The following is a 57671-nucleotide window of genomic DNA, read 5'->3' as shown; positions in this document are numbered from 1 at the left end:
GCCCTAGAGCTTGTAGATAGAAACACCTTCTTTTTTTCAAGTGTAATTATCTTTCTGGTGGCCAATGTAATCTGTGTGTCATTTATCAAAGTGCTTAAGAAAATTAAGACTTCAGATGAAGGTGTTGGGATTCGAAATAAAGGACTTAAAACAGATGTAATCACATGGGTAAGAGGTTTTGCCGGAATTTTGAATATCATGTTCACCACAATTGTATTCTTCATAGGCTACATGAATATGAACGAACTCAAACTAGATGTTCTAAGCGTTTATCTCTACATAGGGCCAATCCTTTTGGTGTTTTGGTTTTTCTATTTGGTTAAAATTCTTTCGGTACGAAGAAACTAAAAGATAAAAATAACTCACCTCATATTTATCATTACTTGACATTCAATTCCTTAAGCTGTTTTAAGGTTTTTATTGGGCAAAGTCAATAGTGACTTTTTAGTTTTTATATTTTAACTTCCGCCTTAATTTGTGCGGAACAGCACAGAATTTCTACTTGAATCTTATTGGAGTTTTTGAATGGCGAATGAAGTAGCGAATTATACCGAGGATAGTATTCGGTCCCTCGATTGGAAAGAACATATCAGACTTAGACCAGGAATGTACATCGGTAAATTGGGAGACGGTAGTGCCCAAGACGATGGTATTTATGTACTAGTAAAAGAAGTAATCGATAACAGTATTGACGAACACATGATGGGTTTTGGTAAAACCATCGATGTGAAAGTATCTGAACTTAAGGTGGAAGTGCGCGATTACGGTCGTGGTATTCCACTCGGTAAAGTGGTCGATTGTGTTTCCAAAATCAACACGGGTGGTAAATATGACAGCGGTGCTTTTCAAAAGTCTGTTGGTCTTAACGGAGTGGGTACAAAAGCTGTAAATGCACTTTCTAGTTTTTTCAAGGTACAATCTTATCGCGATGGTCGCACCAAAGTAGCCGAATTTGAAAGGGGAGAAATTAAGAATGATGAACCCGAAACTACGAGCAGTGGCCGAAACGGAACCCTTATTGTTTTCAGGCCCGATGATACCATTTTCAAGAATTACCATTTCATTCCAGAATACCTTGATGATTTGATTTGGAACTACAGTTTCTTGAACGCTGGACTCACCATTAATTTTAACGGAACCAAATACCATTCAGAAAAAGGTCTTTACGATCTGTTGTTAAGAAAAACCAATGCCGACAGTTTAAGGTACCCCGTGATTCACCTTAAGGGTGAAGATATTGAAATCGCTATGTCGCATAGCAATCAATATGGCGAGGATTACTATTCGTTTGTAAATGGGCAATATACCACTCAGGGCGGAACGCATCAAGCGGCTTTTAGAGAGGCCGTAGTGAAAACCGTTAGAGAATTCTATAACAAGAACTTTGAAGCCACCGATGTTCGCGCTTCTATCGTAGGTGCAATTGCCGTTAGGGTGCAAGAACCTGTTTTCGAGTCGCAGACCAAAACCAAACTAGGTTCGCAAAATGTTGCGCCTGATGGCCCAACCATGAGAACTTTTGTGAACGACTTTGTGAAAAAAGCACTTGACGATTTTCTACACAAAAACCCAGACACTGCTAACCTGCTATTAAAGCGAATTCTTCAGTCAGAACGTGAAAGAAAGGAGATAGCGGGAATTAAGAAATTGGCGAATGAAAGGGCAAAGAAGGCTAACCTGCATAATAAAAAGCTTAGAGATTGCCGTATTCACCTCGATGATAAGAAGGGTGATGATGACTTGAGAAACGCGACTACATTGTTCATTACCGAAGGAGATTCTGCCAGTGGTTCAATTACAAAATCTAGAAATGTGCAAACTCAGGCCGTATTTAGTTTGAGAGGAAAGCCTTTAAACTGTTACGGATATTCTAAAAAGGTAGTGTATGAAAATGAAGAATTTAACCTACTTCAACATGCACTAAATATTGAAGATGGGCTAGAAGGTTTGCGCTATGATAAAATCGTAATTGCCACCGATGCCGATGTGGATGGAATGCATATTCGTCTGTTACTCTTAACATACTTCCTTCAGTTTTTTCCCGACTTGGTAAGGAGAGGTCACGTCTATATTTTAGAAACACCTTTGTTTAGGGTTCGAAATAAGAAGGAAACAATTTATTGCTATAGCGAAGAAGAAAAGCAAACGGCTGTGTCTAAGCTCGGCAATAAGCCTGAAATCACGCGATTCAAAGGTTTAGGTGAAATTTCGCCCGAAGAATTCAAAGGCTTTATTAATGCCGAAATGCGTTTAGAACCTATCATTCTAAGAAAGGACACTAGCATTGAAGAATTACTAAAGTTCTATATGGGTAAAAACACACCAGATCGTCAAAACTTCATCATCGACCGACTAAAAGTTGAGAAAGACTTGGTGACAGAAACTGTTTAAGAATATATGTCTAAATCAGAATTTAAAGAATTTTAAAAATTACAGAATGGAGAAAGATGAGCTGACATATGCAGTTATCGGTTGCGCTATGAAAGTTCATAATACTTTAGGTCCTGGTTTTCAAGAAGTCATATACCAACGCTGTTTGGCTATTGAATTGGAAAGAGCAAGTATAGGTTATCAAAGAGAACAGGAACAAGTAGTTTTTTATGATGGAATTGAAGTCGGGACTCGTAGAGCAGATTTCATTATTGAAGATCGGGTGGTGGTAGAGTTAAAAGCTTTGGTTCGGTTGGAAGATGCTCATTTGGCTCAGGCGAAGAACTATACTGTGGCTTACGATTTTCCGAAAGGCTTGCTTATCAATTTTGGTGGCAAAAGCCTTGAATACAAATTAATGTTTAACCCAAAATACCAAGATCAGAAATAGCTTTTGGGTAGCTGTGAATCTTGAAAATTTTCAGATTCTGTATAATTCTGATCCAAGATGAATATGACTGAGAATACTGAAGAATTGAACAACGGAGAGGAGAGAGGGCTACAGGAAGTAAGGCCGGTTTCTGGCATGTACGAAGACTGGTTTCTCGATTATGCTTCGTATGTAATTTTGGAAAGGGCTGTGCCAGCCATTGAGGATGGTTATAAACCTGTGCAACGCAGGATTCTCCATGCTATGAAAGAGATGGACGATGGCCGTTTCAATAAAGTGGCCAACGTTATTGGACAAACCATGCAGTATCACCCGCATGGGGATGCTTCCATTGGTGATGCCATTGTAAACATAGGTCAGAAAGATTTACTGATTGAAACCCAAGGAAACTGGGGCGATATCCGTACAGGTGACAGTGCAGCCGCGGCAAGGTATATCGAAGCCAGACTTTCTAAATTTGCATTAGAGGTCGTCTTCAATCCGCAAACCACCAATTGGCAGCTTTCCTATGATGGTCGTAAAAAAGAGCCAGTTACATTGCCTGTTAAATTCCCAATGCTTTTGGCGCAGGGGGTTGAGGGAATCGCAGTAGGCCTTTCTACAAAAATTCTTCCGCACAATTTTATTGAGCTTATTCAAGCCACTATTAAGGTATTACAGGGCAAAAGTGTAAAGCTGTACCCTGATTTTCCTACGGGTGGTATGGCCGATTTTTCAGAATACAACGATGGCCTTAGAGGAGGTAAAATTAAGGTAAGAGCCAAAATTCATGAAGAAGATAAGAAGAGCCTAATTATTAAAGATATTCCCTTCGGAACAACAACCACGAGCGTGATTGACTCGATTATTAAGGCCAACGACAAAGGGAAAATCAAGATTAAAAAGGTGGTGGATAATACTGCCGAAGACGTAGAAATCTACATCGAATTGGCACCAGGTCAGTCGCCTAATATTACCATTGATGCACTTTATGCATTTACCGATTGCGAGGTGAGCATTTCTCCAAACTGCTGTGTAATTATTGAAGACAAGCCTCATTTTATAGGGGTTACAGAGGTGCTGAAAATATGTACCAATCAGACGGTAGATTTATTAAAACGAGAGCTAGAAATTAGAAAAGGCGAACTCCTCGAAAAGCTTCTTTTCTCTTCATTAGAAAAGATTTTCATCGAAAATAGAATCTACCGCGATATTGAAGAATGTGAAACTTGGGAGGCCGTAATTGCTACAATCGATAAAGGCTTAGATCCATTTAAGCCTGATTTCTATCGTGAAATTACTGAGGAAGATATCGTAAGACTTACCGAAATTAAGATCAAACGAATTTCAAAATTCGATGCTTTTAAAGCTGATGAATTGATGAAACGTCTTCAAGATGAACTGGCTGAGGTAGAATATAATTTGGCTAACCTAGTAGAGTATGCAATTGCTTACCACGAAAAATTACTAGAAAAATTCGGGAAAGGCAGAGAGCGTAGAACCGAAATCAAGTCGTTCGAAAGTATTGCAGCAACTGTTGTTGCGGCCAATAATGCCAAGCTCTATGTAAACCGTGCCGAAGGTTTTATCGGTTACGGAATGAAAAAAGACGAGTTTGTTTGCGATTGCTCCGATATTGATGATGTAATCGTATTCCGTAAGGATGGGAAATTCCAGGTGGTTCGAATCTCCGATAAAATATTTGTAGGCAAAGATATTATTCATGTAGGCGTATTCAATAAGAATGACGAGCGCATGGTGTATAATATGATTTACCTCGATGGAAAAACTGGCCGAAGTATGGTTAAGCGATTCCAAGTGTTGGGCGTTACTCGCGACAAGGAATATGACCTCACAAAGGGTGAACGAGGATCAAAAGTACTTTACTTTACCGCCAATCCAAATGGCGAAGCTGAGCTTGTAACGATCTACCTTACCTCTGGTTGTAAAGCTAGGGTGAAAGTTTTCGACTTTGATTTTTCTGAAATTGAGATCAAGGGAAGAGGCGCTGGAGGAAATATAGCAACCAGATACCCTGTGCGCAAAATTCAGCTCAAAATGGAAGGTAAATCTACTTTGGGTGGAGTAGATATTTGGTATGACGATTCTATCGGAAGAATTAACCGTGACGAACGTGGTGAATACTTAGGTAATTTCCAAAGTGAGGACAAAATTCTTGTAATCTACGACTCGGGAGAATATGAATTGACCTCTTTTGAATTAACCAATCGTTATGAAGCGGATAAAATCATGCTGATTGAAAAATTCGATCCAGAAGGTGTTATTTCGGCTATTCACTACGATCCCGATGCCCAATATCATTTGGTAAAACGTTTTCAAATTGAAACCAGCACAATGGATAAAAAATTTGGTTTCATAAGCGAAGAAAAAGGAGCCAAGTTGCTTTTAGCCACTACGGTGCCGCAGCCTCAGGTGGAGGTAACTTATACGGTAAAAGGCGCTAAGGAAAGACAAACCATGACTGTTGATTTGGACATGGTGATTGATGTGAAAGGCTGGAAGGCCATGGGGAATAAAATTTCTCAACATTCAGTGAAAAAAGTGACTTTGCTTAACAGCAAGGATAAGTCGAAGGCCAAAACACAGACTGATAATTCTGACCAAAACCCAACGCCAAAAGCCGTTGACCAAAATGAGGTGAAAACTGAAGCACCGAAGTCAGATGCTCCAAAGCCAGAACAGGCCAAAGAGACCAAAGAAGATAAACCAAAGGGTAAAGAAGGCGGTGGTTTTAATGTAGGCGAAACCATTGATCTATTTTAAATAATAGGGGTAAATCCCTGAATAACTGTTTTTTAGCTGTAAGCATGTTAAAACGTGCCAAAGGTTGAAGGATATTGTTTGTGAAATTAAAAGCTACCGGTAAAACGCTGGTAGCTTTTGTTTTTCATTACTTTTGCGATCTAATTCAATAAGTGTTTTGCAGGCAGAACTTATAAAAATTCTTGAAGAATTCGTTACCGAAAATAAGGTTAACCTTATCAACAAGGTGCTTTCTGAACGTACAAGGCATTTAACCGTAGTGTTAGAAGATGTCTATCATTCGCACAATGCCAGTGCCGTTTTAAGAACTTGCGATTGCTTTGGAGTACAAGATTTACATATCAGTCAGAAGCTTCACGACTACCACATCAACCCAAATATTGTGCGTGGCGCATCCAATTGGGTTACATTGCACAAATACGACAGGGGAGAACAAAGTAGCTCGAACTGCTTAAACGATTTAAGAGAAAAAAAATATAGGTTAGTAGGTACAACCCCAGACCAGAATTCTACATCTATACATGAGTTAGATATTACTGAAAAAACCGCCATCATTTTTGGGACAGAACTGGAAGGTATTTCAGACAATACCAAAAATGAAGTAGATGAACTGGTTCACATTCCCATGTACGGCTTTACAGAGTCATTTAATATGTCGGTAAGCGTGGCCATGGTTTTACAAGATTTGGTCAGAAGACTTCGCGAAAGCGATGTGCAATGGCATTTGACAGAACAAGAAAAAGAAGACCTTAAATTCGAATGGTACCAACGCATTGTGAAGAGGTCAGATCTCCATATAAAAAATTATATAAAGGAACATTCTATTAATAATAATGGTTGACAACAGAATATGAATAGGTCAGTATACTTTTTAAGCCAACCAGCGTTAAGCACTAATAACCTCAGAAACTCAAGAGTTTGAAATCAAAACACATTTTTACACTGCTATTCTGCTTTACCACAAGTTTCGTCTTTGCGCAGCAAACCATTATTCGAGGTAAAGTAACCGATGCCGAAACTGGTGACCCAGTACCTTTTGCTACGGTGGTTATTCAGGGGAGTCAGATTGGAATGGCTACCGATTTTGACGGTAACTATGAGCTTAAAGGGCAAGCTGAATCAGATACAGTCCTTTTCTCTTATGTGGGTTACGAAACCCGTAAGAAACGCTACGAGAAAGGAGTCACCCAAGTAATCAATGTTCAGTTACAACCAAAAGCCACTAGTTTGGCTGACTTCGTGGTGCTGTCAGGTAGGGCCGAAAACCCTGCCTTTGCAATTATGCGCAGCGTAATAGATAATAAAAACAAGAATGATAAAAGAAGACTAGAGGCATACGAATACGAGTCGTATAACAAGATTGAAATCGATGTAGATAATATTACAGAAGAGTTCAGAAAGAAGAAGTACATGCAAAAAGTGACTTCAGTACTCGATAGTATCGACATTATTGCTGGAGAAGATGGCAAGCCTATTCTGCCGCTTTTTATTTCAGAATCACTTTCAAAATTCTATTTCAGGTCTAACCCTAGGCTACAGAAAGAACAAATAATCAAAACCAAAATCACCGGAATCGGAATCGAAGACGGTTCACTCATTTCTCAAGTAATAGGTTCATCGTTTCAGGAATATAATTTCTACCAAAACAGGATGAACATCGTGGAAAAAGAGTTCGCCTCACCAATAGGAGATGGCTGGCGACTGATCTACGACTACGACTTAACAGACAGTGTGAGTTTAGATGGTGAGTTCTGCTACGTGCTTGATTTCAAGCCAAAAAATGATCAGGAATTGGCCTTTGTAGGCACCATGTGGATTGCCAAAGAAGATTTTGGTTTGAAGCGAATGGATGCGACAATGCAACCGACCGCTAACCTTAATTTTATAGAGAAGATCAAGATACAGCAAGAGCTAGAACGAATGGAAGGCGGAGCTTGGCTTCCTGTAAAGTCAAGAATTCTGATTGATGTATCAGAAATCACAAAGAAATCAGCTGGTTTTTTGGCTAAGTTCTATTCTTCAAATAAAAACCTTGCACTTACAGAACCTAAACCCAATAAGTTTTTTGAACGAACAATTGAATTAGAAGAAGATGCGCGAATTTCTGATGAACAGTTTTGGATAGAAAATAGACACGACTCACTGACGACAACCGAGATCAGTGTAATTGCAATGATCGACTCCTTAAAGCAAATTCCCATTGTAAAAACTTGGACAGAGTTGCTCAAAACATTTGCTAGAGGTTATGTAGAAGTGGGGCAATTAGACTTAGGGCCTTGGCCAGTGTTGGTTTCTTCAAATGATGTAGAAGGGTTTAGAACCCGCATTGGCGGAAGAACAAATGAACATTTCAGCTTAAAATGGCAACTCAATGGATATTTGGCTTATGGTTTTAAAGACAAAAACTTTAAATATGGTTTAGGCGCCACCCATTTTATTTCTAGAAAAAAGTGGACTACCATATCAGCCAACTATAGAAAAGATATTGATCAACTGGGCCTGCAACCAGACGGAATTACAGATTTCGACAATGCAAATGCTTTTGTAGCACTAAGTCAGCTGGGAAACCTTATTCGCCCATTTGCCTATGAAACCTATCAGATCGACTTGACCAGTCAATTGTCTAAGCCTTTTTCTTTTAGTTTAAGGTTGAAAAACCAAGACTTCACTCCGCTGTATGATGGTTTTAGTTATTACACCGAGCCTTCAGATATTACATCGCCAATTGGAACCGAGTTTATCAGCACTGAAGCTACTTTAAAGCTAAAATACGCTAAAGACGAAACCTTTATCATAAACGATAACAGTAGAATTAGTTTGGGAACTGTACGTTGGCCAACCTTCATTGTGGGGTATACGCGTGGTTTTAAGGGGCCTTTAGGTGGTGATTTTGATTATAATAAACTCGATGTTGGAATTTCTCAACGGCTGAAGATGGGTTTTTGGGGTATTTCGCATTATCAAATTACGGCCAGTAAGGTTTTTGAAGATGTTCCGTATCCTTTGTTAACGGCTCATATTGGTAATGAGCAACCCGTTTATGCCAGTTTTGCTTTCAATACCATGAATTTCTACGAATTTGTAAGTCAGCAATATGTTTCCATGCGCTATCAGCATTTCTTCGAAGGTTTTATTTTAAACAGAATTCCACTCTTAAAAAGGCTTAAATGGAGAATGGTAGCCAGTGGTAACATACTTTATGGAGATATTAGTGAGAGTACTTTGGCCGCACAACCCACAGTTGATTTCTTGAGCCTAGATCCAAATAAGCCATATTCAGAGGTTGGAATTGGAGTAGAAAACATCTTTAAATTTTTTAGAGTCGATTTTTTCCAACGACTTACCTATCTTGATAATCCAGATATTAAGAAAAGGCAAATAAAGGTGAGTTTTAACCTTTCACTTTAAACAAGAAATCTAAAAATCACTTTAGTAAGAATTGGCCGAGATTTGGGGCTTGGTTCAAAGGATTAACCTAAATAATATTGCATATTTGCGATTCGAAAGAATCATGAATCAAATCCAAATGGTTTGTAGCATTTGGTGAAATTAATTATGAGTGCAGAAAGTATAAAAATTACCCTTCCAGACGGAACTGTAAAAGAATTTGCCAAAGGAAGTTCAGCAATGGACGTAGCCTTAAGTATTAGTGAAGGTTTGGCCAGAAATGTATTGGCAGCCGAAATAAATGGCGAGGTAAGAGATGCCAATAGACCGATAGAATCCGACTCGGATGTAAAACTATTGACGTGGAATAATGATGAAGGAAAGGCAACTTTTTGGCATTCATCTGCGCACTTGATGGCCGAAGCGCTAGAAGCTCTTTATCCTGGGATTAAATTCGGGATTGGCCCATCAATTGAAAATGGTTTTTATTACGATGTTGATTTTGGTGAAAATCAAGAATTTGACCATTCTCATTTAGAAAAAATTGAGGCCAAAATGTTAGAGTTGGCCCGTCAGAAAAATGAATACAAAAGATCAGAAGTAAGTAAAGCAGATGCAATTGCTTACTTCAAGGAAAAGGATGACGAATATAAACTAGACCTTTTGGAAGGTTTAGAAGACGGTTCAATTACATTTTACCAACAAGGTAATTTTACTGACCTATGTCGTGGACCTCATATTCCAAACACTGGCTTTATAAAGGCTGCTAAGGTGTTGAGCATTGCCGGAGCTTACTGGCGAGGTGACGAAAACAACAAGCAACTCACACGTTTGTATGGAATTACTTTTCCTAAACAAAAGGAATTGACTGAATACCTTCACATGTTGGAAGAAGCAAAAAAACGTGATCACAGAAAACTAGGTCAGGAATTGGAGCTTTTTACTTTTTCACAAAAAGTAGGGTTAGGGCTTCCGCTTTGGTTACCTAAAGGAGCTAAGCTTCGCGAAAGACTAGAAACTTTTATGCGTAAGGCACAAGTAAAAGCTGGCTACGATCCTGTGGTTACTCCTCATATCGGCTCTAAAAACTTATACGTAACTTCTGGTCACTATGAGAAATACGGGGCTGATTCATTTCAACCTATAAAAACGCCTAACGAAGGCGAGGAGTTCTTGTTAAAACCAATGAACTGTCCTCATCATTGCGAAATATATAAATCAAAACCACGCTCATATAAGGAGCTGCCAGTGCGCTTAGCCGAATTTGGTACTGTTTATAGGTACGAACAAAGTGGAGAGTTACATGGTTTAACCCGTGTAAGAGGTTTTACTCAAGATGACGCTCATATTTTCTGTACCGAAGATCAGGTAAAAGAAGAGTTTATTAAGGTAATTGATTTAGTACTTTATGTTTTTGAATCACTTGGTTTCGAGAATTTTACGGCACAAATTTCTTTAAGAGATCCGGAAAATAAGCAAAAATATATTGGTAACGATGAAGCTTGGCATAAGGCAGAGTCGGCCATTGTAGAAGCGGCCGCAGAAAAAAATCTAAACACAGTAACCGAATTAGGTGAAGCGGCATTTTATGGGCCTAAACTTGATTTCATGGTGAAAGATGCTTTAGGTAGAAAGTGGCAATTAGGAACAATTCAGGTAGATTACAACCTTCCTGAACGTTTTGAATTAGAATACACTGGCTCAGATAACCAAAAGCATAGACCAGTAATGATTCACAGAGCCCCTTTTGGCTCTTTAGAAAGATTTGTAGCAGTATTGATTGAGCATTGTGCAGGAGAATTTCCACTTTGGTTAACACCAGATCAAGTAGCAATTCTTCCTATTTCTGAAAAGTATGCCGATTATGCTCAAGAATTATATAATAAGCTTCAGTCAGAAGATATTACAGGTTTTGTTGATCACAGAGATGAAAAGATTGGAAGAAAAATCCGTGATGCTGAAGTGAAAAAGATACCTTTGATGCTTATCGTTGGCGAAAAGGAAAGAGATAACAACGAAGTGGCCGTGAGAAGACATGGTCAAGGTGATGTAGGTACTATGAGCATAGAATCATTTGTTGATTATTTTGCCAAAGAGAAATCCAAGTCGCTAAATATTCAATAATTTTACCTGCTCAATATCGGAGTATTGATTATTAGAAAATTATACCGATATTTGCAGTCATTTTAACAAAAGAAGGAGGTTAACATCGCAAAAATGAGGAGAAAATACCCCCCGAGAGGCAGGGTAGAAGAGCCATACAAAGTCAATCTTAAGATTCTTGCACCTAAGGTGCGGGTAGTTGGCGAGAACGTTGAAGTAGACGTCTATGATATAGATAAAGCACTTCAAATGGCTAGAGATCAAGGACTTGATCTGGTAGAGATTTCTCCCAAGGCAGACCCGCCTGTTTGTAAGATTGTTGACTACTCTAAGTTTAAGTATGATCAGAAGAAGAAGCAAAAGGAAATAAAGGCCAAGGCTTCTAAAACTGTGATTAAAGAAATCAGATTCGGTCCCAATACGGATGATCATGATTTCAACTTTAAGCTTAACCATGCTATAGGGTTTCTAAAAGACGGTTCAAAGGTTAAGGCCTATGTTCATTTTAGAGGAAGAACTATTGTGTATAAGGAAAGAGGTGAGATTTTATTATTGAAGTTTGCCCAAGCCTTAGAAGAATATGCAAAGGTTGAGCAGCTGCCTAAATTGGAAGGAAAAAGAATGTTTCTTTACCTTACTCCTAAGGCCATAAAAAAGTAGAACCAGTATTTATTAAATAAATTTAAAATGCCTAAAGCAAAAACTAAATCAGGAGCTAAAAAGCGTTTCAAATTGACAGGGTCTGGCAAGATCAAAAGAAAGCATGCTTTCAAAAGCCATATCCTAACCAAGAAAGAAACGAAGCAAAAACGTAATCTTACCGGCACAGGACTTGTTCATAAGTCGGATGAGAATAACGTTAAAGCAATGCTCAACATTTAAGACCCATTAAGGTTATTGTTTCACCAGATGTTTGGTTTTAAGTACTCAGTAAAATGAGACACCAAAGGTCAAAAAAATTAAAATTATGCCAAGATCAGTAAACGCGGTAGCGTCAAGAGCAAAAAGGAAAAGAATACTCAAAATGGCCAAGGGCTATTTTGGTAGAAAAAAGAATGTATGGACAGTAGCGAAGAACCAGATAGAGAAAGGTCTTCAGTTTGCATACAGAGATAGAAAAGCAAAGAAAAGAGAGTTTAGAAAACTTTGGATTCAAAGAATCAATGCAGGTGCAAGATTGCACGGGATGTCATATTCTCAGTTAATGGGAGCTATTGGTAAATCAGGCATTGAACTTAACCGTAAGGTTTTAGCTGATTTAGCTATGAATCACCCAGAAGCTTTCAAAGCAGTAGTAGAGAAAGTGAAGTAAGATAAACTCCATAAGATATAGAGTGGAAGACCCCGGCCTAGGCTGGGGTTTTTTATTGCCCAATTTTTAATGGGAATTCAGCCTTAAGGCAATGATCAAGTTTTGGGCAAAAATAAAGCCCAGCTCATAAATGAACTGGGCTTTTTTGTAGCGAGGACGGGAGTTGAACCCGTGACCTCAGGGTTATGAATCCTGCGCTCTAACCAACTGAGCTACCTCGCCTTCAAAATCGGAGTGCAAACATACGAATTAGAGTAAAGAAAATGCAATAGGAATTGAAGAATTTTATTCAACTTTATTGAAAGGTTTTAGAGTGCTAAAAAACGGGTGATTTAACAACCCAATAATGAGGTGGATTAATGCTCAACCTTCTTAATTTCCTTTGTCGACTTTTTAGTTTGTTGTATTCCTTTATTAGTTCTATATTATCGACATAAGTTTTTTAATATGGCAAAGAATAAGTTTGTAACAGAGTTTGAAGTGAATGCCTCTCAAAAAATACTTTTTCCGTATTTGAGCACGGCAAGCGGGTTGGCGCAATGGTTTGCTGAAGATGTAAATATCAATGAAGATAAAGTCTATAGCTTTTTGTGGGATGGAGAAGAGTTTAAAGCGACTAAGGCCTCTCAAAAGACGAACCACTTTGTTAAATTCGAATTTCTCCCAGAAACAGAAGAGGATGAGGATGATCCTTCCTATATCGAGTTAAGGCTGTTGATTGGGGAGTTAACCCAGTCAGTATTTATTCAAATTACTGATTATTCAGATATAGACGATCCAGAAGAGCAGCAAGACCTTTGGGAAAATACTGTACATAACTTGAAAGAGATTATTGGAGGTTAATCAATTAGGTTTGCTTCGGTATTTGCTTTTAGTTCTGCAAGGCATGATCTTTGTGAGCAAGGCCTGAGATCGCGAAGAATGAAGAAGATTGATAAATTGGTGTTTGGCTCGTTCATTGGGCCCTTTTTGCTTACTCTAATTGTTGTAGATTTTATTCTGCTCTTAGTAACTCTGCTCAAGTATTTCGATAAGATTATGGGTAAGGGGTTAGAGTTCTCTGTTTTTGCAGAACTTATCGCATATTTCTCAATATCTGCTTCGCCCGATGCTTTTCCTTTAGCAGTACTCCTTAGCGCTATTATGACCTTTGGTAATTTAGGAGAACACTCAGAATTGACGGCTGTCAAAAGTTCCGGAATATCTTTGGTTAGATCTTTAGCATCCATTTTCGTTTTTGTACTCTTCCTTACCGGCTTTACGTATTACTTCAATACCCAGCTTGTTCCTAAAATCAACCTTAAAACTTACAGCCTTCTTTGGGATATGCGTTCTAAAAAACCTGCTTTAGATATACGAGAAGGAGTTTTTTACAACGGAATTCCAGGTTATAGTATTAAAGTGAACAAGAAAATTGATGATGAACGTTTGCTCGATATCATTATTTACGACCATACAAATCGTAGCAAAAGAGGAAATAAGGAAGTGATTTTGGCAGATTCTGGCCGCATGTACACTTTTATGAATCAAAGGTACCTAGCCTTAGAGCTCTATAATGGAATCAAATACGATGAAGGGAGTAATGACAAATACGACCAAAAAATTGATGGAGGCCAGTTCGTAAGAAACCGTTTTGAAAAAAGTATTATAAGGTTCGATCTTTCCTCATTTGATATGGGTGAAACCGATCAGAATGCCTTTAGTAGAAGTCGACTGGTACAAACAAGAGATGACTTGAAGGTTGGAATAGACTCTATGAGTTTGGATATTCTGAGAAGTAAGAAAACACTTTTTAGGCAAGTTGGGGCTAAGTTTTCTTATCACATTCTTAGAGATGTGGAAACCCCAAGTCAAATAGAAAAAGAGCTTAGTTTTTATGATTCTCTTCGAACTGCGAGAAGAAAGGTCGTAGCTGAAAATGTGGATGTTGACACAGGTTTGTCGGAAGTAGAAGATTTGAACTCAAGGGATATTCCAGTAGATGATCTTCCAGAAGTTGCCTTTATGAGAACTCCCGCTCCCCCGAGTGCAGAGAAAAAAACTGAAGTTAAGGGTAAAGTAATGTCGGATGATGAAGTAATTATGGCAGTTGAGGCTTTCTATAATACTCGGGCAAAAAAAATGAATGTTTATGCAACAGCACTCAACAGTGCGAGGGGGAGTAATGCTACTATCAATGCTAATATTAGCACCTTGGCAACCGTTCAGAGAGATAAGAATAAATTTAGAGTTACTAGAACCCAACAAATTTCAAGGTCTTTTGCCTGTTTGGTAATGTTCTTAATTGGGGCACCAATAGGTGCTATTATTAAAAAAGGAGGCCTTGGCTTACCCGTTATCATCTCAGTAGTTTTCTTTTTAATCTATTATACTTTAAATACTCTCGGAGATAAATGGGGTAAACAAGGAGTTGTAGATCCTTTGTTTGCCATGTGGTTGTCTAATATTATCCTTTTACCTTTTGGTTTTTTCTTTTTACGTCAAGCCAGTAAAGATGCCCGTTTATTCGAAGCCGATTTTTATGCGGTATGGACAGAGAAAGCAAAGAAATTCTTCTCTAGGAAGAAGGAATTAAAAACGGCCTAACTTGTTTACTAGTCGCATATAAATTATCTTTGCGGCTGTTTTTAAATTTTAATAATCAAATTTTAGCTAAGCATGTATTTATCAAGCGAAAAGAAAGTTGAGTTGTTTGAGAATCATGGTCGGTTAAAGGCAAAAAATGACACAGGGTCTCCTGAGTCTCAAATTGCACTTTTTACCTACCGTATCAATCACCTTACAGAACATTTGAAGAGCAATAGAAAAGATCACTCTTCAAGAACTGGACTACTTAAATTAGTAGGTAAAAGAAGAAGATTGTTGGATTATCTTATCAAAGTTGATATTGAGAGATATAGAGCAATCATTGCTGAATTGAACTTACGTAAGTAATACAAGTAATTTAAAGAAGGGAGTTCAATGCGGATTCCCTTCTTTACTTATTCGCATACTGCTGGTTGTTTTTGATCTCCCCGCGCTGTACTACACAAAAAATATTTTATGCTGAATGTAATAACTAAAACCATCAAAATGCCTGATGGTCAAATCATAACGATTGAAACGGGTAAGCTAGCGAAACAAGCCGATGGTTCGGCTGTAGTAAGAATGGGTGACACCATGTTACTCGCCACAGTTGTATCTGCTCAAGATGCTAAAGAAAATGTCGACTTTCTTCCTCTCTCTGTCGACTATCAAGAAAAATTTGCTTCTGCAGGAAAAATTCCTGGAGGATTTTTGAAAAGAGAAGGTAGATTGTCAGACCATGAAGTATTGATTTGCCGTTTGGTAGATAGAGCACTTCGTCCTCTTTTTCCTGATGATTACCATGCCGAAACGCAGGTAATGATCTCAATGATCTCTTATGATAAAGATGTACAGCCTGATGCACTTGCTGCACTTGCTGCTTCTGCTGCTCTATCTGTTTCTGATATTCCTTTTAACGGACCTATTTCTGAAATTAGAGTAGTAAAACACGAAGGTCAGTTCAAGTTAAATCCAAGTAAAGAAATTGCCGAGGCATCTGAACTTGAGATTATCGTAGCTGCCGATATCAATAATATTATGATGGTAGAAGGTGAAATGAGCGAAGTCTCTGAAGCCGATATGCTAGAAGCAATGAAAATTGCTCACGATGCCATTAAAATCCAATGCCAAGCTCAAATCGAATTAGCAGTTGAGGCTGGCAAAACGGAAAAGCGTGAATATTCTCATGAAAATAATGATGAAGCGCTTTACGAAAAAATGAAGTCTGAGCTTTACGACAAGCTTTACGCTTCGGTAGCAAAACAAACTGCTGATAAATCCATCAGAAGTAGTGATGTAAAGGCAATCAAAACAGAATGGGTAGAGGCTCTTCCTGAAGATCATGAGTATGATTCATTCTTGATTGGCCAGTACTTCAAAAAAATACATAAGGCTGCTGCTAGAAATTTCGTTTTAGATTCAAGCAAAAGACTTGACGGTAGAGAATTCAATGAAATCAGACAGATTTGGTCTGAGGTAGATTATTTACCTTCTGCTCACGGTTCAGCAGTATTCACCAGAGGTGAAACCCAATCTTTGACTTCTTGTACATTAGGTACCAAGTTAGATGAGCAAATGATTGATGGTGCTACAGAGCACGGCACAAATAAATTTATTCTACACTATAACTTCCCTGGTTTCTCAACTGGTGAAGTAAGACCAAACAGAGGTCCTGGTAGAAGAGAAGTAGGACACGGTAACCTTGCAATGCGTGCATTGAAAAAAGTGTTACCTCCTGCGGATAAGAACCCTTACACCATTCGTTTAGTATCAGATATTCTTGAATCAAATGGCTCGTCTTCAATGGCAACCGTTTGTGCAGGTTCATTATCATTAATGGATACAGGTGTTAAGATTTCTGGTCCGGTTTCAGGTATCGCAATGGGGATGATCTCAGATGCTGAAACAGGAAAATATGCTATTCTTTCTGATATCTTGGGTGATGAAGATCACTTAGGAGATATGGACTTCAAGGTAACTGGTACTGAAAAGGGAATTACTGCTTGTCAAATGGACATTAAAGTAGATGGACTTTCATACGAAGTACTAGAGAAGGCCTTGAACCAAGCAAGAGAAGGTAGACTTCATATTCTTAACGAAATGAAGAAAACCATAAGCGAGCCAAGAGAAGATTACAAACCTCATGTTCCTAGAAGTGAGAAAGTGATTATTGCAAAAGACCAGATCGGTGCGATTATCGGGCCTGGAGGTAAAGTGGTTCAAGAAATTCAGAAAGAAACAGGAGCAACTGTTATTATTGAAGAAGAAGCTAACAATGGTGTGGTAACAGTTTTTGCTGATAGCAAAGAAGTTATGAATGCTGCTTTGGCTAGAATTAAGGCCATTGTTGCTATTCCAGAGGTAGGTGAAACTTACGAAGGTAAGGTGAAATCAATCATGCCTTTTGGTGCCTTTGTTGAGTTTATGCCAGGAAAAGATGGTTTACTTCATATTTCTGAAATTAAATGGGAACGCGTTGAAAAAATGGACGGTTTAATGGAAGTAGGAGAAGAAATTACCGTTAAGCTTGTTGAGGTTGATAAGAAAACAGGAAAGTATAGATTGTCTAGAAAGGCACTTCTACCAAAGCCTGCAAAAGATTAATTAACTAAAGCAGCATAAAGGCGTTAATATTAGAGGAACTTTTCATAGATTCCGTGATGTTTAGTTCCTTGTCACAGTTTTAAATCACAATTAATTGAATGAGACAGCTTAAAATTAGTAAGCAGATAACGAATAGAGAGTCTCAATCTCTAGATAAATACTTACAGGAAATCGGTAAGGTAGATCTTTTGACTCCTGATGAGGAAGTAACACTTGCTCAAAGAATTCGTGAGGGAGATCAATTGGCGTTGGAGAAGCTTACTAAGGCAAACCTGAGGTTTGTGGTTTCGGTAGCAAAACAATATCAGAACCAGGGCCTTTCTTTGGGCGATTTAATTAACGAGGGTAACCTTGGTTTGATTAAAGCAGCTCAGAGATTTGATGAAACCAGAGGTTTTAAGTTTATTTCTTATGCCGTTTGGTGGATTCGTCAATCTATTCTTCAGGCACTTGCCGAACAATCTAGAATTGTAAGGTTGCCGTTGAACAGAGTAGGTTCTTTAAATAAAATCTCGAAAACTTTTTCTGAGTTAGAACAAAAATTCGAACGTGAACCATCTCCAGATGAACTTGCGGAAGTATTGGAGGTAACTACCAATGAAATCGTTGACACCATGAAAATTTCAGGTCGTCACGTATCAATGGATGCTCCATTTGTTCAAGGTGAAGAAAATAGTCTTTTGGACGTTCTCGAAAATGACATGGATGAAAAGCCAGATACTGGTTTGATGAATGATTCATTGAGAAGAGAAGTTCAAAGAGCACTTTCAACACTTACTCAAAGAGAGGCTGATGTTATTTCTTTATACTTTGGTTTGAATGGTGAGCACTCAATGACCCTTGAGGAAATTGGTGAGAAATTCAATTTGACCAGAGAAAGAGTTCGTCAGATCAAAGAAAAAGCAATCAGAAGATTAAGACATACGTCACGAAGCAAAGCTTTGAAACCTTATTTGGGTTAAGTAGAACATACATTATTTTAAAGGTCTCTTGAGAAGGAGACCTTTTTTATTTGGACTAGGGAACAAGGGTTGCCCAAGTGCTGTTAATCGTTTAGTTTTGAAAATCAAGCAAGAAAAAAATGACTGAAGAAAAAGTAAAAGTATTAATCATTGGTTCGGGTCCTGCAGGTTATACTGCAGCCATTTATGCTTCTAGAGCAGGTTTAAACCCAGTTTTATATACGGGTGGCGAACCGGGCGGCCAACTTACCACTACAAACGATGTGGAAAATTATCCTGGTTACCCAGAAGGAGTGAATGGCCCTCAAATGATGATTGATTTTCAAAAACAAGCAGAAAGATTCAATACCGATGTCCGTTATGGCTTAGCTACAAAAGTTGATTTTTCTGGCTATCCTCATAAAGTTTGGATCGATGAAGGCAAACATTTGATAACCGCTGATGCTGTAATTATAGCTACAGGTGCTACTGCAAAATACTTAGGCTTAGAATCAGAAAAAACTTATGCCAATAAAGGCGTGTCTGCTTGCGCAGTATGCGATGGATTTTTCTACAAAGGAATGGATGTAGCTGTTGTAGGAGCGGGTGATACTGCTGCCGAAGAAGCTACTTACTTGGCCAATATTTGTCCCAAAGTGCACCTTTTTGTAAGAAGAGACGAAATGAGAGCGTCTAAAATTATGCAGAAACGTGTATTGAATACGAAAAACATTGAAGTACACTGGAATACCGAAGCTGAAGAAGTTTTGGGCGATGATACTGGTGTAACAGGTGTAAGGGTAGTAAATAACCAAACTGGTGAAAAGAAAGAGATTGATATCAAAGGTTTCTTTGTGGCCATTGGTCATAAGCCAAACACCGATATTTTTAAAGGCTTCCTTGATATGGACGAAACAGGTTACTTGAAAGTAATTCCTGGTACTTCTAAAACCAATATTGAAGGTGTATTCGCTACGGGTGATGCTGCGGACAGAGTGTATCGTCAAGCTGTAACCGCTGCTGGTACTGGTTGTATGGGAGCTTTAGATGCTGAGCGATTCTTGACTGCGAAAGAAGAAGAGCTAGAAGAGGCTAAAAACTAAAAAAAAAATAAATTGATAACGAGGGTTTGAATTTGATCAAGCCCTCTTATTATTTTAAAGATTATGAAATTAGATATTCTTGCACTCGCTGCCCACCCTGATGATGTTGAACTTTCATGCTCAGGTACCTTACTTAAAGCAATTCTTAACGGTAAAAAAGCAGGTATTGTAGATTTTACCAGAGGTGAATTGGGGACACGTGGCACACCAGAAATTAGGCAACAAGAGGCCAATAAATCGGCTGAGATTTTAGGTTTGAGTGCAAGAGAAAATTTAGGCTTTCGAGATGGCTTCTTTAAAAATGATGAAGAACACCAACTGGAAGTGATTAAAATGATCCGAAAGTATCAGCCGGAAATCGTTTTGGCTAATGCTTTTGATGATAGGCATTCAGATCACGGAAGAGCTTCTCAGTTATCTAAAGAAGCTTGTTTTCTTTCTGGTTTGAAGAATGTTAAAACAGAAATAGATGGTGTAGAACAGTCTGCGTGGCGTCCTAAAGTGGTATATCATTATATTCAAAGCATTCCGACACAACCAGACTTTGTAGTGGATGTTTCAGAAGTTTGGGAAAAGAAGATTGCTTCAATCAGAGCCTTTGCTTCACAATTCTTCGACCCGAATAGCAACGAAGCAAATACCTACATTTCTTCCCCCGAATTCATGAAGATGGTAGAAGCCAGGGCCATCCATTATGGTCATGAAATTGGAGTGCAATACGGTGAAGGCTTCAATGTGGAGCGAATGACAGGAGTAGGAGATGTTTTTGACTTGCTTTGACCTGCTTAGTTCAAAGCAACACTACATATATGAAGTTAACTATCATATTGATAGACTTTTTTGACGATTCCGTTCTCAAATTCAATAAAGAGAAAACTAGGATCAATACTGAGTAAACCTGGAAGAACTCCTAACCCATAGGCAAGACCGTCTTCATTATTTAAATAGTATTTATCGCCTAGAATGGCAATGACCTCTTCTTTCGTTTTACCAACGAGCATTTCGCTTTCGATAATGTTTTTCGACATCTTAAAACGCTCTTCTGTATTTGATTTCCAAATTTCTTGATTGAAATCTATTGTTGAATAGTAGGAAATGGATAATACCCAAAGCGTTATAATTACTACATAAACAAGTGGGCTAAGTACTATCGTTGGTAATACGGCTAGGTATTTTCTGTTTTTATCGTTTCCAAACTTTAATCTTCTTAAAGACCACTTACATACCATGTAAATAGGTATTGAAACGATGAGAATGAATAGAAAAGCCATATAATTCATTTCACTTAATAAAGGGTAATCAAGGTGCCATTCTAAAAGTAGACCAGTCTTCGTTGTCTAATTTCTGGTACATTATTCTATCGTGTAACCTGCTTTGGCGTCCTTGCCAAAACTCGAAAGTTTCTGGAACAATTCGGTAACCACCCCAAAAATCAGGTAAAGGTACTTTCCCCTCCATAAATTTGGCTTTCATTTCCTGAAGCTTCATTTCCAAAATACTTCTCGACTTAATTACCTGACTTTGGTGAGAAACCCAAGCACCTAACTGGCTGCCATGCGGGCGCGAAGTGAAATAAGCCAAAGACTCCATTTTAGTAACTTTTTCAATTTTTCCAGTGATAGCCACTTGTCGTTCAAGCGCATACCATGGGAAAAGAATCGAAACTTGAGGGTTCGCATCAATCTGCTGTGCCTTTCTACTTTTGTAATTAGTATAAAAAACAACCCCAGTATCGTCTAAAGCTTTCATTAAAACTGTACGCTGAAAGGGTTTTCCACCCTCTGCCACAGTGCTCAATACAAAGGCGTTAGGTTCTAAAACCTCACTTTTGATTGCTTCATCAAACCATTTTCTGAATTGGGTAAATGGTGAAGGGGCAACGGTGTCTAAATCCAAACTGGCTTTGGTATATTCCTGTCTTAAATCAGCAATGTTAGTCATAGAGAAAAGCTTCTGTTCTTACAAATATAACAGCCTAAAAACGAATCTTTGTTTTCTAAATTAGGCATTCCAAAATTCGTTCTATAAATTCAAAACTCACAGCAATGAGATTAGAATACGATAAAAATATTCCCGACCCGCAAAACGGAGACCTTCTGATTTCCGAACCTTTTTTGCATGACCCTAACTTTGACCGCACGGTAATTTTGGTGTGTGAAAACGGAGAAGAAGGTACCTTTGGCTTGGTAGTCAATAAAATGACAGACTTGCTTTTGGATGAAGTAATGAACGAAAGTTTTGATCTAAACGGCTTTAATGGTCGACTAAACCTTGGTGGGCCGGTGGAACAAAACACGCTGCATTATATTCACAGAATTCAAACACCAGTTGAAGGAGCGATAGAAATAGGAGAGGGCTTGTACTGGTCGGGTAATTACGAGCAAATAAAAGCGATGATTTCTAATGGAGAGGTTGCTGAAAATGAAATTAAGTTTTTTCTGGGCTATTCGGGGTGGTCAGAAGGACAACTGAGAAAAGAGTTGGACAGCCAATCTTGGTTTGTGAAGCCAAAAGCTACTGCTCGCCAAATTTTTGATCTGAATGAAGACGAACTTTGGAAGTCTATTCTGAAAGAAATGGGCGGAAAGTATAAAGTGTTCTCAAATTACCCCGCAGACCCGCGTTTGAATTAATAGTTTTGTTAACTTTGGTTTGTTACGGAGCGACCCTGTGGTCGATTAGAATTTATGAGTGAAGAAAAGAGTATGCAGACAGGTGATCAGAATATCGAAAATTCGAAAACTGATAAGAATACCGAAAATTTAGAAACCCCTCAAACGGAAGCAGTTTCTGAAACAGTAGAGGAAGGTGCTGCCGCATCAGCCGCTGAAGTTAAGCCTGAGGTTGATGTTCCTCAAGAAGAAACTAAGGTTGAAGAACAACCTGTAGTTGAAGCTAAGGAAGAAGTGTCTGCCGACACTGAGGTAACTCCAACCGAAAATGTAGAGGAAGTTTCCACACCTAAGGTTGAATCTGAAGACAGTGTATCGGCCTCGGAAGAATCTGAAGAGGTGGATGCTGAGGAAGATCACGACCATGATGATGAAGAAGATCATCAGGTAATTGATTACTCAAATCATACCAGAGAACAGCTGGCTGAGGTGATTGAAGAATTAAATTCTGAAACCAATTTCAAAAAGATTGACGCAATTCTTGCTCAAATTGAGCCATTGTTTCAAGAAACAGAAGATGCTGCTCGTCAGGAAGCACTAGATAAATTCATTGCTGATGGTGGTGAAGAGGCTGATTTTGAATACCGCCACGATAAATTATATAATCGCTTTGATGCTTCTTTGCGCCTAATCAAAGATAAAAAGCATAACTACTACAAGGAACGCGAAGCCACTAAGGAGAAAAATTACCAAAAGAAAACTGAGCTTTTAGACAAACTTCGAGAATTGGTAGACGAAGAAGCGACTACCAGCTTGAATCCAATTAAGGAAATTCAGGAAGAATGGAAAAAAGTAGGGCAGGTACCAAATCAGCACAACCGAACACTTTGGGCCAATTATAATGCGCTTATTGACAGGTTCTACAATAACCGTCATATCCTTTTTGAACTCAAAGAATTAGATAGAAAGAAAAACCAAGAGGCCAAGACTGAGCTTTGTGTAAAAGCTGAAGCGCTTGATCAAATGGATAACCTTAAGGAAGCAATCATTCAATTGAATGAACTCCATGAGGAGTATAAAAATATTGGACCTGTACCTAAAGAGGTGCAAGAAGAACTTTGGCAACGTTTTAAAGCTGCTTCTGATAAGGTTTATCATAAACGTAAAGAATATTTAGACAGCCTGAAAGGTGAGCTAAACGAGAATCTAGAGAAGAAAAAGGTATTGGCTGCCGAGCTGAAAACCTTTACCGAGTTTGATTCAGACCGCATTAATAAATGGAATGCCAAGACCAAAGAAATTTTGGCTTTACAGAAAAAATGGGATGCTATAGGTGGTTTGCCACGAGAGCACGCCAAAGAAGTGAACAAACTTTTCTGGACAGATTTTAAGAAATTCTTCAGTAACAAAAATGATTTCTTTAAGAAGTTGGAAGGCATGCGCCAAGAAAACTTAGAGAAGAAAGAAGCTTTGATACAGAAGGCTATTGAATTGCAAGAAAGCACGGATTGGGATTCAACTGCCAATAAGTTAAAGGCGCTTCAACAACAATGGAGAGATATTGGGCCAGTTCCGGAAAAGGTAAGAAACTCAATTTACGAGAGATTTAAAGCGGCTTGTGATGCTTTCTTTAATAATAGAAGAGCAAATCTAAGTAAAGCAGATGCTGAGTATGCAGAGAACCTAAAGAAAAAGGAAGCTATTATTCAATCTATTTTGGATGCAGCGGCTAAAGGTACAGGCTCTGAAAAAGAAATGGATGAATTCTTAGCTCAATGGCAAGCCATAGGCTTTGTGCCAAGAGGGGCGATGAAGTCTATCGAACAAAAATATTCTGAGGCCCTTGCCAAGTACGTGAAAGGACTTGATGTAGAAGGACAGGAAGAAGAGCAGTTGATGATTAAGGTTGAACTAGGAGGTTTGCAAAATGGACCGAATGCCGATCGAAAACTGAACAAGAAAGAAGGAGATTTGCGTAGACAAATTCAAGAGATTGAAAATAACATCGCGCTTTGGAATAACAACCTTTCATTCTTTGCCAATTCTAAAACTGCCGATAAATTAAAGGCAGAATTTGATGAAAAAATAGAGAAGGCAAAAGAAGAAATGGACCATCTGAAGAAGCAATTGAGAATGGTGCGCAGTATGTAATTTTGGCCTCTGAAATTAATTTTAAAAAATTTCAGTTTCACTTTTGCATTATAAAAACAGAGGCCTATATTTGCACTCGCTTTGAACGAAAAGCATCTCGGAACCTCCTTAGAAATCGCTAGTTTACTAGTGTATGAGTACCGAAAAAAGAGTATTGCCTCCTTAGCTCAGCTGGTAGAGCAACTGACTTGTAATCAGTAGGTCATTGGTTCGATCCCGATAGGAGGCTCAAAAGAGTCACAGAAATGTGACTCTTTTTTTTATACCCTAAGGTGTATAAAGTCATTGGTTTCTCCCAAGCTTTAGAGCCGATAGAAGACTCATAAAATGGCTGCCTTAACTTTTCTCACAGTCTTTTGTCTTGAATAAAAGATTCGCGAAAGCTAAAATTGATCTTTTATAGTTCATTTGGTCTCTATTTTTTACTGACCTGCGAGGTTTTAAGAAAAACAGAATAACCAATTTGGAATTCGGTAAAGTTATTGTTCAAATATTTTAATTCGTGGTTGAATCTGAATCTTCCGAAAATCTGATTGTCAGAACCTGTATTCCACGACAACAAAAATTCCCAAGTAGTTATCATGTCATTGGCTTTTTCATTATAAACGTTCTTTTCTACGGAGGCAAAATTGAAATTATCACTTAGAGGTTTGAGTTTTGTGAACTTAGATGACAACTGATAACTCCATCGAGACTCTGGGTTAAATAGAAATTTAATATTTGCCCCATACATTAATGTATTTACGTTTTCATCATAGGCTGTTTCTACGGTGTTTACCAAAACAGTATCCTTAACATTAGTAATTCCAATTCCTCCAAAAGCATTCAGGTGAATTGAGACTGACGGCCCCTGCAAATCATAAATATTAATTTCATTAGAGATTCGTGCATAGCTATAGCGATACAGCTCAAGTGGATTTAAATAATTAGTGATTTGGCCGCCATCATTGAACTGCGAAAGCTCTATACTTCTGTTATTTTCCTCAATTTTTGAAATCTCAAGGCTTGGAAGTAAGTGAGTAAACCATCCTTTGCCAGAATTAAACCAAGCGTCAGTTCGTTTTGTCCATAAATTAATGCGTTTGGTAAACTCCAATTGTACCAAACCATTAGGGTTATTCTCGTTTAACCCAACAAAATCTGAAAAGAAATTCAGCTGAAAAAGTTTTGCGGAAGGTGCTTTAAATAACTCTTGCGTTTTTTTAGGGTAAAGCAATATTGCAACATCGGCAGGGCTGAAGTCATTGGTTCTGAGATCCACCTTTCTTTCATATTTTATTACTTCACTCAGCTTAATCGGGTCATACTCCTTAGATAGTTCAGGGTTCAAGCTTATATTGTTGAAATTGAGGATGTTTGCCCTTGTACTAACGCCTATGGAGTAAATATTTGAAAAAATAACCTTTTCTCCAGTTGAGTTGCTTAGCTCAATGATTATGTTTTTTATTGTGCCATCTTCGAAAACTAATTGTGCAGAACCCACCCTTAGGCTATCCACAATATTATTCGATTTATCTCTTAGGTAAACCTTGTCCATCAAAGTGATTTCAGCAATCTTCTGACCGCTATCTGGCGTATTATACAGGGTTGAAATCAATTCTAGAAATGAATCAGAGAGGTTCTGGTTTTCAGCCGCTAGTATTGTGTCAATATTAACTACAAGTGGGGTTAAATCTCCCGCAGCGATTTTTCTCGCTTTTTTGTTATTGATGTGTTCATTCACTACCATGCTTTTGAAGGCACTTAATGTAAAGTAGTTGGTGGTTCTTGTAACATCGAACTGGTCTCCATCAGAGATTTTTATTTCATAAGTGCCTTTATCTGTGCTTGCTTCAATTTTGTAATCTATGTCTTCGATTTTTGTGGTTATGGTTGAGGTTTGAGCAAAAAGAGGAGCGGAAAAAACTAGAAAGAATAAACATGCTAAAAAGTGCCTGGCACCTAATGCAATGTGTTGGTTTATAGGGTTTTTCATGTCGTTTTGATTGGTTCTATGAAAATTTAGAAATAAATTTCGACATAAAAAACAAAATGTTATATATGTTTTGTTATACTATTTTTAATTCAAGGCTTTATATTATTGACTCATATTCATCTATTGGTTAATAGAAGCATGATAATGCGAAATACGGATACTATTCTATTTAATATCTATTAAGCTAAACAGTGTGGTTGGAATACTTTGGTATGAATGTCTGTGAGCTTTAACTATATGTTCTATCTTCTTAAGTCAATCACCTAAGCATATACCTCTTTAAGGTTAAAATGGAGAACACCTCTTTATTATTACATATTTACTTTCAGTTTCCTTCAACTTTGGTATGTCTTAAATAATGCGCATTTATGATAAGATAAGGCGGTATCCGAAAAGCCTGTTTTAAAGAGAGTAGGAATCAATTCAAATTTTAATACCATGTCAATTCAAGTAAAATTCGCAGTTTATGGAGCCCTTAGGGACGGCAATGAAAATCAAGATCAAACAGCCGATGTTACGGAACGGTTACAGCAACTGATTGATGAATCAGGAGGGATAGTGACTATCAATAACAATAGTTTCGGTGATCCATGTCCCGGATTTGGGAAGCACTTTGGTGCGCTATTACTCAATGATGGTACGCCTGTGGCATATGCCTGTGGAGAAGGTCAAACTGTAGACTTTCTACATTGGATAGCTCCGCAAGCTTAATAAACTTTAGACCAGTCAGGTTTTTATACCTGACTGGTCTTTAAATAACTCAGAGCCTTTTAGAATTACTTTTAAACTAATAGTACATGGGTAGTGTTCCACAACCACAATGTGGTTAGCTTTAAATATTCACAGAGAACCTATTATATGCAGGTAACAAGAAGTTGGAGAGAGCAAAGAGTAATGCTAAAAAATAGGTTTTCCGTGCTTAATGATGCGGACTTCGAGTTTGAGGAGGGACAAAAAGAAAGTATGATGGATAAACTTTCGGTGAAACTCAAAAAAACGAGGTCGGAGCTTGAACTGCTTTTTGCTGAACTACAGACTTATTAATTGGAACCCACCAAATACGCATTCCTTTAATCACTTTCTAGAGATTAACCGATTACAGTCAAGCCTGTTTTCCATTAATTGATTTTCCAAATCATCTGACATTTTACGTCAATTGCCCTATCGAGTTTTGCCATGACATAAGCTAAGTTTGTAGTAGAGTTAAACCGTTTTGGCCATGCGTAAATTCTCAATTGTAGCACTTCTTATTTCCGCAGTTTATTCCTTTTCCTTCGCGCAACAGCAGACAGCCGATGTCGAAATTTTCGAGACCTATTATGAAATGAATCCGCTGCTGATGGATAAGATGAAGAAGAAATTCACCCTCGAATTAATTGAGGATGGAGGCATGCTGGAACTCGATAAAATTGAGGTCGATGGAATGAAGTTGACCCTGGAATCTAATATCGAAAACAGGAAAAAGTATAAGAAAATAGTCTTTGAAATAGGGGGAAGAAAGTTGATTACTTCTGGCAAGATTATTATATCCAGGACTCAAGTATATAATCAAGAAAAGAAGGCTCATGAGTATGTGATGGACTATTTCAATATCTGGCCTGAGAAAGATATTCGCTTTTTGGAAAGCGGAAAGGTGTTTGCCGAAAAAGAAAATATCACCAATGAAGTGGTGACTTATGAGGGTGGCTTGCCCTTTGAAGACGGTTCGGTAGAGTATTTCAGAGAGAATGTGCCGCCTTATATTTATTCCAGTCAATTAGACTCTACAGGGCGGTTTGCGAACAAACAGGCGGTGACCCGCTCTGGTGAATACCTGTTTAAAATGCAGACCATTGGTTCATCAAGGCCAGGTATTACCGACCCCAAAATTGGCTATTATAAACCTGGCTTTTTTTATCCAAACTCCTCTTTATCCAGTGATCGAGTCATTGCGCCAGATGCTTATGAGACGGCTGTGATTACGCTAAAGAATGAAGACAAATATGTAGGTTACCCTACAACGGGCATCTACCATTCAAAAGTTTACGGAACATTTACTGGCTATATGTTGCCATTGCTGAAGGAAATAGGCAACGGCTCGGTGCTTTTCAGGGAATTCAATGGCCAATATGAGTGGGCGCTCGTGGTAGACGGTGCCGTTGAAATGACTCTCCCTGCTACTGAGGCAGATAAACCACAACTGAATGAATTGATGAGCAACCTGGACAGCCGGGTTTCTGTGGTAACCCCCAATTACCCCATGGATGCGCCAGCCAAAAAGCAGATTGGTTTAACCTATCCAATAATTTTCGGTGAATTCCAGACGAGAGAATTTGAAAGTCATTCCGGATATGGCGTGAAGTATCACACAACAGATTCCTTGTTTAAGGGCGATCATGGTTATCTGGAAGTAGGTTTCTTCAAAAACGGGAAGCTCGATGGATTGGGATACAGGGTGAAAATGGTGCACACATATAATCCTGAGTTTCCGCACGCTTCAATTGATTATGAGTATAAAGCTTATGCCAAAAAGGTGTATGCAGAAGCCGGAATATTTGAAAACGGAAATCTGAAGGAAGGAAGAGTGATCGACATTCCGAATGATATAATGTATAAATTCTATAACCAATGGTCTGAGCCGGGCATTGAAGGTTTTCATTGGATTGGCAGGGGAGAAGTGCCGATAGATACGCTCACCGAATATGAAACTATTCCTTTTTCCTACCCACTCATTCGTAATACAGAGGTTTATGTAGAAGCATTGAACAGACATCTCAGGGTTATAGACTTCGATGCCGATTTAAAAGCTTTAGTGGTTATGAATGATGATGATCAGAAAACATATATCAATGAGCAATCAGGCAGGGTATTCCAGAGATACAAAAGCAGTCAGACCATCACATACAAATGTCCAACTACTGTGGAACGGGCAAATTACAAAGAGGTAAATGTCAATCATGAAATTCCGCGCTATACCGCTTCTTATCGACAAGTGAAAGGGGTGTACATGACCACTTATTATACTACCACTGTCTATGACCCCATCAGGTATTCTACCAAAAAGACGGTGGTAGATAGTTATGAGCAGGTCGCTTGCCCCAAGTGCAATGGTGAGGGATCCTATAATGTAGGCTATACTACCGATCAATATAGGTTGGTGGATTTTAAGCAGTAGCAAATATGAAATGCTCAGCACTGCGTCTTGTTGGTCATAGTCATTGTGAGCCTGCCTGCCGCTAGGCAGGAAATGAAACCTTAGAAAAGGTTTATTTTAAGAGAATTAGTAAGGTTTTATGACGAAGGAATCTGTCAGTGGGGAAAGGAATGCCAGAGCCATGGAGATTGCCAGGTCACACCTTTTACCCCAATGAATTGTGATAAAAGCTTTGTTCCTCGCAATGACGGCAAGAATAGGCTCCTCCTGTTTCCTGATATACTGATTTCCGATCAACTGACCTCTAACTTTACGTCAATTGCCCTATTGAACTCGCCTGTGTAGCTGAATAGCTTTGTTGAATCCAACAAACAACGTAAGGCTCACCATGAAAAGAATACAGCTCACAATTATTATTGCTTTCATTCATTTTAACCTTTTCGCTCAAAACAGTACTGAGTGTGTGAAAGGCGACTGCCAGAATGGTTATTCATTTGCCAAACTACTTGGGGCCGATGGCAAAGATTATGGCTATCAGGTAGGGTTTTACGAAAACGGTCAGCTCAATGGCATCGCCAACCAAACAGGCGATTTTGGTAAGTTTTGGGGCACTTTTAAAAATGGGAAAAAGCACGGTTTCTTCAGTTATGAAAGTGATGGAAACCTGTATGCCTTTGGTCAATATATAGAAGGGAAGAAGGAGGGGCTGCACGTGGTCAGAACTAAGGCGGGTTATGAGTTTAAAGACTATAAAAACGATGTTCATGTGAGTAATAGCCCTTTGCCAACAACTGGCACCGCACCTTGTGTTATGGGGAATTGCACCAACGGAAAAGGAGTTTCGATCAACGGAAATGACGCGGTGTATAGCACTTGGAAAAACGGGAAAATGGATGGAATGACCATGCAATTTCTAATCTCTGAAAGTAAAATAATTTTTGCGGAATACACTGAAGGAATTGCAAATGGAGTTCAAATGACTTGGTATTTCGACCAAACCGCGGAAATAGCTCAGATGAAGAACGGTCTGAAGCACGGAAATTTCTTGAAAAGAAATACAGAGAACAAGCACGAGGCGGCAACTTATACGGACGGCACATTGGTAAAATCATTCTAAGGCCTCGCGTCATTCATAAAGCTTAAAATTCACTCACTATGAAAAGATATTTCACATCCATCGCTCTTATTTTATTTTACCAATTGGCTATAGCTCAAGTAAGTGTTCCGCCAGCGCAAATAGAAGCTCACCCTAGTTACGCAGCCTATCAACAGGCCAAGCAATCAAAAAATATTAGCGCTAAACTCAATGCTGCAATCAATCTGTTAGAGGTTTATCCAGAAAACTCTCAAGCCTTTATTTTGGCTTCTACAGCGCTTTACGATAATAGTAAGCCCACCAATGCGGTCGATTTGGCCCAATGGTCGGTGGCCTATAACAGCTACGATATTCCAAATAGCTATTATGGGTTTATTTATGCTGTTTTTGCAAATCAGCCAATAGAGGCAGAACAGTTTTTAAGAAATATGCAAACCATGGGGGCAGATGCTACCACCATGCAAAGGAATTACGAAAATCTAAGTGCTTATGTAAACTCCCTTTCAAATTATCCTCAACTGGCCAATTCGGTGCAAAGGGCTAGGGCTGCACTGACAAACTTTAGCCAAGAAAGTATAGCTAGGGCCAAAGCTACTTTCGAAAATTTGGCATCTAGCCTTGGGGCAACATATGAAGGTATAGCAAATAACACCACTGCCGATAAGATTTTGGCCGATTGGGTAGCTGCTGAAGCTGCAGTGAAGGAGGGTTTGATTTCCAGGTCATTATATGCAGATGCCTTTGTGAGTATTGTAGGTATGGCCGAAAAAGTGAATTTTACTTTCGGGCAAAAGTTAGAGCCGCATTTAGAGAAGATCGTTTTCGATCAGGCCAACTATAATATTGCTTCGCGCTACCGTGCATATGTAAGGTTAGCCAGTCTTCAAGCATCGTTAAAGCGTTGGGATAAAGTAGAGTCTGCCAGCAACCTAATGTTGGCCGACTTGAAAGGCAACATTCCTTCAAACGCTGTATTGGCCAAAATTTACTTCTACCTTACAATGTCGCTTACCGAGCAGCGAAAGCTTGCTGACGCTTCGGGAATGGCCGATGCCTATGTGAATATTTTACCGAAGATAAAATCGCCAGAATATTTGGCCGAGGCTTATTATGTAATCTTAAGGGCCTATGCTTTCAATAAGGAAGTGGAAAAGGGTAAGGCCATAGTTCAGCGTGCCGAAAACTTCCTTAAAATTCCGGGAGTCGAAAAATACGATTATGTAAACTTTGCGAAAAACGGAATTTCTACCACGGCCAATATTCTTGGGGGTGGAGGAGCATTGGAACTCACGGGCAATCCCTACAATGATGGTGTTCGATTGATGGACGCTAAACAATATGCCGAAGCAGTTGAGCAGTTTGAAAAGGCCAGAGCAGAAGAAATATCTGCTTTAGAAAAGTTAGACCCTTTGGCGCAGCGTGGTTACCTCGATAAATTTCAGCGTATTAATGGTTTTTTGGCTTCAACTTATTACGAAACCAAGCAGTTCGATAAAATTTATGATGTGATTGAGTCCAATCGATCTTATTCGCTTTTGAATGACAAAAGGAGTGGAAAGAAACAACTGAGCTTAAAGGAACTTCAGTCTATTTTGGGTGAAAAAGAAGCCTACCTTTCTTTTATCGATGTTTCTAAAGGTACAACCTACGAAGGTACTTACCTCATGTGTTTGGTTACCAAAAATGAAGTGTTTACCCGATACAACAGATCGGCTGGGGCTTTTGTAGATTTATTAGAGAACGATCCTGAACTGGTTGTTTTAGAGAAGGAACTGGCAAAACAAGAGTTTAGAAGTCCGAACCTAGATTATTTAACAGGCGAGAAAACCCGCAAACTCAATATGTTTGCTCCAGGCGAATTTAAACTGATGACCCAGTATTTACGCAAGCATATGGAAGCCAAAGTAGTGGATGGACAATATGTTTTCTTTCAGAAAGAGAAAGTACCTGACCTGTTAAAGCGCTTCCACATCACGTTTATCGATGGTTTGGAAGAAAAACTGCAAGGCATTACCAAGCTCACCATCAGCCCAGAAGGCTTAATCAGTACTATTCCCTTTGATGCCCTAATTGATATTAACGGACGCTATTTGGCTGAACGCTTTGAGATTGGTTACATCCCCAATGCCGCATTGCTTGCTACTTTGAGAAGTCAACCGAAAAAGACTTATGAGAAAAACGTACTAGGTTTTGGAGGTGCAACTTACGCTAACTACACTGCCGCTAAGGCACCGTTGAATTCACTGGGTGATTTAGAAAAACTGCGATACCGTGTGCGCGAAGATTTACAAAAAAACCAACCGCTTGACTATGCTTTTGCCACTTTTCAAGGAGAAGAGCCTATGGCATACTTGCAGGGAGGAAGAAAGGAAGTGGTAGTGATTAACGACCTTATTCCAAATAGCGAAACTCGCTTAGACGATATGATGACTGAGCAGGAGCTGAAGCGCATGAGCAAAGCGAATGAACTAGGCAAGTTCAAGGCTGTCCATTTGTCGAGCCACGCCAGCGTACATCCTTATGTTTTTGATTTAAGCTCTATTGCCATGACGGTAAAGCCAACGCCAGTAAACGGAGAAGACGGAATGCTTGTAGTAGGAGAGCTAGAAAAACTGAATTTGCCTGTTGATTTTGTAATGCTTAGTGCTTGTCAAACTGCGCTAGGAGTAGAGTCGCCAGGCGATGGCATTAAAGGCTTGAATCAGGCCCTTTTCAATGCAGGCGTCAACAGCAGCCTTACTTCTTTATGGAGTGTAAGTGACACGGGAACCATGTATTTAAGTGTAGAGCTTTACCGCAGAATGTTCAATCAAAAAATGGCGACTACAGCCGCTTTGGCCGAAGTAAAACGCAATTTTATTACAGGTGAATACGGAGATCAAACCCACCCATACTTCTGGGCTCCATTTATCTATACTGGGTATTGATTGTTTAGAAGTTTAATATTCAATGTTTTGCCGTGGGCTTATGGCTCACGGTTTTTTTGATTTGGGGCATTGCGAACCTGCTACAACTCTTCGAAGTGGTGGTGCTTGCGTGAAGCAATCTCAATTTCAAATTATATAATCTCCTTGCTAGAGACTGCTTCGTTACAGTCCATTGCTGCCGCATGGCCTGCTTCTGCGCCAACGCTGAAGCTAAGGTGTAAGCGTTCGCAGTGACGCTCCGATTGGGCGTTTGTGGTGGTTTTGATTCAAGAATAATGTGTGAATGAGACTGTTATTAACCGAATATACCTGCGTTACCCGTCATTGCGAACCTGCTACAACTCTTCGAAGTGGTGGTGTTTACGTGAAGCAATCTCACTGTCCCGTTAAGCAATACTTAAGATTGCTTCGTCATAAGCTTTTGCTATCGCAACGCTTATTTCTCGCAATGACGCTCCGAATGAGCGTTTGCAGTAACGTGAGTTAAGGATAAAATGAAGCAATTTTAATGAATTTTATTAATTTGAGTTTATGTCAAAAGGAGGTTTTGTCTATATAGTAACCAATTTAAACCATTCTACTCTTTATACAGGAGTTACCTCTGATTTGATTTCACGAACAATTCAACATCGCGAGAAACATTTTCCAAATTCCTTTACTGCCAAGTATAAATGCTGTAAGCTAGTGTATTATAAGGCCTTTGGTCATATAGAATCGGCAATAGAAGAAGAGAAAAGAATTAAAGGAGGCTCAAGGGCGAAGAAAATCGAGTTGATAGAATCTATGAATCCGGACTGGGAAGACCTCTATAATCACATTAAGGATTGGTGAAATGGTTAGAGATTGCTTCGTCATGATCTTCCGCTATCGCGAATCTCATTCCTCGCAATGACGGTAACCGCAAGTATATTCTGTTAATATTAGCATCATACACATATTACTCTTGAATAAAATCACCACAAATGCCAAATCGGAGCGTCACTGCGAGGCACAGACCATGCGATAGCAATGGACTGTAACGAAGCAGTCTCTAGCAAGCAGGGTATGTTATTTGAGATTGAGGTTGCTTCACGCAAGCACCATCACTTCGAAAAACTTTAGCAGGTTCGCAATGACGCTCCGAATGAGCTATGTCAGTTGAACCGTCTAGCAATAAAACATTATCCTATTCCCCTGATCCACCGATCCCTGATTAACTGATTCCTGTTTCACAATCCCCCAATGACTAATGACCAATCAACTAATGACCAATTAACCATTGACCAATACCTAAACTTACGTCAATTGCCTTATTGAACTGCTAGTACTTCCGAAATAGCTTTGTAGAACATTAAATTCTGGAAACTCATGTACAAAAAGCTTTGGTTCATTTGCCTGTTTATCTTCACTTTATCGTTTGTCGCATGCGATACTACCGATGATAGCGACCCTACTCAAGGATCCCTGGCTAATATTTCCTTCAAGAAGATTATGGAGCTTTCTCCCTTTGCCGCTGCGGAAAATATCAGTGTAAGCCCTAATGAGAAATACATGATATTTTCATACCGAGAGAATACCACGGTAAAGAATTATTATTCCAAAGATGGAGGGGAATCAGTTCAAGAGCTATTTATCTATGGAAATAACAAAGACAAGCCGATTCAAACCAATATTAGTAACAATGGTCTATTTGTAACTTCCGATGGAGGAGTTTATGACCTCAACAATATCAGGTCAGGTTCTGCGGCTGTGCATTATGCTACTGGAGTAACAGATTCTGGAAAGTTAATCTACATTCAGAATGAGGGTGCCAATGGCAAAACTTTCTTTATCGATAATAATGGTACTTATGAAAGTACTGGAGTTCAGTTAACCATGGATGAAGATTTCTACCTCGGTACTTCAGGCGAAAAAATGGGCTTTTTCGATTGGCGGAACAGAATTATTGCTGAATTCGATGTGAGTACACAAACCTACACCCAAACTACTTTAGCAGACTTAAACTATTCAAGCCTATATGGACTTGGAAATAGCCGGAATAAAGTAAAAACAGCCTATAGCTATGGCCATTTTGCTTATGCGAAAGAGGGCGGGGTAATTATTATTACCCCAAGCCAAGAAATTCGGTACTATAATTACCCAGCCGATTATCAGATTTGGCAAAACACCGAAGGCGGTATGAAGCTCTTTGGCGGCCATGCTTATGTAAATATTTTCGATAGGTGGGGTGCGAAAAAGGTATATGTAGCTTCAGGCACCACCGTAGAACCAGTTGACCATGACTTTGCCGTTTGCCGAGTAGGAGAAACAACCTATACACAAGGTTTTATTGAGAATGGTGACCGATTCAGAGGTGGAATCATCAAAACTGTGAACGCACGTCTAGAATATCTTCCTTTAGATATGGGCTATAAGTATCCATCGGGCTATATGTTCGGAAAAACTTATCTGGTAGGTGATTATGCTTATGCCGAAGACAAGGTTTTCGATACCAAAAGTGGAAAATATGCCACTTCTCCGACAGGCGAGATTACCAGCATATTCTATGATGGTGGAAGAACTATTGCTTACACCGAATCGGGAACATATACGACTGTCAACGGAAGAGACTGGAACCTGGAGACGACAGATAAGCCTGCTCCAGAACTCGTGACCAAAGGAACTGATGGAATTTATCATGCATTGACGGTCCATTTAAAAGTTTATGTATCACCTAGTACCCAAGCCAGAACCTATTCGGTGGACTTAAAAGCTTATACCTCTAACAATGGTATCAATTGGACGGAAGTAACCGGCTCTGCTGCGAATCACTTGGGCTATGGACCGCGCCTCATCAGTTCAGATGGTGTGGTCTATACTAAAGACACGAATGCAGGAAGTATAGGCTCTGCCAAATTGAGTGAAGACTATGGTGCAAGCTGGCAAGGAATATTAAATGGTAGAAACTTGACTAAAGATGAGCCACTGCCTGACGGTTTCAAAACCAGTCAGTTTGAGTTGAGCACAGGGAAGTTTGTATCCATTGTATTCGAATTTAGTGGAGAAATGGGGATTTCAGTTTGCGACAGCTCCACAGGTGGATGCACAGATCAAGTACTTCAGGTGAGTTTCGATGCTTCTGACATGTATACGCATGATGAAGAAATTACCTTAACAGCTAACGATGAGTTTGTATTCAATACGTTGGACGGTATTTACTTGTCGAGCAGCATTCGCTAAGCCTAATGAAAGAACAACTTCCTTTAGCGCCAGAAGACATTAAGAGGCTGAGAAAGCACCTTATTCCCATGATGATTTTTCCAATCATGGTGGTGGTTATGTTTGGCCTTTTCGCCTCCTTTGTTTTCGAAGATATTTTTGAAACTTTCGGTAGCGACAGCAGCGGAAAAATTATGCTGGCTGTATTTGGCTTGTTCTTTTTCGGGATTATCGGTTATATGATATGGTCCGCTTCAGTTGACTTAAAAAGAGGTTTTAAATATAGAATTACAGGCAAAGTTACCGACAAACGCTTAAATGTAACCACGTCAACCACTACAGGCAGTGGTGGTTCAAGAGGGGCGAGCGGAACTAGTACTAAAACCACCAGAAATTACTTTTTATACATCGATGGAGAAGAGTATTCTGTAGAATATAAAGAATATACGCGAACCAAAGTTGGTTCTCATGTGGTACTAGACCAAGCGCCAAAATCTAAACTTACTTTAAAACTTACCGAAGAACAACCAGCAGATTTCGATCAAAAAGTAGCGGAAGAAAAGAAAACCGAGAATAGAAAGTTTTTAGAAAGCACAGTTCAGGAAGTTCGCCTTAGCGACCGCGACCTAGAGGCCATAAAGGGTATTTATACTGCCGAAAAGAATAGACGGTTTATGTTTATGGGGCCTGTGCTAATTTTTGACCTGATGTTAATTGCTAATGGTTTATGGACTTTCGTGTTGGTGATTTTTCCGCTTCTGCTTGTGCCCTTATATCAGTTTTATAGGGTGTTGAGAAGTTACATGAGGTACAACAATGCAAAGCTTTACGGATACAAAATAGGATACACAGCCTTGGTAGAAGATAAATTGACTTTCACTTCTAACCGTTCGGGCAATGTAAATAGGGTAGTTACTACCAGGGGCACTATTAATGTAAATACCCTTCTTTACGATAAGCTTTCCGTGGGCGATAAAGTTATTTTATTCGCTCCAAAGCAGGGTAAACATTACTTAAGTTTGGTCACTTTAGACAAAGAAGAGTTTCATTTAGGATAAAGGGAATGGCTAATAATTTTCAAATCACAAATCACAAATCACAAACTTCAAAACTCAAAACTCAATAATCCAAATGAACAATGCCTAATGACTATTGACCAGTGTTACATTATTTACCCTATTTATTCCCGGCTTGAGTTTGAGTAACTTTGTGATGACTAAATACCATATTCCGATGAAGAACATGAAACAACTAAAGCAATCGACAAAAACAGTTTTTGGTGTGGCCATGCTCATGCTAATGAGTTTCAATCTTTCGGCACAAGCAATTGTAGAGGGAGGACTTTTTCAGCGTTACTATAACATGAACCAGAAAAAGTTAGAGGAGATGAAGGAACTCAAAAGACTAGCCTGGTCAGAATACAGTAAGTTGGTAGATGTCTCCCTAGTAAAAGCAGAAGGCGAATATCTGGCTGCACAGAGGAGCAAAAAGAAGTACGATGAACTCACCTTCACCTTAGACGGTAGAAAGCTGGTAACCTCGGGCAAAGTATATTTTAGCAAGAGCACGGTTGAGCGCAATGGATATTACGTGCCTAAAATAGGTGGTGTATCCATAGTGCCGAACTCAGATATACGCTATCAGGGTAGTGGTAAATTGTTCGCGAGTATAGAAGATATCGAAGGCAGTATCATCAAATCTTCAGGCAATCTATACAACGAAGATGGTAGCGTTTTTTATAGCGAAGAGCTAGACGAAACCGGCCAATACATTTACCGGACGGCTATAAAACCAAATGGCGACTACGACTTTATGTTGTACTCACCCAATGGTTCGCAAAGAGACAAAGCCGATAAATTTGGGGTCTATAGCCCTAATATGGTTTATCCATTTAGTGCCGGTGGTACCCAGTATATTTCGCCAGAGGCCAGAGAAATTTCACTGATCAATTTTGAGAATGGAGATAAGTACATCGGCTTCTCTACTGCCGGAACTTATGACACGCGAGGCTCGGGTACTTTTACCGGCTATATGCCCACACTTTTTATGGAATATGGCAACGGAGGCGTCTTCTTTCTAGAGCGACCATGGGCAGAACAGCCTTATTCATGGGCTTTGGTGGTAGATGGCGAAGTGGAAATGACTATTCCTGCCGATATATCCGAAAAGCCGCAAGTCGATAGCCTGCTGAATAACCTGGAGGTCAATATGTCCTACTATCCGTACCCCATTTATATGTTGGATGAGAAGGAGAAAAAGGATGCCATATGGTGGCCAACCATGTCGGGACAAATGCTAAGTAAAGACACCGCCAATCTCAATGGTTATGGCATCAAGTTTCATACGGCTGATTCTGCTTTTAGAGGCGACCATTCTTACCTAGAGGTCGGCACATTTCAAAATGGAAAACTGCATGGAATGGGGTATAGGGTGAACATTACCAGACTTTATAACAACAAGTTTTCAAGCCGACCGAAAAACGAAACCGAAGACTATGATGCTTTTGCTGCTCGTGTAAAAGGTGCTGCTGGGGTTTTTAACAATGGTGAATTGGTAGATGGTCGCGTGCTGGATATTGACAATGCCCGCAAAACCTATAAAAACGGTAACCGCTGGAAGCACATTCCAGTTGAAGGTTTTGCCTCTATTGGCAATGTGCCACTTAGCTTTAAAGGAAGTCTTTATTATGGCGATATGCCTTACACCGATTTACCTAAGGACAAGGCCAATATCTATGTAGCCGAAATTCAGCGCATAATAAAGGTGCTGGAAATTGACACCACCAGAAAGGCCCTTAAAGTAATGGGCGACTATGACGAACCCGTTTGGCTAGATGAAAACTCCGGGCCGCTTTATTGGCTCTACTCTGTAAATAGTGCTTCAACGAGTTTCTGCCCAAGAACCATTACTCGTAAGAAGTTTAAGGAGATTAATGTGAAGAAATCTATACCGCGCAACACCACCACGGTGCGAAAGGTGAATGGAGCCATAGTAGATTATTACTACACCACCCGCAAGAGCGACCCGATAGAATATACCGTAAAAGAAACCGTGTTAGATGGCTATGAAACCGTAACCTGTCCGGTTTGCCATGGCGAAGGAATTGTAAGTATAAAAGCCCTTGCAAGCCAGTATAAACAGCTGGTATTTCATTGATAAGATAAATAGTAGTCTTTAGTTGAGTCTCAGGTGTATACCTGTTTAGTTGAAAAAGCAGCACTGTATGGTGCTGCTTTTTTGTTGACGGTTTGGGTATGATGAGTGGGGATTGAAATGCGATAGTTTTCCATCTGCGGACGATGTGAGCCAAAGCTGTGGTTTAAGTTATATTTCATTTTCGCAAACGTCAAAGCGCAGCTTTGGCAGGGTGTAAGCAGAGAAGCTTCGGCACTACCTTTAGCCGTATTATTTTACCTACCGTTTATAATTAATATTTCATCAATTTGATATTCTTTTAAACCACAGTCGGTTATACCAATCCATTTATCCGCTCCTTGTTGAAGCATCTTAAAATGGCAGTACTCTTTTAGCTTCCTGGTTAGAAAATGTTTGTCAGGATGAGTCATATAGGTAATTCCCCATTTTTTGTTTTCATGCCTGCCAACTAAGGTGAAGTCGTGAACTTCTTTGTCTTTTCTTACGGCCTTTTTAATTATCTCGAGTCTCGAAATAAACTCCTTTTGAGTCTTTGGGCTTAAATCTAGAAGAAATAGTGTTGCACTTGTCCTGTGACGCACTGAGCTATTTTCAATTATGTCAATTAGGCGTCTCATTTTTCTATCAAGCTTGTAGCTTGGTTTTGGATAAGTCTTTTTCGTTATGCCTTCCAAGTAAAAATAGTACTGATTAAATTCATCCAAAAACTGAGGTAGGGTAATTGTATCCATCTCATTTTCAGGGTCTATTCCTTCAAAGTAAAGTCCATAATTCAGGAAATTTCCTAACACATCTATTTCGTCAGTTATCCGGTATTTTTTTTCTTCGAAAAACTTAGATCTACGTTCGATGTAGTAAGGGAACAAGGAAGGAAAATCAAGAATATCTCTCAGTACTAGGATATCATATATGCTCACTATATAAGGATAATGTTCGCCTTGAAAAAAATCTAGTTTGTTCGACTTCTTGATTAGTGGAGCGATGTGTCCTAGTGGAGCGAAAGAATTTATAATAATAAATTTGTGCTCAAAATCATTCGACTTGATACTTATCGGTTTTTGATTCTTTGGTTTAAACTCAACAACATCTTTGGAGTCAATATATTCAAGTGTTTTAATGCCTTGAGAATATGCTTTTTTAAATATTTCGTCAAGGTGTTTTTCAACTCTACTAACTCCACCTCTTTTGGCCGAATCTGTAATCCTATTCCCTTTGGATTCCAATACAAATAAACAATCATCCCATACGACTATTCCATCTGTTTCACCATTCTTGCCATTGAAGGAGTATTCACACTCTTTGTAAAAATTAGAATCTGGGATTATGTCTTTTATAGTTGATACTGATTTATCAATTAGATAGTCATGCTTTGTAGAAGTGTATCTATTAAGTAGTTTTTTAGAGGTGTTCAACAGAGTTTCTTCAAAAAGTTTATCTAGAGACCAATCTAATAGTGCAGGTGCAGGGACGATATATCTGTTTTCTGCACTGATAATTGGTCTTTCCTTTAATGGATGTATCGCTTGTGGTTCCCAAAAAGAACTTTCTATTGATTGAAAAGTAATGCTTAAAGCATCTAGAAATGATTGAACTTTAGTCAATTGAATTTTACTGAATTTTGAAAGTTCAGCAGCTGTAAAAGAGTAGAAATACCCCAAAGTAACTGATGCATATAATTCGGCATGAGAGTTGAAATGTTTTTTAAGGTCTTTTTTAGAGAGTTTTGATATTTTCTCAAGTAAATGTTTGGAGTAGAATTCAGCTGGAGGCACTTTGCTAGATTTGTATCTCAAAATTTCAAAGTACTTCTTTTCAGAAGTTTGAATGGATTGTGTGATACAGCTTTTGGATTTATCCAAAATTAGATCACCAATTGATAAACATAATTCAATTGCTTCAACTACGGAGAAACCTAGATAATGCTCGATTTCTGTATTGAATTGTGAAAATAACTCCTCAAATACTTCCCAATGATGAGTATCAAACGCTGGATTTCTGACGTAATATTCTTCACTCTCAAAGTTTCTAGCTATTTCTTCCATGGAATCTAGATCATTATTTCTTTCAGACTTTTGAGAGAAGTTTTTAATAAATGGAACTTTAGAAACTATTGATAATCCACAGGTTTGAATTTCTTGTATTGATTCATAGAATTTAGCAGGGTCAGTTAGCTCTAAATCACCTATATGGAAAGGTTGTTTTAAACATAAAAGAGAAATGTATTCGGCAACTATAGGAAGAGTGTTTGGTTGATAATCTCTGTAATCGTCAGCTGGTTTAATATTATTTATATAGCTGATATTGGCGATAACATTGAATGAACCGATTTGAGGTATAAGTTCTTGAATTCTCTTGAGGGAGTATTCAACATCTTTTTGATTATTAATAACTAATTCTTCAAGTTGTTTTTTCCACTCTTTCTCATTGAATTCTGGCTTGTGCATGCTTAAGGATTATAGTGGATAACATTAGCTATCGTGCACTTTTATGCACGATATAATTCAGTTTTATTCACGATAGCCTTTACTATTCTATGGCTATCGTGACTTTTTGTTTCCAGAAAAGCACAGAAGTTTAAAAAAGTACGTGTGTGTTTTTCTTCTCGGAAGAAAAGAATTTAAAAGAATAATTACAAGAGAGGGGAGTGATTAGTTGTCACAGGCCTGCGTTTCAGCTCCAAACCCGATTAACTGATAACTGATCCACAAATGACCAATTTTCCTAGTCAATGCCGTGAGAGATGCTGAAACAAGTTCAGCAGGACGCTGTATGGCTGGCTTTGAGCTAACCCCAACTTTTAACCATGAACCAAGAACTCGGAACTTTCTTCCTCTTTTCCGATTAACCGATAACTGATCCACCAATCCTCAATTTTCCTAGTCAATGCCGTGAGAGATGCTGAAATAAATTCAGCAGGACGATGTATGACTGGCTTTGAGCTAACCCCAACTTTTAGCCATGAACTATAAACTAGGAGCTTGCTTCCTCTTTTCCGATTAACTGATAACTGACCCACTAATCCCCCAATGACCAATGACCAATGACTATTGACCAATGACCAATGACCAATGACCAATATTACGTCAATTGCCCTATAGAATGGCTCTGAATCTTGGAGGATATTTGAGTATGAAAAATCATAGAAAAATGAGAGCAATTTTATTTAGTTCACTACTGCTGTTAAGTCTAAGTATTCAGGCGCAAAATATCGATAGTTTAACCACTTTGGCCAGTAATGGAAATGTAGAGGCTCAGTTGAGTCTTTTAGACTATTACATGGGACAAAATAATCGCGCCAAAGCATTTGAGTATCTACAGGCTGCGGCAGCTAGTAATCATGCACCATCGCAATATACTATGGGAGTGGTGAGCCAGCAACAGGGTGATAGTGCAGTCGCACTCAAGTTTTTGCGTGCCTCTGCAGCACAAAACTATTTGCCCGCAAAGCATGATTTAGGAGTATTCTACATGAATGGATGGGGAGTTGAGCCTTCTATGGATGAGGCTATTAAATTATTTAAAGAAGCTGCCGATAAGGGTTATGCCGATTCACAGAATAATATGGGCAACATATATATGGATGGAGTTGGTGTTGAACAGAATTATAATGAAGCAAAGAAGTATTATGAACTAGCTGCAAGCCAAGGTATGGCAATGGCACAGTTTAATTTGGGTGCTTTGTATATGGAAGGAAAAGGTGTGGAAAAGAGTATGCCGAAAGCCATTGAATTTTTTACACAAGCGGGGCAACAAGGGCATTTGCAGTCTCAGAAAAATTTAGGTGTGATTTACAAATCAGGAATGGGAGTAGAGGTAGACAAAGCCAAAGCTCAGTATTGGTTTGGACTGGCAGGTAAGCAAGGCGACCAGGATGCTATGAAAGCATTTCTTGAGTTAAATAATGGAGGTGGTCAATAGACTCTTCGGACAATATGTATACTGAATCACAGGGGGATTTTCTAGGTTGATTGTAATTGCAGGGTTTTGAGCCCTGCTTTTACTTTTTTCTATGTTCAGTTTTCGGAAAATGGAAGTATGAAAATGCTGAAAGTTATCCCAGCTTTCACCACCGTACTAGCCATTTGGGGACTCTGGACTAGCTGGTGCTTGTTTTATCTTTTTAATCTGTATCTAAGTTTGCCGGCCTTAGCTTTAGCCATTTTGATTAATGTCTATGCTACTCACAAAGCCCTTAACTCCAAGCCTTTTGAAAGAGAATAAGAATAGGTTTGTGAATACTCACTTTGAACTATAAAACTCGTAATGTTGAATTGCTTCTAATAAACAGATTAGGTCAATTGCCCTATTGAGTGGGTTAAGGCCAGATCTTAGCTTTGTTTTATCAATGTATTTAATATCTAAAAGAATAATATGAAAAGGACGATATGTTTGGCTATGCTAGTTTCGATGCTCACTAGCCTCAGCCTATTTTCACAAACGGTAGAAGACTTTAAAATCAGAACAGCAGGGCCTGGGAACCTGAATTATAGAAAGCACTCTAAAAGAGTTGTTATCTCAGACTTCCACGTTAAATATCAGGTGGCGCTAGAACTCAAAGATTCACAAAAGGGAGGCAAAATGTGGAGAGGAGGTTTAAGAGGAGATGCTAAAGCTTCATTGAATCTTGTGTTGGATGGCCTAGATCCAGACCAATTACAAAAATTGACAGATCAGCTGTACGACACTTATGTGGCAGAGCTGAAAGCACAAGGTTTTGAAGTAGCCTCTGCTGAAGAACTTTGGAATCATGAAGCCTACGAAAAAAACCGTGAAGAAAGATGGGAACTAGTGCCAGGGTACGGTCCAGGGGACAGTGGAGAATACGGGCTTATATTTACGAGGCCAACTAACGGAAAGTTTGTAGTACCTAAAAACTACAACGGAATGTATGTAGGAGCAACTGTTGGCAAAATCAACAACAAGGAAAGAGACTTTATTTATAACAGTGTGTCTTTGGTGGTAACTATTTTTGAGGACAGCCAAGGAGAACTCTCCAAAACTTTGAATAGGCATGCTAAAGCTGCACAGGTAAAAGCAGAGACTAATTTCAAAATAAGTGAAGAAAGCAAGGTTTGGTTTGGCATGGGTACCATTTCTCCAAGAGGGGGGGTTGAGGTATCTGATGTAATTAACAAACAGAAGTTTGAGGCAGGACAAAATGCAGACAGGGATAAACTTGGTACGGACTATGGCGTGTTACGTATTTGGAAAGTTGATGATAAGGAAAAGAAAAATTATTCTACTGTCGAATGTAATCCCGAGAAATACTTAAAAGGTACAGAGCTTGGAGCAAATGCTTTTTTGAAAGAAAGCATTCAGTTTTTGGTGAAAAAGGCCAATTGAGAATACTTTTTATGGTGATGTGCATAAGCTCGTTGGGTTCTCAATTTATTCAGAACTCGCGGGCTTTGCCTTTTGAGTTTCTATCGCCATTTCTAATTTCTCTTTCTTTTTGTATGATTGTGTTTGTGCTTTAAGCGCTTTTTAGGAAGAAATTCAGGCATGTTTCAACCCAAAACTTGTGAATAATCAAATTGGCTACATTCTTATTAAAGACTTGATCTGATTATGAATAAAAAAATATTTGAAATACTTTAAAGCCTAACTCTTCCAATTAAAATTCTTCTCTATTTTTATTCCATGCGTTCATTCCATAAACTTCGTTTTCTAATAGCCATTTCGCTGTTACTATTTGCGAGTGTCTGTTTACAGGCACAGAATACACCTCAATCGGTTATCGATGCCCTTAAAGATTCCCTCTCTGTGAAGAGTGGAAAAGAGCGAATTGAGTTTTTAGGAGATATCGGTTTCAAGTACCGAACCATTAATAAAGACAGTGCATGGCATTACGTTCGCCAAGCCTATAAAGAAGCAGAGGCTTTTGGAGACAAAGACCTTCAAGGTAGAATATCAATGAACCTGGCCATTCTGAAAACCGAGGCCGGAGATTACGAGGATGCCATCAAGTCTTATAAACTCGCCATGAATTTGGTAGATTCTACCAATGGTTCGCAAACGCTGAGCTTTGTATATCACAATATGGCCAATGCCTATGAACGCACTGGCGTTATAGATACCGCAATTTACTATTCCTTAAAGGCGCTTAGACGGTATGAAATCGCCAATGATTCGCAGAGAATCGCATCGGTAAAGTTGAATATTGCCAGCCAATACCGAACCATTAAGGAGTATGAGTTGTCGGAAAAAGTGAATATGGAGTCTTTAGAAATGTACCGCGCTTTGGGCGATGTGTTTTTTCAAGCGGCAATTGAAAACAATTTGGCTTTGCTCAATAATGATCAGGAACGCTATCAAGAAGCACTTCAGCATGCAGAAAAGTCACTGGAATTATGGCAGTCTATTGGGCAAAGGTTGGTCGTAGCTTACAGTTATACCAACTTAGGTATTGCGCAAAAAGGACTTGGCCAGTTAAATGAGTCAGAGCAATCTCTTAAAAATGCCTTGGCACTTCAGCAAGAAAGGGGAGATAGATACGAGGTAATATTCTTGAAGATGCATTTAGCAGATGTATTAAATAAGAGGGGAAATTATACCGAAGCGGCAAACTTAGGTAAAGAAGCATATCAAGGAGCGGTGGATGATGACCTGCTTATCTTTCAACAAAAAACAGCACTCACGCTTTCTAGCATTTATGAAAATGAGCGCAACTACCAAAAGGCATTAGTTTACCTGAAAAAGAGTAATGCGGCTCAGGATAGCCTATTTATTACCGATAAGGCCAAAGAAGTTTTAAAACTAAAACAACAATACGAAACAGAACAAAAGGAAAACGAAATCCTTCGTCAACAAAATGAACTGGTTGAAAACGAACTGATTATTAAAAAACGAAACAACTTGCTTTTGGCCAGCGGTGGTTTGGTCATACTTATTCTTGTGATAGGTTATGGGGTTTTTAGAGATCAGAAGTTGAAAGCACAAGCGCAAAAACGAGAGGCCGAACTGCAAAAGGCCATGGTAGAAGCGCAAGCACAAGAAAATTTAAAGGAACAACGTATTCGTATTGCCCGCGATTTACACGATAATATCGGATCTCAACTTACCTATATTACCTCAATTACAGATACCGCAAAACGGAATATAGATAAAGGTGAGGTGTTTATGGCCGAAAAACTAACCCAAATGAAGCAGTTTACCTTAGTAACCATTGCTGAATTGCGCGATACCATTTGGGCGATGAATAAAGATGAAATCAGTTTAGAAGATATTCAGGAGCGTACAAACCAATTGGCCGCTACGATTCATGATGCCACTGATGATGCCATTAGCGTACGCACATTTGGCGACAATAGCGATAAAGTACTGAATGCTTTTGTGGGAATGAACCTGTTCAGGATTATCCAAGAATCGATCAATAATGCCGTAAAACACTCAGGAACTAGTGAAGTGGTGGTGTCTTTTAAAGAAGTTGGAAATAAGGTTGAAATCCTGATTGAAGACTTCGGAAAAGGCTTTGACACCAAAGCAGAATCTGCTGGAAACGGACTTTATATAATGAAAAGTAGAGCGGAAAAAGCCGGGATTGAATATAAGCTAAGCAGTAAAGTAGGAGAGGGAACAAAAGTAGAATTGACTGTGGAAGCCTAAAATGTAGAAATTAAGACAGTTAGAATTATGAAATTAAGATTGGCTATAGTAGATGATAATACCTTTTTAGCGAGGGCGATTAATGAGAAACTGTCTCCTTACAGTGATTTAGATATTAAATACACTGTACACAACGGAAGCGAATTTTTAGCCAAATTGGAGAAGAACCATAACCTTGATTTGGTATTGATGGACATTGAAATGCCCGTGCTCGATGGTATTGAAACTGTCAATATTGTCAAGCAGAAATACCCACATATCAAGGTGCTTATGCTCACCGTTTTCGATAATGATGAGAATATTTTCAATGCCATTCGTGTAGGGGCAGACGGCTATTTACTCAAGGAAATTGAAGGAGATAAACTTCATAAAGCCATTATAGAAACCATTGAAGGAGGTGCAGCCATGAGCCCGTCCATTGCGGTAAAAACCTTGAAACTGCTTCGTTATCCAGAAAAACAAGACTCACTCCGAATAGAAGAAGATATTGTAGACTTAAGTACACGCGAACAAGAAGTATTGGAGCAGTTGGCCGAAGGACTTAGCTATACTGTAATTGCCAATAACCTATTCCTTTCGCCCAGTACAGTAAGAAAGCACATCGAAAATATCTACAAAAAACTACAAGTGCACAACAAACTAGAGGCCGTTCAAAAGGCCAGAAGACAGAGTTTGATATAGAAAACTTAAAGTCAAAAATTTTCTTATCGATTAAGGCTTTTGTTATTTTAGAAGCAGATCTAAAGTAATCCAAAATGAACGGTAAAGTGGTTGATAATTCCAGAAGAAAATTTTTGAAAAACAGCGGTTTAGTAACGCTGTCTACTTTTTTACCGCTTTCAATCTATGCCTGTCAACCAGACAAAACTTCGAAAATCAGATTTGGCCTCACTACCGATTCACACTATGCCGATCGTGAAAACTCTGGCACTCGCTGCTACCGCGATTCTATTGCGAAAATGAATGAGTTTGTGGAGGTAATGAACAGCGAAAAAGTCGATTTTGTAGCGCATTTAGGCGATTTTAAAGATGAAGACCTAAAACAGGAAGAAGCAGATACGCTACGCTATTTAGAAACGCTAGAGAATGCTTATGCAAAATTTGATGGGCCTCGTTTTCACTGTGTAGGCAACCACGATGTAGACAGCATAAGGAAAGAACAGTTCCTAAGTCATATAGAAAACACGGGCATTGATAAGTCGAAGAGTTATTATTCTTTCGATAAAGAAGGTTTCCATTTTGTGGTATTGGATGCGAATTACCATGCCGATGGGAGAGACCAATTTTACAAAGAAGGAGCAGATTGGCAGGATGCCAATATTCCCGAAGTGGAGTTCAATTGGCTCAAGCAAGATTTAGAAGAAAACGATTTACCCACGATTGTTTTCTGTCATCATCCGCTTTATGAATTCAATAAAGAAGGTGCTAAGTTTCATGTCAACGATTACCAGAGATTTCAGCAATTGTTCGAAGCCTCAGGTAAAGTATTGGCCGTATTCCATGGTCACGTTCATGCAGAAGAGCACACTCAAATCAATGGAATTCACTATGTCACCCAGTTGGGAATGGTAGATTATCAAGGCTTGGAAAACAACAGCTTTGCCATTGTAGAAATTGATGACCAAGCCATCCATATCAAAGGCTATAAAAGGGTAAGCGACCTGACGCTGGAGTTTTAATATTATTGGTGGCTTCGGTAGGGTAGGAAAGTGAGTGCCAGAACGCAGTAGGGTTAATCAAGTGTTGAAGGTCAAGCAAAGCGAAAACGCTTGTTTTCCTTCCCTGAGGCACGAAGGGTCTAAAAAACAACGAGCGCAGTCTTTGATAATAAGCAATCACAGGTTTGGAAAACCCTTGAATGTGGGAAACGTGAAAAGATGCTTACAGCATGACTTAGCTTTGGGGGTTGTGCCAATGCCATTTCTGTATTAGGTAAGCTGGCTAGAAAGTCACCCTGTAAGGGTCTTTTTCAGAAACACAGATAGAAACACTAAACTGAGAAGGATGCCGAGATTTACCGAATTAAATACCCCAAAATGCCATGTGCATAATTAAGTGTTGAAGGTCAAGCAAAGCGAAAACGCTTGCTTTCTTTCCCTGAAGCACGAAGGGTCTAAAAAACAACGAGTGCAGTCTTTGATAATAAGTAATCACAGGTTTGGAAAACCCTTGAATGTGGGAAACGTGAAAGGATGCTTACAGCATGACTTAGCTTTGGGTGTTGTGCCAATGCCATTTCTGTATCAGGTAAGTTGGCTAGAAAGTCACTCTGCTCCTAGACTTCGGAGGTCTTTTTCAGTAACACAAACGAAACGTTAAATAGCAAAGGTCACGAAGGTACTCAAACGGTACGTCCAGAATACGGTACTGTACGGCTCGCTTATACTCCAAATACTAACCTGACTTAAGTCAGGTTATTCATTGACTCCTATCATTAGGCGAGCAGAATAATCATGGTATTTTTGTTTTAAATAAAATAGACATGAAGAAGATTTTACCCCTGTTTTTACTGTGTTTTTTAGCACTTAGTTGCTCAGAAAAACTATATGTAACCTCCGACCAAGAAAAGGGCATTGACTTTACCCAGTATAAAAGTTTTGCATGGGCAGAAGGTCAAGAAAAACCTGGTAAATCGAATCCAATGTTTGATAATGAGCTCAATCGTAAGCGAATTATGGAGGCGGTAGAAGCTGAAATGGAGATACTCGGCATTAAGAAAAAAACAGGAACTCCTGATTTAATACTTGATTTTCATATTGTAATAGACCAGAAAATAAGCTCTCTGACTCATAACGATTACCCCTACGATGTGAAATATTGGTCAGAATATCAGGCAGAATCTTATACGTTTAACCAAGGTAGTATCGTGATTCATATGGTAGATAATCAAAAAGAGCTTTTGGTTTGGCAGGGCATTGGCAGTAAAACCCTTAATGATGTTCCGCCTAAAGACGCAGAAGAAAGAATCAAAAAAGGAGTAAAAGCTATTATGGCAAAATTCCCTACAGCGAAAAAATAATTAACTCTATTCTAAAAATGCCCTTGTTGATTTTGATCAGCAAGGGCGTTTTTGTCACAAATCATTTAGCTCTTACACCCGATTTTTTTAACAGTAGTAAAGCGAGCTGATTTTAATCTTTGAACTTATAGGTACTTACATAGTCATTGACTTGCCCATTGTATAACTCTATGTGAGTAATCTTCTTCACTGGATACCCCTTTTTATGATATTGGTAAGTGTAGGTGTTCGTGCTAGATACTTCACCCTTGTTGTTTTTTATTAACATTTGCCCTGGGTTATTCTCACTCAACTTTATAAGTGGATTAAAGGGATTGATTGAAAACATGTTTTCTCCATTGACTCTATCATCATACCCGCTATACGAGAAAGTAGTAATGAGCTGTGGTTCATCTTCGTTGGGGGTATAATAATAAAGACGATGTTCGGTTAAATTGCCTTTTGAATCATAATCGTAACTATCACCACTTACCGGAATTACCCCACCTTCCTCTGGGATATCTTGAAAGGTAACAGATTTGGAAAGTTTTCCTTCTTCATTGTATTCAAACGTATGGATTTGATTATGTCTTGAATAAACATATTCATCCGTTCTTACAATCTTGTCATCATCGTAGGTATAAACCATTCTCCAACCATTGTCAACATGAGATTCTGTTAATACACCTTCATCATTGTAGAAGTAAATTTGAGTAGATTCACCCCAGCTTTCATCTGAATATTTAGAAACCATGTAAATTCTGATCAACCTATACTGGCTATCAAAATAAAGTGTTCGGCTATAATTTAGCTCCGAATAGGTTTCTGGTAATAAACGCTTGTCGGGTACCGCACTGTCATCTGATGAGCAGGATGAAATGAAGGCTAGCGTAAATAAAAGCATAAGCCTAAATGACCATTTAGTGGTATGCATATAAATTAAATTTTGAGTTTTCGACCTGTTAATTCTTGAAAAATAAACTAACAATGATCCCTAGACCCAAAATCGAAATACAAGGTTGGAGAGGGAAGAAAATATTTTGGAAAGGTGCTTATAAGGCCAAGGCCTTTTACGTAGCGAAGAAATTGAGGTAAGCAGGATATAATGCTTTCATACTTTACGCAGTGATAGACCCTTCGTTTCTCTCAGGGAAAGAAACAGACGGATGACTGACATAATTAACTAAATCGGCAAGTTCATCCCCTTATGCACAGAGATTCCAGTGATTCTGGAAACTGACTAAGCATCTTTTTCATCCTAAATGCAGCGAAGGAATTAATAATTTAAGGGCTTCCCTTACCTCAAAGCCTCCCACAACACCTCCACTGGATGTTTGGCTATTCTGCTGGTGCCATCTTTGATTTGATGACGGCAACTCGTTCCTGCAGCAGCAATGATCACCTCTTTCGGTTGCTGGCGTACGGTAGGGAAGAGCACCAATTCGCCAATTTTCATCGATACCTCATAGTGCTCCTTTTCATAACCAAACGAACCTGCCATACCACAACAGCCCGAAGCAATCATATGTACTGTAAAATTTTTGGGCAACGAAAGCATTTTCTTGGTGGGCACCATAGACGAAAGCGACTTTTGGTGACAATGTCCGTGTACTTTAATCAATTTGGTTTCGGTATTGAATTGCTCGGAAGTAATATTTCCTTTATCAATTTCTTGGGCCAAAAACTCTTCAATCGTAAACACATGTGCCGAAAGTGCCTTTGCTTTTTCCTGCATTTCGCCTCGCGTTAAGCTGATGTATTCATCTCTAAAGGTCAGAATAGCAGATGGTTCAACGCCAATTAAAGGAGCATTAACATCGATCAGCACACTGAATTGCTGAACGTTCTGTTCTGCCAAAACTTTGGCTTCGTCTAACAAACCTTTAGAAAGCTGAGGACGACCAGAATCGGCATGAGGAACAAATAGGACTTCATAGCCTAGCTTGTCCAATAGCAAGACAGTGGTTTTCCCAATTTCAGCATCATTGTAATTGGTAAACTCATCACAAAAGAAATAGACTTTACGATTTGAGGTTCTCGGCTTAAATTCCTTTTTCAACCACTGGGCCAAAGGCTGCTTGGCCAAAGCGGGCATGCTTCGTTCTTTCGCAAAGCCCGCAATCGACTTCGCAATATTCCCTGTAAGGCGATTTCCAAACACTAAATTATAAGCCCAAGGCGCTTTGCTGGCCAGTTTCATGCTTTTAGAAAAGTGGGCAATCTGTTTGGTGCGAAAAGGAATTCCGTTGCTTTTGTGGTACTGATGCTGCCATTCACCTTTTAGTTTGGCCATGTCTACATTAGAAGGACATTCTGAAGAACAGCCTTTGCACGACAGACATAAGTCCATTACTTCCTTAATCTCAGGATTATCAAAGGGGTTGGCCTCTGTGGAATGCGTAAGGATTTCGCGAAGCATATTGGCCCTAGCACGGGTAGTGTCCTTTTCATCGCGGGTGGCCATATAACTCGGACACATCGTTCCGCCACTCAGTTCTGTTTTTCGACAGTCGCCCGAACCGTTACATAATTCAGCGGAGCGCAAAATGCCTTCATGTTCCGAAAAGTCGAAAACGGTGTCAAATTCAGGCGTGACCTGATTTTTTTCGTAGCGCAAGAAAGTGTCCATCGGAGGAGTGTCCACAATCTTATTAGGGTTGAAAATATTTTCAGGATCCCAAATGCGCTTCATTTGCTTTACCAGCTGGTAATTATGCTCACCAATCATCTGAGGTAGAAACTCACCGCGCAAACGCCCGTCACCGTGTTCGCCAGAAAGCGATCCTTTGTATTTCTTTACCAAAGTGGCAATTTCTTCGGCAATGGTGCGGAAGAGTCTTTGGCCTTCTTCTGTCTTTAAATTTAGAATAGGGCGCAAGTGCAATTCTCCCGAACCTGCATGTGCATAATGTACGGCAAACAGGCCATACTTCTCAAGAATTTGGTTGAATTCACGAATGTAGGCGGGCAAATCCTTAACATCTACTGCGGTATCTTCAATCACAGGTGCAGGCTTGGCATCGCCTGGAATATTGGACAACAGTCCTAAACCTGCTTTTCGTAAATCCCAAACTAGTTTAATTTCATCACCTTTTACTACAGGGTAGGCATAGCCATGGCCAGTAGTCTTCAGCTCTTCAATAAGCGCCAATACTTTGGTATCGGCTTCTTGCGCTGTTTCTCCATTAAGTTCCACCACTAAAATGGCCTGCGGGTCGCCCTGAACAAAGAAGCGATTGGCCTTGTACATGGCGTTTCGCTTGGTGGCTTCTAAAATATAATGGTCCATCAGCTCACAGGCCGATGGTGCATATTTTAGCGCCACCAAATTCGCCCGAAGGGAATCATCAATAGTTTGGGAATGAATACAGACCAAACGTTTGTGATTGGGTGGGAGTGGAGTGAGCTTTAGTTTGGCTTGGGTAATAAAACATAAGGTGCCTTCTGATCCCGCTATTAAGCTGCTAAGATTAAAGGGGCTACCGTTTTCGGTAAATGGCTGCTGACGCAAAAGCATATCGAGCGCATAACCGTTGTTTCTTCTGGGTACATCTGGTTTGGGAAAACCATCAATAATCTCCTTTTGGTTATTAGGTTGTTGCAACATTTCGAGTGTTTCAGCATAGATTTTACCCTGAAGCGATTTCTGCTGCTGTAACTCATTTACCTCCACAGGGCCATAATGGGCTTCACTACCATCGGCTAAAATGGTTTTCACTTCAAGTAAATGCTCTCTTGTACTTCCGTATACCACCGAATTTGACCCGCATGAATTGTTGCCAATCATTCCGCCAATCATGGCGCGATTGGCGGTGGAGGTTTCTGGTGCGAAAAAGACCCCATATTGTGCTAAGTGTTTGTTCAGGTCGTCCCGAACAATTCCGGGTTCTACCCATACATAACCTTCTTCGGTATTTACTTCTAACACCTTGCCGTAGTGTTTTGAAAGGTCTACTACAATACCATTGCCCACTACTTGGCCTGCCAATGAGGTGCCAGCAGTTCTTGGAATCAGCCCTGTTTTATTTTCCCGAGCAAAGTTGACCAAGGCGATAAGGTCTTTTTGGCCTTTAGGAACAGCTACTGCTAAAGGAAGCTCACGGTAAGCAGAAGCATCAGTAGCGTAAAGTTTCCGTGTAATAGTATCGGTAAATAATTCGCCTTGAAGAGTAGATTGAAGGGCATTCCAGTTCATAAACGCAAATTAATTGATTCGCTTAGAACTGAGCCGTTTGTTTGAAGGAATTAATTGAGGCTATCAACTTATTTTTTCCGTGGCTAAACAATTGCATTATACTTTAGTTTCAACTCTATAATCCTTGATTTTGCCAACTCAACTCAAATATCTAACATCTGAAACGCCCATTGAAGAAAGGATAGCAATGCTATTGGCTGACCGTGATAGAACGGCTGTTCGGCTTATATACCAAAATTATTCGCCCATTTTGCTTAATGTAATTTTAAGAATAGTAAAGTATGAGGATGTCGCCAAAGATGTACTTCAAGACGCATTATTAAAAATTTGGCGTAATTCTACTAATTTCGATGCTTCGAAAGGAAGTTTGTTTACTTGGTTAGTCAGAGTTTGCAGAAACGCTGCGATAGACAAGACACGATCTAAAGATTTTAAGCAAAGGCAAAAATCTGAACAATCGGTTGACCTCGTATTTGTTTCGGAAACGTTTGGGAACGAATCTGAGGTAAATGATGAATCGGTCAGAGAATTAATGTTTCAACTTCCTGAAAAACAGCGTACGCTTATTAGTATGTCGTTTTTTGAGGGATACAGCCATCCAGAAATTTCTGAGCGACTAAGTATTCCTTTAGGAACAGTGAAAACGCGCATTAGAATGGCGCTACAACATTTAAGGTCAGTAGTAGAATGAATATTCAAGAGTACATAGCATCAGGTATTTTGGAGTCTTATTGGGCAGGTGAGCTCAGTGATGAAGAAATGCAGAAAGTAGATGCAATGGCAGTGCGTTATCCAGAAATAGCGGCAGAACTCGATGAATTGAGGAATGTACTTATCAATTTGGCCAATAGCCAGGCAGGTGCTGGAGATTCGACCGTACTTGATTTTGTGACGAGCACCATTCGGGACGAGGAAAAAGAAGCCTTTTTAAGGGCTATTGAAGAACCCGAAACTCAAATAAAGAAAATTACAGTAATTCCTAGATGGATAACCGCGGCAGCTGTTTTGTTGTTTTTGAGCATCGCATTCAATGTTTATTTCTTTTTAAGAATGCAAAGCGCAAAAGACGATGTGCGTAGAATTGCTGCAGAAAATTCAAAAATGGCTTATAAAATTGAGTCTACTCAACAAGAATTAGACTATGCCGAATTACGTGTAGCTCATTTTTTGAATGATGATAATATACATGTGCGATTGGATGGTTCTGAACTCTCACCAAAATCATTTGCCAATGTTTTCTGGAATAAGAACACCAATGCCGTATTTATCAGTGTAGATAATTTACCTGAGCCACCAAAAGGACATCAATATCAGCTTTGGGCCATCAAACCTGGGCAAGCTCCAATCGATGCCGGAATTTTTGACCATAACCAGTTGGTGCAAGAATTAAAAGTGATCAAAGGAGAGGTGCAAGCTTTTGCCATTACGCTTGAAGAACAGGGGGGTACACCTGTTGCTACCGTAGATCAAACCTATGCCAGAGGTTTTTTGAAAAAAAGTTAGGCATCAAAAATCTATAGCCACCTTATTGGTCGTAGTTAGAGTGAATTTAAACTAAAACACTTTCAAATCATTCTAATTATGAAAACTCAAAAATTAAGAAATCTAATTTTAGGTACAGTTGTAGCTTTATTTGCTACTATCAATGTTGCTAAAGCGCAATCTAAAGACATCGTTGATTTAGCAGTAGGGAACGACAACCTAAAAACCCTAGTAGCCGCTGTTAAAGCTGCTGGCTTGGTTGAGACTTTGAAAAGCACTGGTCCTTTCACTGTTTTTGCCCCAACCGATGCCGCATTTGCCGCTTTGCCTGCCGGAACGCTAGATATGTTACTAAAGCCAGAAAACAAGGATAAGCTAGTAGCAGTGTTAACCTACCACGTTGTGTCGGGTAAAGTAATGTCAACCGACCTTTCTAATGGTCAGGAAGCTGCTACCGTACAAGGAGAGAAAGTTAAAGTGATGATGGCCAATGGTAAAGTAATGATTAGTGGGGCTACTGTAGTGGCTGCCGATGTGAAAGCGAGCAACGGAGTAGTGCATGTGATTGATAAAGTGATTTTGCCTCCGAGCATGATGAAATAGTTCATCGTTCATTTTGGTTATGTTGTTTGGCCCTCGATGAAAATCGAGGGCTTTTTTGTTTGAGAGGAACGTTGATTTTTCGATAGTGTTAGTGTAATGAGATTTTACTTTTTGCCTCAATTGTTTTAAATAGTAACTCTACACTAGTCTTGGCGTCTCGCTAAGACTAAAGGTGAAATAATGATTACATTTTATGTGTAGTGGTGGTCACTAAGGTTAGAAATAAACACCGTTTTTTTCATTTCTTCGACTGACGTTGTATAGTCTGACATTTTCTTCGATTTTCCGATATGTATTGGTGTTGTATTCATTCTGTTGTTTATTTCTCTAATTGGCATTTCTTTCAAACTGTCGAAATCATATTTCCACCATTCAAAATCTTGTATTCGCTGGTTTTGAAAAGCAGTCGTACTTCTGTCATTGTCTGTAGGTCGAAAGATTAGATCACCAATAATTTCTTCAGCTTTCTTAGAGTCCAAAATTATTCCGTCATAAATCAGCTGATTGTAGAATGTGGATTTGAAAATAATATCTATGTCGTTTACATTGTTCGCATTTATGTCTGTCAGAATAACATTGTATTTGGTCAGGCCATTTGAAACTAACCAACATTTCTTAAGATGAACATGAAATAAAGCTGCATTCCATTTGCCTAACAGGCTATCATCGCTAATGTCTTCAGTGCAAATGATTTTCTTTATCTGCTTTTCTAACTTTTTCGTAGTATGTATGATAGTCGTCTTCAAATGGTGGCAACGGTTACTGTATGTTTTCGTGGCTGAATTCAAAGTAGTGAAATTTCGGTTTACCACGGAGTCAATCTGCAAGATTGGCTCGCTAAATTTGTTCTTCATAGCCAGTCAATCTTGCAGATTGACGGGATTTCTACGAAGAACCAAAGCCTCGAAAACCACTAACTAGCCATGAAATATACAGAGTGTGTGTGCCTTGAATGGTGAATA

The 57671-nt window shown here is 39.2% G+C and carries 44 protein-coding genes and 2 tRNA genes (1 of these 46 running past the window's edge); 38 read left to right on the top strand and 8 right to left on the bottom strand.

Going from position 1 to position 57671, the window contains the following annotated elements:
* The 10 genes from OB69_RS14435 to rplT form a co-directional block, all read left to right on the top strand.
* On the top strand, window positions 1–348 hold the 3' portion of the coding sequence (locus OB69_RS14435) for a hypothetical protein (RefSeq protein WP_053224456.1). Its footprint begins 120 nt before the window's first position; the window shows 348 of its 468 coding nt (coding positions 121–468); its start codon lies beyond the left edge, outside the window; the stop codon is at window positions 346–348.
* Window positions 349–525: 177 nt separating this feature from the next.
* Window positions 526–2391, top strand: a complete 1866-nt coding sequence (locus tag OB69_RS14430; RefSeq protein ID WP_053224455.1) for a DNA topoisomerase IV subunit B — start codon at window positions 526–528, stop codon at window positions 2389–2391.
* A 46-nt stretch (window positions 2392–2437) separates the two neighbouring features.
* Window positions 2438–2821 (top strand): GxxExxY protein, encoded by a 384-nt coding sequence (locus OB69_RS14425; protein WP_053224454.1) that lies wholly within the window; start codon window positions 2438–2440, stop codon window positions 2819–2821.
* Window positions 2822–2884: 63 nt separating this feature from the next.
* Window positions 2885–5584: a DNA gyrase/topoisomerase IV subunit A gene (locus OB69_RS14420; protein WP_053224453.1), complete on the top strand. Its 2700-nt coding sequence runs from the start codon at window positions 2885–2887 to the stop codon at window positions 5582–5584.
* Between the two features lie 157 nt (window positions 5585–5741).
* A complete protein-coding gene (locus OB69_RS14415) occupies window positions 5742–6425 on the top strand; it encodes a TrmH family RNA methyltransferase (RefSeq protein ID WP_245620829.1) in 684 nt (227 codons plus the stop codon).
* A 77-nt stretch (window positions 6426–6502) separates the two neighbouring features.
* Window positions 6503–8992, top strand: coding sequence for a DUF5686 and carboxypeptidase-like regulatory domain-containing protein (locus OB69_RS14410; protein WP_053224451.1), 2490 nt, complete (start codon window positions 6503–6505; stop codon window positions 8990–8992).
* Window positions 8993–9139: 147 nt separating this feature from the next.
* On the top strand, window positions 9140–11095 hold the full coding sequence (gene thrS / locus OB69_RS14405) for a threonine--tRNA ligase (protein ID WP_053224450.1): 1956 nt from the start codon (window positions 9140–9142) through the stop codon (window positions 11093–11095).
* A 93-nt stretch (window positions 11096–11188) separates the two neighbouring features.
* Entirely contained in the window at window positions 11189–11734 is a 546-nt protein-coding gene (gene infC, locus OB69_RS14400) for a translation initiation factor IF-3 (protein ID WP_053224449.1), read from the top strand.
* Between the two features lie 27 nt (window positions 11735–11761).
* Window positions 11762–11956 carry a 50S ribosomal protein L35 gene (gene rpmI / locus OB69_RS14395; RefSeq protein WP_053224448.1) on the top strand — a complete coding sequence of 65 codons (195 nt, stop codon included), beginning with the start codon at window positions 11762–11764 and terminating at the stop codon, window positions 11954–11956.
* Window positions 11957–12041: 85 nt separating this feature from the next.
* The gene (gene rplT / locus OB69_RS14390) at window positions 12042–12386 is read left to right on the top strand and encodes a 50S ribosomal protein L20 (protein WP_053224447.1); all 345 of its coding nucleotides are present in this window, start codon (window positions 12042–12044) and stop codon (window positions 12384–12386) included.
* A gap of 148 nt (window positions 12387–12534) precedes the next feature.
* Here the strand turns inward: rplT and OB69_RS14385 are convergent.
* Window positions 12535–12608 (bottom strand) — tRNA-Met (locus tag OB69_RS14385).
* Between the two features lie 225 nt (window positions 12609–12833).
* Between OB69_RS14385 and OB69_RS14380 the strand changes: the two genes are divergently transcribed.
* From OB69_RS14380 to bshB1, 7 genes are all read left to right on the top strand, one after another.
* Window positions 12834–13229, top strand: coding sequence for an START-like domain-containing protein (locus OB69_RS14380; RefSeq protein WP_053224446.1), 396 nt, complete (start codon window positions 12834–12836; stop codon window positions 13227–13229).
* Window positions 13230–13307: 78 nt separating this feature from the next.
* Entirely contained in the window at window positions 13308–14972 is a 1665-nt protein-coding gene (locus tag OB69_RS14375; protein ID WP_053224445.1) for an LptF/LptG family permease, read from the top strand.
* Between the two features lie 72 nt (window positions 14973–15044).
* Complete coding sequence (gene rpsO / locus OB69_RS14370; RefSeq protein WP_053224444.1) at window positions 15045–15320, top strand: 30S ribosomal protein S15; 276 nt, start codon at window positions 15045–15047, stop codon at window positions 15318–15320.
* Window positions 15321–15428: 108 nt separating this feature from the next.
* Window positions 15429–17555, top strand: a complete 2127-nt coding sequence (gene pnp, locus OB69_RS14365) for a polyribonucleotide nucleotidyltransferase (protein ID WP_053224443.1) — start codon at window positions 15429–15431, stop codon at window positions 17553–17555.
* Window positions 17556–17653: 98 nt separating this feature from the next.
* Window positions 17654–18517 carry a sigma-70 family RNA polymerase sigma factor gene (locus OB69_RS14360; protein WP_053224442.1) on the top strand — a complete coding sequence of 288 codons (864 nt, stop codon included), beginning with the start codon at window positions 17654–17656 and terminating at the stop codon, window positions 18515–18517.
* 119 nt (window positions 18518–18636) lie between these two features.
* A complete protein-coding gene (gene trxB, locus OB69_RS14355) occupies window positions 18637–19599 on the top strand; it encodes a thioredoxin-disulfide reductase (protein ID WP_053224441.1) in 963 nt (320 codons plus the stop codon).
* A gap of 63 nt (window positions 19600–19662) precedes the next feature.
* The gene (gene bshB1 / locus OB69_RS14350) at window positions 19663–20379 is read left to right on the top strand and encodes a bacillithiol biosynthesis deacetylase BshB1 (protein ID WP_053224440.1); all 717 of its coding nucleotides are present in this window, start codon (window positions 19663–19665) and stop codon (window positions 20377–20379) included.
* Between the two features lie 35 nt (window positions 20380–20414).
* Here the strand turns inward: bshB1 and OB69_RS14345 are convergent, their stop codons facing one another.
* Both OB69_RS14345 and pdxH read right to left on the bottom strand, forming a co-directional pair.
* Window positions 20415–20870 carry a hypothetical protein gene (locus tag OB69_RS14345; protein ID WP_157608591.1) on the bottom strand — a complete coding sequence of 152 codons (456 nt, stop codon included), beginning with the start codon at window positions 20868–20870 and terminating at the stop codon, window positions 20415–20417.
* 28 nt (window positions 20871–20898) lie between these two features.
* Complete coding sequence (pdxH, locus tag OB69_RS14340; protein ID WP_053224438.1) at window positions 20899–21540, bottom strand: pyridoxamine 5'-phosphate oxidase; 642 nt, start codon at window positions 21538–21540, stop codon at window positions 20899–20901.
* Window positions 21541–21644: 104 nt separating this feature from the next.
* Between pdxH and OB69_RS14335 the strand changes: the two genes are divergently transcribed.
* From OB69_RS14335 to OB69_RS14325, 3 genes are all read left to right on the top strand, one after another.
* Window positions 21645–22232 carry a YqgE/AlgH family protein gene (locus OB69_RS14335; protein WP_053224437.1) on the top strand — a complete coding sequence of 196 codons (588 nt, stop codon included), beginning with the start codon at window positions 21645–21647 and terminating at the stop codon, window positions 22230–22232.
* Window positions 22233–22286: 54 nt separating this feature from the next.
* The gene (locus OB69_RS14330; RefSeq protein ID WP_221404884.1) at window positions 22287–24362 is read left to right on the top strand and encodes a DUF349 domain-containing protein; all 2076 of its coding nucleotides are present in this window, start codon (window positions 22287–22289) and stop codon (window positions 24360–24362) included.
* Between the two features lie 156 nt (window positions 24363–24518).
* Window positions 24519–24591, top strand: a tRNA-Thr gene (locus OB69_RS14325).
* A 186-nt stretch (window positions 24592–24777) separates the two neighbouring features.
* On the opposite strand, the gene OB69_RS14320 is transcribed toward OB69_RS14325, so the two are convergent.
* Window positions 24778–26337: a hypothetical protein gene (locus OB69_RS14320; RefSeq protein ID WP_053224436.1), complete on the bottom strand. Its 1560-nt coding sequence runs from the start codon at window positions 26335–26337 to the stop codon at window positions 24778–24780.
* 438 nt (window positions 26338–26775) lie between these two features.
* Here OB69_RS14320 and OB69_RS14315 point away from each other — a divergent pair, with 438 nt between their 5' ends.
* The 9 genes from OB69_RS14315 (at window position 26776) to OB69_RS14275 (ending at window position 39826) form a co-directional block, all read left to right on the top strand.
* Entirely contained in the window at window positions 26776–27048 is a 273-nt protein-coding gene (locus OB69_RS14315) for a hypothetical protein (protein ID WP_053224435.1), read from the top strand.
* Window positions 27049–27195: 147 nt separating this feature from the next.
* Window positions 27196–27381, top strand: coding sequence for a hypothetical protein (locus OB69_RS14310; protein ID WP_053224434.1), 186 nt, complete (start codon window positions 27196–27198; stop codon window positions 27379–27381).
* A 175-nt stretch (window positions 27382–27556) separates the two neighbouring features.
* On the top strand, window positions 27557–29491 hold the full coding sequence (locus tag OB69_RS14305) for a hypothetical protein (RefSeq protein WP_053224433.1): 1935 nt from the start codon (window positions 27557–27559) through the stop codon (window positions 29489–29491).
* Between the two features lie 367 nt (window positions 29492–29858).
* Window positions 29859–30587 carry a toxin-antitoxin system YwqK family antitoxin gene (locus OB69_RS14300; protein ID WP_053224432.1) on the top strand — a complete coding sequence of 243 codons (729 nt, stop codon included), beginning with the start codon at window positions 29859–29861 and terminating at the stop codon, window positions 30585–30587.
* Between the two features lie 38 nt (window positions 30588–30625).
* On the top strand, window positions 30626–33493 hold the full coding sequence (locus OB69_RS14295) for a CHAT domain-containing protein (RefSeq protein ID WP_053224431.1): 2868 nt from the start codon (window positions 30626–30628) through the stop codon (window positions 33491–33493).
* Between the two features lie 531 nt (window positions 33494–34024).
* Window positions 34025–34324, top strand: a complete 300-nt coding sequence (locus OB69_RS14290) for a GIY-YIG nuclease family protein (protein WP_053224430.1) — start codon at window positions 34025–34027, stop codon at window positions 34322–34324.
* A gap of 516 nt (window positions 34325–34840) precedes the next feature.
* The gene (locus OB69_RS14285) at window positions 34841–36691 is read left to right on the top strand and encodes a hypothetical protein (RefSeq protein ID WP_053224429.1); all 1851 of its coding nucleotides are present in this window, start codon (window positions 34841–34843) and stop codon (window positions 36689–36691) included.
* A gap of 5 nt (window positions 36692–36696) precedes the next feature.
* Complete coding sequence (locus OB69_RS14280; protein ID WP_053224428.1) at window positions 36697–37728, top strand: hypothetical protein; 1032 nt, start codon at window positions 36697–36699, stop codon at window positions 37726–37728.
* Window positions 37729–37903: 175 nt separating this feature from the next.
* Complete coding sequence (locus OB69_RS14275; protein WP_053224427.1) at window positions 37904–39826, top strand: hypothetical protein; 1923 nt, start codon at window positions 37904–37906, stop codon at window positions 39824–39826.
* 254 nt (window positions 39827–40080) lie between these two features.
* Here the strand turns inward: OB69_RS14275 and OB69_RS14270 are convergent, their stop codons facing one another.
* Window positions 40081–42270: a hypothetical protein gene (locus OB69_RS14270; RefSeq protein WP_053224426.1), complete on the bottom strand. Its 2190-nt coding sequence runs from the start codon at window positions 42268–42270 to the stop codon at window positions 40081–40083.
* A gap of 703 nt (window positions 42271–42973) precedes the next feature.
* On the opposite strand from OB69_RS14270, the gene OB69_RS14265 reads away from it, so the two are divergent.
* The 6 genes from OB69_RS14265 to OB69_RS14235 all read left to right on the top strand — a co-directional run bounded on the left by OB69_RS14265 (window position 42974) and on the right by OB69_RS14235 (window position 50450).
* Window positions 42974–43744 (top strand): tetratricopeptide repeat protein, encoded by a 771-nt coding sequence (locus OB69_RS14265; protein WP_185096914.1) that lies wholly within the window; start codon window positions 42974–42976, stop codon window positions 43742–43744.
* Window positions 43745–44197: 453 nt separating this feature from the next.
* Window positions 44198–45169, top strand: a complete 972-nt coding sequence (locus OB69_RS14255) for a hypothetical protein (protein WP_053224423.1) — start codon at window positions 44198–44200, stop codon at window positions 45167–45169.
* A gap of 297 nt (window positions 45170–45466) precedes the next feature.
* Window positions 45467–47431, top strand: a complete 1965-nt coding sequence (locus OB69_RS14250) for a tetratricopeptide repeat-containing sensor histidine kinase (RefSeq protein ID WP_053224422.1) — start codon at window positions 45467–45469, stop codon at window positions 47429–47431.
* Window positions 47432–47458: 27 nt separating this feature from the next.
* Window positions 47459–48112 (top strand): response regulator, encoded by a 654-nt coding sequence (locus OB69_RS14245; RefSeq protein ID WP_053224421.1) that lies wholly within the window; start codon window positions 47459–47461, stop codon window positions 48110–48112.
* A 74-nt stretch (window positions 48113–48186) separates the two neighbouring features.
* Window positions 48187–49110 (top strand): metallophosphoesterase family protein, encoded by a 924-nt coding sequence (locus OB69_RS14240; RefSeq protein WP_053224420.1) that lies wholly within the window; start codon window positions 48187–48189, stop codon window positions 49108–49110.
* Window positions 49111–49913: 803 nt separating this feature from the next.
* On the top strand, window positions 49914–50450 hold the full coding sequence (locus OB69_RS14235; RefSeq protein WP_053224419.1) for a DUF4136 domain-containing protein: 537 nt from the start codon (window positions 49914–49916) through the stop codon (window positions 50448–50450).
* A 112-nt stretch (window positions 50451–50562) separates the two neighbouring features.
* Here OB69_RS14235 and OB69_RS14230 read toward each other — a convergent pair whose 3' ends face one another.
* Together OB69_RS14230 and OB69_RS14225 are read right to left on the bottom strand one after the other, a co-directional pair.
* Window positions 50563–51363: a hypothetical protein gene (locus tag OB69_RS14230; protein WP_141655437.1), complete on the bottom strand. Its 801-nt coding sequence runs from the start codon at window positions 51361–51363 to the stop codon at window positions 50563–50565.
* 363 nt (window positions 51364–51726) lie between these two features.
* Window positions 51727–54624 (bottom strand): FAD-binding and (Fe-S)-binding domain-containing protein, encoded by a 2898-nt coding sequence (locus tag OB69_RS14225; protein WP_053224417.1) that lies wholly within the window; start codon window positions 54622–54624, stop codon window positions 51727–51729.
* A gap of 130 nt (window positions 54625–54754) precedes the next feature.
* Between OB69_RS14225 and OB69_RS14220 the strand changes: the two genes are divergently transcribed.
* From OB69_RS14220 to OB69_RS14210, 3 genes are all read left to right on the top strand, one after another.
* Window positions 54755–55315 (top strand): RNA polymerase sigma factor, encoded by a 561-nt coding sequence (locus OB69_RS14220; RefSeq protein ID WP_141655436.1) that lies wholly within the window; start codon window positions 54755–54757, stop codon window positions 55313–55315.
* Window positions 55312–56127 (top strand): anti-sigma factor, encoded by an 816-nt coding sequence (locus tag OB69_RS14215; protein ID WP_053224416.1) that lies wholly within the window; start codon window positions 55312–55314, stop codon window positions 56125–56127. Before OB69_RS14220 ends, OB69_RS14215 begins: the two co-directional genes overlap by 4 nt.
* Before the next feature lie 78 nt (window positions 56128–56205).
* A complete protein-coding gene (locus tag OB69_RS14210; RefSeq protein WP_053224415.1) occupies window positions 56206–56709 on the top strand; it encodes a fasciclin domain-containing protein in 504 nt (167 codons plus the stop codon).
* Window positions 56710–56900: 191 nt separating this feature from the next.
* Here the strand turns inward: OB69_RS14210 and OB69_RS14205 are convergent, their stop codons facing one another.
* Window positions 56901–57563 carry a DUF6933 domain-containing protein gene (locus tag OB69_RS14205; RefSeq protein WP_053224414.1) on the bottom strand — a complete coding sequence of 221 codons (663 nt, stop codon included), beginning with the start codon at window positions 57561–57563 and terminating at the stop codon, window positions 56901–56903.
* Between the last annotated feature and the right edge of the window lie 108 nt (window positions 57564–57671).

Source organism: Roseivirga seohaensis subsp. aquiponti, assembly GCF_001267955.1.
In the GTDB taxonomy this organism is placed as follows: Bacteria; Bacteroidota; Bacteroidia; order Cytophagales; family Cyclobacteriaceae; genus Roseivirga; species Roseivirga seohaensis.
Note: the sequence above shows the minus strand (reverse complement) of the source record. Positions and strands in the feature narration are given on the sequence as shown.

Bases quoted from the DNA above. Each gene is read 5' to 3' on its own strand.
- OB69_RS14210 (WP_053224415.1), top strand. From the start codon at position 56,206: ATGAAAACTCAAAAATTAAGAAATCTAATTTTAGGTACAGTTGTAGCT.
- OB69_RS14300 (WP_053224432.1), top strand. From the start codon at position 29,859: ATGAAAAGAATACAGCTCACAATTATTATTGCTTTCATTCATTTTAAC.
- OB69_RS14375 (WP_053224445.1), top strand. From the start codon at position 13,308: ATGAAGAAGATTGATAAATTGGTGTTTGGCTCGTTCATTGGGCCCTTT.
- OB69_RS14280 (WP_053224428.1), top strand. From the start codon at position 36,697: ATGAAAGAACAACTTCCTTTAGCGCCAGAAGACATTAAGAGGCTGAGA.
- OB69_RS14270 (WP_053224426.1), bottom strand. From the start codon at position 42,270: ATGCACAAGCCAGAATTCAATGAGAAAGAGTGGAAAAAACAACTTGAA.
- OB69_RS14240 (WP_053224420.1), top strand. From the start codon at position 48,187: ATGAACGGTAAAGTGGTTGATAATTCCAGAAGAAAATTTTTGAAAAAC.
- OB69_RS14255 (WP_053224423.1), top strand. From the start codon at position 44,198: ATGAAAAGGACGATATGTTTGGCTATGCTAGTTTCGATGCTCACTAGC.
- OB69_RS14335 (WP_053224437.1), top strand. From the start codon at position 21,645: ATGAGATTAGAATACGATAAAAATATTCCCGACCCGCAAAACGGAGAC.
- rpmI (WP_053224448.1), top strand. From the start codon at position 11,762: ATGCCTAAAGCAAAAACTAAATCAGGAGCTAAAAAGCGTTTCAAATTG.
- OB69_RS14360 (WP_053224442.1), top strand. From the start codon at position 17,654: ATGAGACAGCTTAAAATTAGTAAGCAGATAACGAATAGAGAGTCTCAA.
- OB69_RS14245 (WP_053224421.1), top strand. From the start codon at position 47,459: ATGAAATTAAGATTGGCTATAGTAGATGATAATACCTTTTTAGCGAGG.
- OB69_RS14380 (WP_053224446.1), top strand. From the start codon at position 12,834: ATGGCAAAGAATAAGTTTGTAACAGAGTTTGAAGTGAATGCCTCTCAA.
- pdxH (WP_053224438.1), bottom strand. From the start codon at position 21,540: ATGACTAACATTGCTGATTTAAGACAGGAATATACCAAAGCCAGTTTG.
- OB69_RS14205 (WP_053224414.1), bottom strand. From the start codon at position 57,563: ATGAAGAACAAATTTAGCGAGCCAATCTTGCAGATTGACTCCGTGGTA.
- OB69_RS14285 (WP_053224429.1), top strand. From the start codon at position 34,841: ATGTACAAAAAGCTTTGGTTCATTTGCCTGTTTATCTTCACTTTATCG.
- OB69_RS14250 (WP_053224422.1), top strand. From the start codon at position 45,467: ATGCGTTCATTCCATAAACTTCGTTTTCTAATAGCCATTTCGCTGTTA.
- OB69_RS14275 (WP_053224427.1), top strand. From the start codon at position 37,904: ATGAAGAACATGAAACAACTAAAGCAATCGACAAAAACAGTTTTTGGT.
- trxB (WP_053224441.1), top strand. From the start codon at position 18,637: ATGACTGAAGAAAAAGTAAAAGTATTAATCATTGGTTCGGGTCCTGCA.
- OB69_RS14305 (WP_053224433.1), top strand. From the start codon at position 27,557: ATGCGTAAATTCTCAATTGTAGCACTTCTTATTTCCGCAGTTTATTCC.
- OB69_RS14265 (WP_185096914.1), top strand. From the start codon at position 42,974: ATGAGAGCAATTTTATTTAGTTCACTACTGCTGTTAAGTCTAAGTATT.
- OB69_RS14430 (WP_053224455.1), top strand. From the start codon at position 526: ATGGCGAATGAAGTAGCGAATTATACCGAGGATAGTATTCGGTCCCTC.
- OB69_RS14320 (WP_053224436.1), bottom strand. From the start codon at position 26,337: ATGAAAAACCCTATAAACCAACACATTGCATTAGGTGCCAGGCACTTT.
- OB69_RS14295 (WP_053224431.1), top strand. From the start codon at position 30,626: ATGAAAAGATATTTCACATCCATCGCTCTTATTTTATTTTACCAATTG.
- OB69_RS14330 (WP_221404884.1), top strand. From the start codon at position 22,287: ATGAGTGAAGAAAAGAGTATGCAGACAGGTGATCAGAATATCGAAAAT.
- OB69_RS14425 (WP_053224454.1), top strand. From the start codon at position 2,438: ATGGAGAAAGATGAGCTGACATATGCAGTTATCGGTTGCGCTATGAAA.
- infC (WP_053224449.1), top strand. From the start codon at position 11,189: ATGAGGAGAAAATACCCCCCGAGAGGCAGGGTAGAAGAGCCATACAAA.
- rpsO (WP_053224444.1), top strand. From the start codon at position 15,045: ATGTATTTATCAAGCGAAAAGAAAGTTGAGTTGTTTGAGAATCATGGT.
- OB69_RS14345 (WP_157608591.1), bottom strand. From the start codon at position 20,870: ATGGCTTTTCTATTCATTCTCATCGTTTCAATACCTATTTACATGGTA.
- OB69_RS14310 (WP_053224434.1), top strand. From the start codon at position 27,196: ATGCAGGTAACAAGAAGTTGGAGAGAGCAAAGAGTAATGCTAAAAAAT.
- OB69_RS14290 (WP_053224430.1), top strand. From the start codon at position 34,025: ATGTCAAAAGGAGGTTTTGTCTATATAGTAACCAATTTAAACCATTCT.
- rplT (WP_053224447.1), top strand. From the start codon at position 12,042: ATGCCAAGATCAGTAAACGCGGTAGCGTCAAGAGCAAAAAGGAAAAGA.
- pnp (WP_053224443.1), top strand. From the start codon at position 15,429: ATGCTGAATGTAATAACTAAAACCATCAAAATGCCTGATGGTCAAATC.
- OB69_RS14235 (WP_053224419.1), top strand. From the start codon at position 49,914: ATGAAGAAGATTTTACCCCTGTTTTTACTGTGTTTTTTAGCACTTAGT.
- thrS (WP_053224450.1), top strand. From the start codon at position 9,140: ATGAGTGCAGAAAGTATAAAAATTACCCTTCCAGACGGAACTGTAAAA.
- OB69_RS14225 (WP_053224417.1), bottom strand. From the start codon at position 54,624: ATGAACTGGAATGCCCTTCAATCTACTCTTCAAGGCGAATTATTTACC.
- OB69_RS14420 (WP_053224453.1), top strand. From the start codon at position 2,885: ATGACTGAGAATACTGAAGAATTGAACAACGGAGAGGAGAGAGGGCTA.
- bshB1 (WP_053224440.1), top strand. From the start codon at position 19,663: ATGAAATTAGATATTCTTGCACTCGCTGCCCACCCTGATGATGTTGAA.
- OB69_RS14230 (WP_141655437.1), bottom strand. From the start codon at position 51,363: ATGCATACCACTAAATGGTCATTTAGGCTTATGCTTTTATTTACGCTA.
- OB69_RS14315 (WP_053224435.1), top strand. From the start codon at position 26,776: ATGTCAATTCAAGTAAAATTCGCAGTTTATGGAGCCCTTAGGGACGGC.
- OB69_RS14215 (WP_053224416.1), top strand. From the start codon at position 55,312: ATGAATATTCAAGAGTACATAGCATCAGGTATTTTGGAGTCTTATTGG.